The following is a 57,440-nucleotide window of genomic DNA, read 5'->3' on the forward strand; positions in this document are numbered from 1 at the left end:
GCGTCCGGCAACGGCAAGGGCCAGATCTTCGTGAAGGGCGAGGTCATCAAGACGGTGCCCGAGTCGAAGATCGTCGAGACCCTCATCGAAGAGGCGATGAAGATCGCCGAGCAGATGGAGAAGGACGGCGTGGCGTCCGGCGAGCCCACGATCGCCGTCGCCGGCTGACACCCCCGTAGAGCCCCGGCGCCCCGCGCGCCCCACGAGCCCCGCCTCCGGACCACACCGGTGGCGGGGCTCGTGCGTAAACCGCGCCAGGAGCGGTACCCGCAGCGGATCCGCTGCCCGGCCGCCGGGGAGGTAAAGTGCCAGGAACTGCTGTTGCCTGGCCTCCCAGGCTCGTAAAGGTGAGGCTTTCCGACACGTGCTGACGACCACGACCACCAAGGTTCTGGAGCCCGGGGAGCTCGACGACGCACTGGCCGTACTGGACCGCGACCCCGTCGCCAACGCCTTCGTCGCCGCCCGCGTCCAGGTCGCCGGGCTGGATCCCTGGCGGCTCGGCGGCGAGATGTGGGGCTGGTACGCGGGCGGCCGCCTGGAGTCGCTCTGCTACGCGGGCGCCAACCTCGTCCCCGTCTGCGCCACCCCCGAAGCGGTACGCGGCTTCGCCGAGCGGGCCCGCCGCCAGGGGCGCCGCTGCTCCTCCATCGTCGGCCCGGCCGGGCCCACCGCCGAGCTGTGGTCCCTGCTGGAGCCGGCCTGGGGCCCGGCCCGCGAGGTCCGCGCCAACCAGCCGCTGATGGTCACGTCCTCGTACGCCACCGAGGTCGAGCCCGACCCGTACGTACGGCGCATCGGCAAGCACGAGATGGACCTGATCATGCCCGCGTGCGTGGCGATGTTCACCGAGGAGGTCGGCATCTCACCGCTGGCCGGCGACGGCGGGCTGCTCTACCAGGCGCGCGTCGCCGAGCTGGTCGGCGCCGGGCGGTCCTTCGCCCGCGTCGACGACGGCAAGGTGGTCTTCAAGGCCGAGATCGGCGCCGCCACCCAGCGGGCCTGCCAGATCCAGGGCGTCTGGGTCGCCCCCGAATTCCGCGGCAAGGGCCTCTCCGAGACCGGCATGGCCGCCGTGCTGCGGTACGCCCTCACCGAGGTCGCGCCGGTCGCCTCGCTGTATGTGAACGACTTCAACACGGCGGCGCGGGCCGCGTACCGCAGGGTGGGGTTCCAGGAGACCGGCGCCTTCATGAGCGTGCTGTTCTGAGCCACCGGCGGCCCGCCGCCCGTACACAGGCCGCAGGCCGATCGTCTTACGGCCCGGTGCCTTGTACGCTCCCGACCATGGATGACGTCGCGGTCGGCCCCCTGGATCTCGCTGTCCGCGTGGACGACGCGCTGGCCGTGCAGGCACTGGCGTTCGGACTGACCGACGATGAGATCGGCGTCCGCCGCCACATCGTCCTGCGGCACCTGTCCAGCCCCGGGGCCCGCGCCCTCGGCGCCACCACGCCCACCGGGCGGCTGGTCGGGTTCGTCTACGGGATGCCCAACAGCCGTACGCACTGGTGGTCCACGGTCGTCGAGCCGTACCTGCGTTCCCAGGACCGGGACCACTGGCTCGACGACTCCTTCGTGATCACCGAGCTGCATGTGCTGCCCGCCTTCCAGAACCGGCGCATCGGCCGCGAACTGATCACCCGCATCACGGACGAAGCGGCCGAACCCCGCAGCATCCTGTCCGCCATCGACACCGACAGCCCGGCCCGCGGCCTGTACCGCTCCCTGGGCTACGCGGACCTGGCCCGCCGCGTTCTGTTCCCGAGCGCCCCGCTGCCGTACGCCGTGATGGGCGCCCCCTTGCCCCTCAAACGCTGACCGGACGCGACCGGGCGAGGGGCACATCCCATTTCCATGGGGCGTGCCCCTCCGGATAACCTCGCGGAAGTCACCTTTCTTACGCAGGAGAATCACCATGGCCCAGGTCCAGCGCATGTCCCGGTTGATGATCAAGACGCTGCGCGACGACCCGGCCGACGCCGAGACCGCCAGCCACAAGCTGCTCGTGCGCGCCGGCTACGTCCGCCGCACCTCCGCCGGCATCTGGACCTGGCTGCCGCTGGGCAAGAAGGTGCTGGAGAACGTGTCGCGCATCATCCGCGAGGAGATGGACGCGATCGGCGCGCAGGAGGTGCTGCTGCCGGCCCTGCTGCCCAAGGAGCCGTACGAGGCCACCGGCCGCTGGGAGGAGTACGGGGACCAGCTGTTCCGGCTCAAGGACCGCAAGGGCGCGGACTACCTCCTCGGCCCGACCCATGAGGAGATCTTCACCCTCATGGTCAAGGACCAGTGCACGTCCTACAAGGACCTGCCGGTGATGCTGTACCAGATCCAGACCAAGTACCGCGACGAGGCCCGCCCGCGCTCCGGCGTGCTGCGCGGCCGCGAGTTCCAGATGAAGGACTCGTACAGCTTCGACACCACCGACGAGGGCCTGGCCGAGTCGTACCGCCTGCACCGCGAGGCGTACCAGAAGATCTTCCAGCGCCTGGGCCTGGACTACCGCATCGTCTCCGCCGTCTCCGGCGCCATGGGCGGCTCCGCCTCCGAGGAGTTCCTGGCCCCCGCGGCGGCCGGCGAGGACACCTTCGTGGACTGCCCGGCCTGCGACTACGCGGCCAACACCGAGGCCGTCACGGTCACCGTCCCGGCGGTGGACGGCACCGGGCACGGCCCCGTCGAGGAGCTGGACACCCCCGACACCCCGACCATCGAGACGCTGGCCGAGCACCTCGGCGTGCCGGCCTCCGCCACGCTGAAGAACCTGCTGGTCAAGGTCGACGGCGAGATCGTCGCGGTGGGCGTGCCCGGCGACCGCGAGGTGGACCTCGGCAAGCTGGGCGAGCACCTGGCCCCGGCCGCGGTCGAGCTGGTCACCGCCGAGGACTTCACCGGCCGCGAGGACCTGGTACGCGGCTACGTCGGTCCCCAGGGCCTGGCCGGGAAGTCCTTCAAGTACCTCGCCGACCCGCGGGTCGCCCCCGGCACCGCCTGGATCACCGGCGCCAACAAGGACGGCAAGCACGCGCGCAACGTCGTCGCGGGCCGCGACTTCGAGGTCGACGAGTACCTGGACGTCGTCGTGGTCGAGCCGGGCGACCCCTGCCCCAAGTGCGGCGCGGGCCTGCGCATCGACCGGGCGATCGAAATCGGCCACATCTTCCAGCTGGGCCGCAAGTACGCGGACGCCTTCGAGCTGGACGTGCTCGGCCAGCAGGGCAAGCCCGTCCGCGTCACGATGGGCTCGTACGGCGTCGGCGTCTCCCGCGCGGTGGCGGCCCTCGCCGAGCAGACCTTCGACGAGTCCGGCCTGTGCTGGCCGGCCGAGGTCGCCCCGGCCGACGTGCACGTGGTCGCCGCGGGCAAGGCCAAGCAGACCGAGCTGGCGCTGGAGGTCGGCGACAAGCTGGGCGCCGCGGGCCTGCGCGTCCTGGTGGACGACCGGGCGGGCGTCTCGCCGGGCGTGAAGTTCACCGACGCGGAGCTGCTGGGCATCCCGAAGATCCTGGTCGCGGGCCGCCGCGCGGGCGAGGGCGTCGTCGAGCTGAAGGACCGCCGTACGGGCGAGCGCGAGGAGCTGACGGTCGAGGAGGCCGTGGCCCGGCTGAGCGCCTGACGCAGAGCGGCTCAGGGGCCGTGCGGGACCGGGAAGCCGGTTCCGCACGGCCCCTGGCCCGTCTTTACGGCAGTGCCGCCCCTACAGCCACGTGGCGAACTCCAGCAGCAGTTCGCCGCGCTGCGCGTCGCCGCCCGTCGTCGTCATCTCACGGATCCCCGAGTCCACCGCCCGGTACAGCGTCCAGCTGCGCAGCCGGTCGCGGTCCACCTCCAGGGAGTCCGCCAGCTTGGCCACCCGGCGCCGGGCCGCCGACGCGGCCCCCGAGCCGGCCGCCAGATCCTCGAAGCGGTCCAGCACCAGCCAGGCCAGGTCGTACGCCCGCTCGCCGACCACCGGCGACGGGCCGACCGCCAGCCACGGCGCCCGCTCCCCGGCCAGCACCTTGCCCTGCCGGAACGCGCCGTGCAGCAGGACGTCCTCGGGGGCGTCGGCGGGCAGCGCCCGGCGCAGCTCCAGGCACTCGTCCAGCAGCGGCCCCCCGGCCGGGGTCGCCGCCCCGAGGGCGCGCAGCTCCGCCACGGCCTCTTCCGTACGGCCCGCCAGCGACGCGAAGGGATGCCCGTCGGCCGGTGGCACCCACAGCCGCCGTACCGTGCCGGCCGCCTCCAGCAGCGCCTTCGCCTCCGGCAGTGAGCGCAGGGACACCGCGCCCTGCAAACGCTCCAGGAGCAGCGCACCGCTGTCCGCGTCGGCGCGCAGCAGCCGTGCCGCGCCCCAGCCGTCCCACTGCGCCAGCGCCGCGCTCTCGTGCGCCGGCGCGCGGCCGGGTGCCGGGAACTTCAGCGCCGCCGACGTGCCGTCGGCCTGCCGCACGTAGACGAGCAGACTGCTGCGGCCGCCCGGCTCGTGCACCCGTTCCGGGGTCAACTCCCAGGCGTCCAGGCGCTGTTGGACCAGCCCTGGTAGTGCTTCCAGCCAGCCACCGGCCGGGCCGTCCGGATCGCCGCCGAGCGCGCTCACCAGCCGTCGCGGCGGTTCGATGGGTGCCGTAGCCATGCCTGTGCTGTCCCTTTCGGTGGACGTTCGTGAGCCCCGGTGCGGCCGGCCTTCAGTGCCGGTCCGCGGCGGCGCCGGGTGCCGCGCCGGACGGGGTACCGGACGGAGTGCCGGCACCGCCGGCCCGTTCCGCGAGCCCAGGGAAGGCTACGCCGCTGCCGCGCCAGCGCACCGCACGCACCGCGGCCTCGCGCAGCGCCCCGGCCGCGTCCCGGCGCCGGGCGGCGGCGCCGTCCCGTACGAGATCGGCGTACACGGCCGCCACCCGGTCCTCCAGCTCCGCGGCCAGCCGGACCGCGGCGGCCGCGTCCGGCACCGGGAACGGCAGTTCGTACGCGGCGCCAGCGGCCTGCGGGGTGCCGCCCAGGTCCCGTACGCCGCGCCGCAGCTCGTCCCGGCGCGCGCGGTGCGCGTCGTAGCCCTCCCGTGCTTCCTTGCGCCGGTCGTCGCCGATCCGGCCGCCGACCACGCCGTACCCGTAGACGGCCGCGTGCTCGGCCGCCAGCGCTGCCTGGAGCGCCCGCAGCTCGGCGCCGTGCGCGCCGTCCTCCGCCGCGTCCGTACGCGCCGTCCTGGATGTCAGCATCCCCGTGCCCCTTCCGTAACCAGGCCCTGGACCGGCCGCCGTCCCGTGACGCGGGCGGCCGTCGCTCCGGTGTGCCTCACGCGCCGTCCTCCGTGAGCAGGTACGCGTGCGCCGCGCCCGCCGCCGCGACCGAGGCCAGCAGCCTGGCCAGCTCCGGCGGCGCGCCCACCAGGGCCGCGGCGCGGGCGTCCGCGATGCGGCGCTCCGCCGCCGCGAGGTCTGTACGCGCCTGCTTCTCGTCGGGCGGGACGGCGGGGGCGGAGGGTGCGGAGGACGCGGGGCTGGCGGACGCGGCGGCCGACGCGCCCGTACGGGGCCCGGCGGCCGGGCCCGCGGACGTGGACGCCGCGGGGGAGGCCCCGAACGCCGCCGCGTGCCGGGCCACTTCGGCGCGCAGCGGCCGCAGCCGGTCGCCGAGCCCGGGGTGCGCGGCGAGCGTCGCGTCGTACCGGGCGAGCAGCGCGGAGCTGTCCCGCGCGGCCTGCCCGCGCAGCCGGGCGTCCGCCGCCGCGGCCGCGTCCTTCCTGCCCCCGCCGGGCCCGGAATCCTCCGAGCAGCCGGTGAGCAGCAGCGCCGTCCCGCCGAGCACGGAGCCGGCCAGCAAGGTCCTCCTGCGCGTGAGCGCGACGTTGTGCACGTGTGACTTCCCGGGGTCTTCGGTGGGGGCGTCCGTAGTGATCACCGCAGGCGAGCGTATCCGTGACCGGCCACCGAATCGTCAGTACCCCGCCGGAACAGCTAGGCTTTGACCCGACACGCGACCTTCCCACAACAGCACACGCGGCCGAGGAGTCACCCGGATGAGCACCACCCAGAGCGAGAGGCTGCGCGGACTGCTTGAACCGCTCGTCGCCGCGCGAGACCTGGATCTGGAAGAGATCGAGGTGACACCGGCCGGAAAGCGGCGTGTGCTGAGGATCGTGGTCGACTCCGACGACGGCGTGCAGCTGGACGACTGTGCCGAGCTGAGCCGCGAGGCGTCGCAGACGCTCGACGACTCCGACGTGATGGGCGGCGCCCCGTACACGCTGGAGGTCACCTCTCCCGGAGCCGACCGTCCGCTGACCGAGCCGCGGCACTACCGCCGCGCCGTCGGCCGCCTCATCAGGGCCCAACTCCATGAGGGCGGCGAACTGGTGGCGCGTATCACCGCGATGGACGACGAAGGTCTGGATCTTGAGGTGCCGGGTGTGAAGGGGCGCAAGCCCACCGCCCGCCGGGCCGCCTTCGCCGAGATCGCCAAGGCGCGCGTGGAGATCGAGTTCAACCGTAAGCAGGACAAGGGGCGCGACGACCGCGCCGAGCAGGACGACGAGAGCCAGGAGGAGGCGTAGCCGTGGACATCGACATGAGTGCCCTGCGGGGTTTGGTGCGGGAGAAGGAGATCTCGTTCGACCTGCTGGTCGCGGCCATCGAGTCGGCCCTCCTCATCGCGTACCACCGCACCGAGGGAAGCCGCCGCCACGCGCGGGTGGAGCTGGACCGCAACACCGGGCATGTGACGGTGTGGGCCAAGGAGGACCCGGCCGACCTCGAAGAGGGCGCCGAGCCCCGTGAGTTCGACGACACTCCGTCCGGCTTCGGCCGGATCGCGGCGACCACCGCCAAGCAGGTCATCCTGCAGCGGCTGCGGGACGCCGAGGAGGAGATCACCTTCGGCGAGTACGCCGGGCGTGAGGGCGATGTCGTCATGGGCGTCGTCCAGCAGGGCCGGGACCCGAAGAACGTGCTGGTCGACATCGGCAAGCTGGAAGCCATCCTGCCGGCGCAGGAGCAGGTCCCCGGCGAGGAGTACGCGCACGGCACCCGGCTGCGCTCGTACGTCGTCCGGGTGGTCAAGGGTGTGCGCGGCCCGTCGGTGACGCTCTCGCGCACCCACCCCAATCTGGTGAAGAAGCTGTTCGCCATGGAGGTGCCGGAGATCGCCGACGGTTCGGTGGAGATTTCCGCCATCGCCCGTGAGGCCGGTCACCGTACCAAGATCGCCGTACGGTCCACCCGCTCCGGCCTGAACGCCAAGGGCGCCTGCATCGGTCCGATGGGCGGCCGGGTGCGCGCGGTCATGGCCGAGCTGCACGGCGAGAAGATCGACATCGTCGACTGGTCGGACGACCCGGCCGAGCTGGTGGCGCACGCGCTGTCGCCCGCCCGGGTGAGCAAGGTCGAGATCGTGGACCTCGCCGCGCGCTCCGCCCGGGTGACCGTGCCCGATTACCAGCTCTCGCTGGCCATCGGCAAGGAAGGGCAGAACGCCCGGCTCGCCGCCCGGCTCACCGGCTGGCGGATCGACATCCGCCCGGACACCGAGCAGGGCGCGGACCAGGAGTGAGCCCGTACCGCCGCGGGACACGGGCCCCAGGGCCCGGGCCGGGTGGCGGTCGGGGAACGTAGGGGTGCGGCCGCAGCCGAAAAATCGGTGGCGGCCCACCGGAATTTTGAGCGACCGTTCGGGCATTACCCCGTAGGGGTGAGGTCGGCGCGGGGAGGTAGACTTAAGCAGTGTCTGGCCGGACGCATACCCGCGTATGCCCTGAGCGCACCTGTGTGGGGTGCCGGGAGCGAGCGGCCAAGGACGATCTGCTGCGGATCGTGGCGATCGAGGGTGAGTGTGCCCCCGATCCTCGCGGTACGCTGCCCGGCCGGGGTGCTTATGTGCACCCGACACCGGTCTGTCTCGACCTGGCGGTCCGCCGCCGGGTCTTCCCCCGGGCCTTCCGGGGCCGGGGACCGTTCGATGTGACGGCCTTGCGCCGGTTCGTCGAACGGGCGCATGTTGATCAAGCTACACCGGTTGATCAGGCAACACCGTAAGACAGCACAGCGCACGGAAAACCGTGCGGTCAGGTACCTCGCGAGTCGGAAGTAGGTCGAGATTGCGATGAGCACTCGATGAGTACGCGATGAGTACGCCCATGAAGTAGCGACGGTCCGGTGGACACCCGGACCTAGAAGGAGCGAAGTGGCTAAGGTCCGGGTATACGAACTCGCCAAGGAGTTCGGCGTTGAGAGCAAGGCCGTCATGGCCAAGCTCCAAGAACTTGGTGAATTCGTCCGTTCGGCGTCCTCGACGATCGAGGCGCCGGTTGTTCGAAAGCTGACCGACGCTTTCCAGGCAGGCAACGGCAACGGCCGTTCCGCCGGCAAGCCCGCGGCGCCGCGCAAGAGCGCGCCCGCGAAGCCCGCGCCGTCCCCGGCGCAGGGTGGGGGCCCCTCCCGCGCCGTTCAGGCAGCGGGGGAGCGTCCCGCCGCCCCCAAGCCGGGCGCCCCCAAGCCGGGCCCCGCGGCTCCGGCCCCGGCGCCCGCCGCCCCCGAGGCGCCCCAGTCCCAGGCCCCGGCGGCTCCCGCCGAGGCCCCGAAGTCGGCCCCGGCCCCGGGTCCGCGTCCCACGCCGGGCCCCAAGGCCCCGGCGCCCAAGCCCGCTCCGGCCGCGCCCGCGCAGCCCGAGTTCCAGGCTCCGCCGTCGGCCCCGGCTCCCAAGCCGGCCGCCACCCCCGGCCCGCGTCCGGCCCGCCCGCAGCAGGGCGGCCAGGGTGGTGGCCAGGGTGGTCAGGGCCGCGGCAACGCACCCCGTCCCGGCGGTGACCGCCAGGGCGGCGCCCCGCGTCCCGGCGGCAACCGTCCGTCCGGCCCGCGTCCGGGCAACAACCCCTTCACGTCCGGTGGCTCCACCGGCATGGCCCGTCCGCAGGCCCCCCGTCCCGGTGGCGCGCCGCGTCCCGGCGGTCAGGGTGCCCCCGGCGGCCCGCGCCCGCAGGGCGGCGGCCAGGGTGGCCAGGGCGGTCCCCGTCCGCAGGCTCCCGGCGGCAACCGTCCGTCCCCGGGCGGCATGCCCCGCCCGCAGGGTGCCGGCCAGGGTGGCCCGCGTCCCGGCGGCGGTAACCGTCCCAACCCCGGCATGATGCCGAAGAGCCCGGCCGCCGGCCCGCGTCCGGGTCCCGGTGGCGGCGGCGGCGGTCGCGGTCCCGGTGGTGCCGGTCGCCCCGGTGGCGGCGGTCGTCCCGGTGGCGGCGGCTTCGCCGGCCGTCCCGGTGGCGGCGGTGGCGGTCGTCCGGGTGGCGGCGGCGGTTTCGCCGGTCGTCCCGGTGGCGGCGGTCCCGGTGGTGGCGGCGGCTTCGGCGGTCGTCCCGGCTTCGGCGGCCGTCCGGGTGGTCCCGGTGGCCGTGGCGGCACGCAGGGCGCCTTCGGCCGTCCCGGCGGTCCCGCGCGTCGCGGTCGCAAGTCCAAGCGTCAGAGGCGCCAGGAGTACGAGGCCATGCAGGCCCCGTCGGCCGGCGGCGTGATGCTGCCGCGCGGTAACGGTGCGACGGTCCGCCTGTCGCGCGGTACCTCGCTCACCGACTTCGCGGAGAAGATCGGCGCCAACCCGGCGTCGCTGGTCCAGGTCATGCTGAACCTGGGCGAGATGGTCACCGCGACCCAGTCGGTCTCCGACGAGACGCTGCAGCTCCTGGGCAGCGAGATGAACTACGTCGTCGAGATCGTCAGCCCGGAGGAGGAGGACCGCGAGCTTCTCGGTTCCTTCGACATCGAGTTCGGCGAGGACGAGGGCGGCGAGGAGATGCTCGTCGCGCGTCCGCCGGTGGTGACCGTCATGGGTCACGTCGACCACGGCAAGACGCGCCTGCTGGACGCGATCCGCAAGACGAACGTCATCGCGGGCGAGGCCGGCGGCATCACCCAGCACATCGGTGCCTACCAGGTCGCAACCGAGGTCAACGACGAAGAGCGTCGGATCACCTTCATCGACACCCCGGGTCACGAGGCGTTCACCGCCATGCGTGCCCGTGGTGCCAAGTCGACCGACATCGCGATCCTCGTGGTGGCGGCCAACGACGGTGTGATGCCGCAGACGATCGAGGCGCTGAACCACGCCAAGGCGGCCGACGTGCCGATCGTGGTCGCGGTCAACAAGATCGACGTCGAGGGCGCGGACCCGACCAAGGTGCGCGGTCAGCTCACCGAATACGGTCTGGTGGCCGAGGAGTACGGCGGCGACACGATGTTCGTCGACATCTCCGCCCGTCAGGGCCAGAACATCGAGGCCCTCCTGGAGGCCGTGGTCCTCACCGCGGACGCCTCGCTCGACCTGCGCGCCAACGCGGAGCAGGATGCGCAGGGCATCGCGATCGAGGCCCACCTCGACCGCGGCCGCGGCGCCGTGGCCACCGTGCTGGTCCAGCGCGGCACCCTGCGGGTCGGCGAGACGATCGTCGCCGGCGACGCGTACGGCCGTGTCCGGGCGATGCTGGACGACAAGGGCAACAACGTCCAGGAAGCGGGTCCCTCGACCCCCGTCCTGGTCCTGGGTCTGACGAACGTCCCGGGTGCGGGCGACAACTTCCTGGTGGTCGACGAGGACCGTACGGCCCGGCAGATCGCCGAGAAGCGTGCGGCCCGCGAGCGCAACGCGGCCTTCGCCAAGCGCACCCGCCGGGTGTCCCTGGAGGACCTCGACCAGGTGCTCAAGGCCGGCCTGGTGCAGGACCTCAACATCATCATCAAGGGCGACGCGTCCGGTTCGGTGGAGGCTCTCGAGTCCTCGCTGCTCCAGCTCGACGTCGGTGAAGAGGTCGAGATCCGCATCCTGCACCGCGGTGTGGGTGCGGTCACCGAGTCCGACATCAACCTGGCGACCGGCTCCGACGCGATCGTGATCGGCTTCAACGTCCGCGCCGAAGGCCGCGCGACGCAGATGGCCGAGCGCGAGGGCGTCGACGTCCGGTACTACTCGGTCATCTACCAGGCGATCGAGGAGATCGAGGCGGCCCTCAAGGGCATGCTCAAGCCGGAGTACGAGGAGGTCGAGCTCGGTACCGCGGAGATCCGCGAGATCTTCCGCTCGTCCAAGCTCGGCAACATCGCCGGTGTGCTCATCCGCTCCGGCGAGGTCAAGCGCAACACCAAGGCGCGCCTGCTGCGCGATGGCAAGGTCATCGCGGAGAACCTCAACATCGTGGGGCTGCGCCGCTTCAAGGACGACGTCACCGAGATCCGGGAAGGCTTCGAGGGCGGTATCAACCTCGGAAACTTCAACGACATCAAGGTCGACGACGTCATCGCGACGTACGAGATGCGGGAGAAGCCGCGCGGCTGATCACGCTCTCACCCCCGGGGCCGGTCGGCGGAAGGAAATTCCGTCGATCGGCCCCGGCCGTTGCCTGTACGGTTCGAATGGCTCGTACATCTGGCATCTAGTGCCCCACGGGTGGCCTTACCCGCATCGCATGTACGTAGGGACGCTGTCCTTCGACCTCCTCCTCGGCGACGTACGGTCGCTGAAGGAGAAGCGCTCCGTCATCCGCCCGATCGTCGCCGAACTGCACCGCACGTACGCGGTCAGCGTGGCGGAGGTCGGCGAGCAGGATCTCCACCGCAGAGCCACCATCGGACTCGCGGTGGTGTCCGGGGACACGGGGCATCTCACAGACGTACTGGACCGCTGCGAGCGCATGGTCGCCGCACGGCCCGAAGTGGAGCTGCTGTCGGTACGGCGGCGGGTCCACGGCGACCATGACGACTGAGCGGGTCGTCGGCGCCACACGCACCATGGTGAAAGACACAGAAGGAGACGGACCAGTGGCCGACAATGCGCGGGCGAAGAAGCTGGCGGACCTCATCCGGGAGGTGGTCGCCCAGAAGCTGCAGCGCGGCATCAAGGACCCGCGGCTCGGCAGCCACGTGACCATCACGGACACCCGGGTCACCGGCGACCTGCGGGAGGCGACGGTCTTCTACACGGTCTACGGCGACGACGAGGAGCGGGCCGGCGCGGCGGCCGGACTGGAGAGCGCCAAGGGCATCCTGCGCTCCGAGGTCGGCAAGGCGGCGGGCGTGAAGTTCACGCCGACCCTGGCCTTCGTCGCGGACGCGCTGCCGGAGAACGCCAAGACCATCGAGGACCTGCTCGACAAGGCGCGGGCCTCGGACGCCAAGGTGCGCGAGGCGTCCTCGGGCGCGGCGTACGCGGGCGAGGCCGACCCGTACCGCAAGCCGGGCGACGAGGACGAGGACACCCCGCAGTAATGAAGCGCGAGAACACCGGCGCGAAGCGTGTCGAGCGCACCCGCGCCAAGCAGGGGGCGCCGGACGGCCTGGTCATCGTCGACAAGCCGGCCGGCTTCACCTCGCACGACGTGGTGGCCAAGATGCGGGGCATGGCCCGCACCCGCCGCGTCGGGCACGCCGGCACGCTCGACCCGATGGCGACGGGCGTGCTCGTCCTGGGCATCGAACGCGCCACGAAGCTGCTCGGCCACCTCGCGCTGACCGAGAAGGAGTACGTCGGCACGATCCGGCTGGGCCAGACGTCCGTCACCGACGACGCCGAGGGCGAGATCACCGCGTCCAAGGCCGCGCACGGCCTGGACCGGGCGGCCGTCGACGCGGGCGTGGCGGAGCTGACCGGCGCCATCATGCAGGTGCCGTCGAAGGTCAGCGCCATCAAGATCGACGGCAAGCGGTCGTACTCCCGGGTGCGCAACGGCGAGGACGTGGAGATACCGGCCCGGCCGGTGACCGTCTCCTCCTTCGTCGTGTACTCGGCCGAGGAGGCCGAGGCGGCGGACGGCACGCCCGTCACCGACCTGCTGGTCTCGGTGGAGTGCTCCTCCGGTACGTACATCCGGGCGCTCGCCCGCGACCTGGGGGAGGCCCTCGGCGTCGGCGGCCACCTGACCGCCCTGCGGCGTACCCGGGTGGGCCCGTACAAGCTGGACCGGGCCCGCACGCTGGAGCAGCTGCAGACGGCCGTGGACGACGAGGCGGGCGGGGGCCTGCCGGTCATGCCGATCGGCGAGGCGGCGGCCGCGGCCTTCCCGCGCTGGGACGTCACGCTCGACCAGGCCCGGCTGCTCACCAACGGTGTGCGCATCCCGATGCCGCGGTTCGACGCGGAGGGCGACGGCCCGGCGCGGCCCGCCGCGGCGTTCGCGCCGGACGGGACGTTCCTGGCGCTGCTGGAGAACCAGGGCGGCCGGGCGAAGAGCCTGGCGGTCTTCGCGGCGTAGCCGGAACCGCAGCTCAGGACCCCGCAGCAGGACGACGGGCGGTGCCATGCCCTTGGCGCCGCCCGTCGCCGTATCCGCGGGCGGCGGCGGTGCGGACCGGCTCGGTGACCTCCTCCGCGCCCTCCTCGGTGACCTCCTTCGCGATCTTCTCGGCGGACGCCGGGGCGCGGCGGTCGTGGCGTGCTCCGGCGCGCGGGTGACATGCGCGGGCCGGGACGGCGCGGCGCGCGCCCGAGGGTGCCGCGTTCCACAGAAGCGAGGTGACCCTTCCCGCGAAGCGATGCGCGAGGCATGGCAGTCTTAGACCTGCGTAAGGCCGAGGGAGCCCGGATCCGACCGGGTTCTTCCCGGCGCAGTGACGGACGAGAGTTCTGGCGAGGAGCGGGCACAGTGCAGCGCTGGCGTGGCTTGGAGGACATCCCCGAGGGCTGGGGACGCAGCGTCGTCACCATCGGCTCCTACGACGGCGTGCACCGCGGGCACCAGCTGATCATCGGGAAGACGGTGGCACGCGCCCGGGAGCTGGGCGTACCGGCCGTGGTGGTCACCTTCGACCCGCACCCCAGCGAGGTCGTACGGCCCGGCACCCACCCGCCGCTGCTGGCGCCGCACGAGCGGCGCGCGGAACTGATGGCGGGCCTCGGTGTGGACGCCGTGCTGATCCTGCCGTTCACCACGGACTTCTCGAAGCTGGCCCCGGCCGACTTCGTGGTCAAGGTACTGGTCGACAAGCTGCACGCGCAGCTGGTCGTCGAAGGGCCGAACTTCCGCTTCGGGCACAAGGCGGCGGGCACCGTCGAGACGCTCGCCGAACTGGGCGGCACGTACGACTACGCGGTCGAGGTCGTAGACCTGTTCGAGCGCGGCACGGCGGGCGGCGGCGAGCCGTTCTCCTCGACCCTGACCCGGAGGCTGGTCGCCGAGGGCGACGTCGCGGGCGCGCGGGAGGTCCTGGGGCGGCCGCACCGGGTCGAGGGCGTCGTGGTGCGCGGCGCCCAGCGCGGCCGGGAGCTGGGCTTCCCGACGGCCAACGTGGAGACGCTGCCGCACACCGCCATCCCGGCGGACGGGGTGTACGCGGGCTGGCTGCACGCGGACGGCGAGAAGATGCCGGCGGCGATCTCGGTCGGCACCAACCCGCAGTTCGACGGCACGGCGCGGACCGTCGAGGCGCACGCCATCGACCGCGTCGGCCTGGAACTGTACGGCCTGCACGTCGCGGTGGACTTCTACGCGTATCTGCGCGGCATGGAGAAGTTCGAGACGCTCGACGGGCTGCTGGAGCGGATGGCGGTCGACGTGAAGGAGACGCGCGAGCTGATCGGGTCGGCCGAGGGCTGACGGCGGCTCATCGCAGGCCCGCGCGGGCTCCACGACAACCCGCGCGGGTCGCGCGACAACGGGACAGGGCCCGGCACTTCTTCGAGTGCCGGGCCCTGTCGTGTGCCGTGGTGTTACTGCGGCGGGGGCTGCTGCGTCCATCCCGGCTGGAGGCCGGGCTGGCCGGGCGCCTGCGGCGCGTCCGGGGGCGGCTGCTGCCACCCGGCGGGCGGCTGCTGGCCCTGGGGCTGCTGAGGCTGCTGGGTCCAGCCGCCCTGCTGCGGCGGGTACCCGGCGGGCTGCTGGCCGGGCGCCTCCTGGCCCGGCTGCTGCGGGTACGCCTGCTGGCCGTACTGCTGCTGCCCGTACTGCTGCTGGGCGTTCGGATCGCCCGGCTGCATCTGCTGCTGGGCGGCCGGGTCGTTCCAGGCCCCCTGCGCCTGCTGGGTACGGGAGAAGTCCTCGGCCACCAGCGCGGACAGGTGGAAGTACGCCTCGCGGGTCTTCGGACGCATCATGTCCAGATCGACCTCGGCACCGGCGGCCAGATGCTCGTCGAACGGGACGACGACCACACCGCGGCACCGGGTCTCGAAGTGCGACACGATGTCGTCGATCTTGATCATCTTACCGGTCTCGCGGACCCCGGAGATCACCGTGATACCGCGCTGTACGAGGTCGGCGTAGCCGTGCGCGGACAGCCAGTCCAGCGTGGTGCTGGCGCTGGACGCACCGTCCACCGACGGCGTGGAGATGATGATCAGCTGGTCGGCGAGGTCCAGCACCCCGCGCATCGCGCTGTAGAGCAGGCCCGTGCCCGAGTCGGTGAGGATGATCGGGTACTGCTTGCCGAGGACGTCGATCGCGCGCCGGTAGTCATCGTCGTTGAAGGTCGTCGAGACGGCCGGGTCCACGTCGTTGGCGAGGATCTCCAGACCGGACGGCGCCTGCGAGGTGAACCGGCGGATGTCCATGTAGCTGTGCAGCTGCGGGATCGCCTGCACCAGGTCACGGATGGTCGCGCCGGTCTCGCGGCGCACCCGGCGGCCGAGCGTGCCGGCGTCCGGGTTCGCGTCGATCGCCAGGATCTTGTCCTGCCGTTCGGAGGCGAGGGTGGCGCCCAGCGAGGTCGTCGTCGTGGTCTTGCCGACGCCGCCCTTGAGGCTGATGACCGCGATCCGGTAGCAGGACATCACCGGCGTACGGATCAGCTCCAGCTTGCGCTGGCGCTCCTGCTCCTCCTTCTTCGCACCGAGCTTGAAGCGCGAGGGCTGCGCGTTGGCGCCCGGCTTCTTCTTCTTGGGCTGGTTGCGGAGCAGACGGTCAGAGGTCAGCTCGACGGCGGCGCTGTAGCCCAGGGGCGCGCCGGGGGCGGCCCGCTGCTGTTGCTGCTGCTGGCCCGGCTGGGAGTACTGCGCGTAGTTCGCGGCGGCGTTCGGGTCGGCACCCTGGACAGGGGTGGGGGCCTGCGGCTGCTGCGGGGGCTGCGGCTGTGCTTGCTGGGGTTGTTGAGCCTGCGGCTGTTGGGGCTGCTGCGGCTGCTGTGCTTGCGGCTGCTGTGCCTGGGGCTGTGCTTGCTGCTGACCGTACGCGGGGTACTGCTGTTGCTGCTGTGCGGGCGCGGCCTGCTGCGGGTAGCCCTGGGCGGCCTGCGGGTAGCCGTAAGCGCCCTGCTGCTGGGGATAGCCGTACGCGGCCTGCGGGTGGGCCTGCTGGGGCGCCTGCTGCTGAGGCTGGGCCTGCTGCGGGTAGCCGTAACCGCCTTGCGCAGCCGCCGCGTTGGGGTCGGCCGGTGCCTGCTGCGGCATCGGGGCGCCCTGCTGAGGCTGCTGCTGGGGGTATCCGTAGGCGGGCTGGGGGTAGCCGTAAGCGGCCTGCTGCTGGGGCTGTTGAGGCGCCTGCTGAGGCTGCGGCTGTGCCTGCTGCTGCGGGTATGTGGCCTGCTGCTCGTAAGGCTGCTGCGGCTGCTGTGCGTACGCCTGCTGCTGAGGCTGCTGGGCCTGCTGCTGGTACGGCTGCTGCGCCTGGTTCGTCCGCGGGTCGGCAGGCTGGTACTCCGGAGGCAGCGGCGGCAGATTCGCAGGCGCACCTGCCTGCTGCCCGGCGGCGGCGCCCCAGGGCGCGCCCTGCTGAGGAACGCCCTGCTGCGGTACCTGCTGCTGCGGCGCCGCTTGCTGAGGCACCTGCTGCTGAGGCATCTGCTCAGGCGGCAACTGCTGCTGGGGCACGCCCTGCTGGGGAGCCGGCTGAGCGACTTCCTGCTGCACGGGCTCCGGCTGCTGCTGCGCTTCCGGTGCGGCCTGCTGCTCCACAGGCTGCTGCTGTACGGGCGGCTGCGGCGCGGAGACCGGCGCCTCGGACTCCGGCGCGGGCTGCGCCAGAGGAACGGGAGCGGGCGCCGGAGGAGGAGCCGGAGCCTCGGCTTCGGCGGGACCGCTGGTCCGGTCCGCTTCGTCGGCCCGCTGCTCGTCGGCGGCCGGTGCGGCCTCCACCGGGGCGAGCGCGGGGGCCGGTTCGGGCTCGGGGTCGTCGGCCCACAGCGACGCCACCGGGTCGACGCCGGTGCCGGCCCGTACGTTCCCGGAGGCGGAATCCGCTGCAGGGGCGCCGGACTCCGGGGGCTCGGCGGGCGTTTCCGGCGCGGCCTCGGCGACGGGCGCGGGAGGCGCTACGGGAGCCACCGGTTCGGGCGCGGGCGGCGGCGCGGGCGCGACGGGAGCCGGGGCGACCGGCGGTGCGGTCGGCGCGGGCGTCGGAGCGGCGTCGGCGGCACCGTCGTCGGGCCGCAGCGTCGGAAACCCGGGAGGGGCGGCGGGCGGCGCCGAAGCGCCCTGCGGCGCGCCCTGCGGCGCGCCCTGCGGCGCGCCCTGCGGCGCGCCCTGCGGGGCACCTTGGGCCGGGCCGCTCTGCGGAGCGACCGGGCCGGGACCTGCCTGTGCGGGCCCGGTCAGCGGCGCGCCGGCGGGCGGCGTGGAGGGCGTGGCGGCAGGAGGTGTGGCCGGGGCGGCCGCGGCCGAACCGCCGCCGCTGGTGTCGTTGCTGGCGTACCAGGCCGGAGCCGCAAAATCGATCTTGAATTCACCCGTCAGATCGAACTCGGACTGGTCGTCGTCAGGATCGTTCCCGTCCGGACGGAAAGCCTCCTGCTCCCTCACTGTGCCTCCTGGTGTACTGAAACGCACCTGAACGGCAGGACCGGATACAGGCGGATCAATCGGATGTAGCGGACGTCGGACCACACCACCCCGGGTAGCGCCAACACTAACTGTCTCCATCCCCGTATCGGCAGCCGTCGGTGTGCTCCTGCGGCTCTCCAATACAGCCTAATCAACAGTCGACCCCGAACGGCAGTCGATGTCATCTCGTCTTGGCAACCCCACGATGCACCGGCAGCACACCGGTGCACACGCCCGCCGCCGTGCCCGTACACGGCCGGCTGCTCCGGAAACCCCGGCGGCCCGGCCCCGTGTACGACGCGTCCGCGCGGGCCCGCGGGCACTCCCAAGAGGTACCCGCGAAGCCCGCGCCGTACGTGTCGCGCCCCGTGCGGCGTTCCGTCAGTCCATCCGCCGCGCGCCGCCGAGCAGGTTCGTCTCCGCGTCGGTGGGCTGCGTCATCACGAACTGGTGGCTGTCGCGCGTGCACCAGAGCATCGCGTTGTCGCTGAGCGTCGGCAGCACCCCGCCGATCTGCGCCGGCAGCCGCATGATGCGCGTCACGACCTCGGCCTCCTCCGGCGACAGCCGCTGCAGGCAGACCAGGTCGGCGCGGGCCAGCAGCTGCGGCGACCGCGGGCCCAGGAAGGGCAGCACGGTCAGCACGGACTGCCATGGCCCGGGCGCCAGCTGATTGCGCGGCGGCCGCGCGCCCATGTCCCGTACGACCAGGACCGGGCTGGAGACCGACGGGCCCTGCGGGGCGATCTGCCGTACGTCGTGCACCGATACGCACTGCTGGCCGCCGCCCGCCGCCTGCGCCATCTGCGCCCAGGCCGGCGGCCGCGCGGTCTCGACCGCGACCCGCGCGCCGGTGGCGACCGTACGCAGCGACAGCACCTGCGCCAGCCACATGCTGCCCACCAGTACCACTTCGAGCGGGCTGGGCCGCAGCAGGCTCAGTACCGCGGGCTGGTTCTGCGGATCGATGCCGATGATGACACCGTCCTCCGCGACCGGCAGTGTCAGCGAGCCGAGCGACTCCGGCGTCAGGACGTGCGGGCTGCGCCGCGGACCGCGCAGACCGAAACCCGGCTGCGGGCGCGGGCCGCCGGCCGCCGCCTGCCGCTCGTCGGGCCGGGGCTCGTGGGAGAGCCGCCGCCCGCCGCCGGCGGGCGCGCCCCCGATGGGGGGATTGCGCCAGCCGTCGCTGCTCGGGGTGGCGCGGGGCTGGTAGGTGGGCGTCGCCATCAGCGGGTACCTCCGAGGGGGAGCGTGGCCAGGAGACCGGGGAGCTGCTCACGGTCCAGCCGTACGAGCCCGACCTTCGCGGAGCCCGAACGGCGCTCCAACTCGCCCTGTGCGGCGCTCAGTTCGTTCTCGCTGCGGGTCGAGAGGCGGACGTAGCCCGAGATGGCGGGCGCCCGGCCGCTGCCGTGCGAGGCGGTCAGCGAGAAGGTGCTGGCCATCGCCGGGGTGCTGCTCAGCAGCTGGACGACGCCCGCCAGCGGCGTACCGCCCTGGCCCAGCTGGGGCCAGCGGCCGATCCAGTACGTGGTGTGCCAGCGGTCGTCGCAGCGCATCGCGCGGACCGTCTCCTGGATGCGGCGCGCGGCGCGGCCGTCGCGGCCCATCGCGCCGTTCGCGGCCCGCGGGCTGACGCACACCGCGGTGCCCACCGCGGCCACCACCTCGCGCTCGGCGAGCACCTTGGCCCGTACGCCGTGCGCGGACAGCCGGCTGACGAGCTGGTCGGCGGCGCGCAGCAGCGACCGCTTCGCGCCGTCGAGGCCGCCGCCGCGCGCCTCGATGGCCTCCGCGCACAGTTCCGGGTCCAGCTTCAGCGCGATCCAGGTGAGCTGGAGCGCGGGCGTCTTGGTCTGCGCCTGGAGCGGCGCGTAGGAGCGGGCGGCGACGGCCTGCTCGGGCAGGTGCGGGGCCGGGGCCGGCTGGGTGTACTGCACGAACTGCACCGATTCGAGGTGGATGTCCTCCACATCCAGCGCGGTGTGCAGCACGTCCATCGGCAGCGCGCGGCCGCCGCTCGCCGGGCGCAGCGGCTCGTCACGGCCCTCCAACTGGACCAGGGCGGTCAGGAACGTACCGTCCCCGACGAAGCCGATCGCGCGCTGCTCGGCGTCGGTGTACTCGTACGTCCGCAGCGCCGGGTCGCACTCCACCAGCGGCGCGAAGGCCGGGTCGACGCCGCCGCTGCCGACGGCCGAACGCTTGGCTCGGCGCTTCATCGCGCGCACCGTCGTGATCCACTCCGGCAGCGGGATGCGCCGGCGCCGGCCGAGGGCGAAGACGACGAGAACGGCCGCCAGTACCCCCGCGACGGTCAGGGCGACGGGGTGGATCGCCCACCCCACCAGCACCAGCGCCGCGGCGATTTCGATGATCGCGAGCTGTTGGACGCGGACGCCGCCGATGCTTCCGGCCTGCGCGCGCAGCCGGGGTGCCACCGGTCCGGCCGGCCGGGCCGCCGCTCCACGACCCTGATTTCCTCCATTGCCCGGAGCTATACCGTTTTGGCCCGCATTTCCCGCGTATTGCGGCGCAACGGAAGGCTGTTGCTGTTGCTGCCGCCCATTGCGGCGTCGAGCCCTGGTGGCGCTGGACATCCCCCGGCCTGCTCCTCTACTGATGATGTGGCTCCGAGCATTGTGCCTCTGAGCGGTATGTCTTCCCGGCCTCAGTACCGTCGTCGAGACTGGTGCACCGGAAGGTGGCACCCGTACCGTACGGGTCGATCGACACACGGCATAGTAGAGGGCGCTGCGGCCCGAGTGCCGGGGGCGGTCCACGGTGGATCCGACAGGCGGGGAGAGAAAGCAACAATGGCATCACGTCGGGACGAGCTGAATGCGTATTCGTTCGCTCGAAAGCGGACGACTGCGGCATTTCTGAAGCCGCTGCCCAACGGCTCGATCGAGAGCGCGCCGCGGCCGCTCAAGGCGGTGCTCCCGAGCATCCTGCTCGGCCTGGTGGTCACCGTGGGCTTCGGCGCCTGCGGCATCCTCAAGCCGGTCGCCCCGAAGGGCTGGGACACGCCGGCGCAAAACGTCATCGTCGGCGACAAGTCCACCACCCGGTATGTCGTTCTGAACAGCAAGGGTGAAAACGGCAGCAATCAGAAACTTCTGCACCCGATCCTCAACCTGGCCTCCGCCAAACTCCTTCTCGACCCGAAGAAGTTTCAGGTCGTAAAGGTCAAGGAAGAGGAACTCGACGGAAAGATCCCGCACGGCCCGGCCATCGGAATCCCGTACGCCCCCGACCGGCTGCCCACCACGAAGGAGGCCGGCACCCCCAAGGTCTGGGCGGTGTGCGACCGCCCGGGCAGCGGTGAGAACAGCAAGTCCCAGCAGGCCGTCTTCGTCCTCGGCGGCAAGGACAAGGCCAAGGTGCTCGACCACGGCAAGCTGGACCTGCACCAGGCGCTGTACGTCCAGGACCCGGAGGGCGAGAAGTACCTGGTCGACGAGAACGGCGTGGCCTTCAAGTTCGACGCCCTGGCCGGCAAGGCCCCCTCGCCGGCCGTGAAGGAGCAGCAGGACGACAAGCTGCGCCAGGTCATCTTCGGCGACGCGCAGCCGCAGCAGGTGACCTCCGAATGGATGAACACCCTCATCAAGAGCCAGATGCCGCTCATCATGCCCCGCGTGGACAAGGCGGGCACCCGGGCGGCCGTCGAAGGGGTGCCGAGCAAGTACAGCGTCATCGGCAACGTCCTGGAGGCCGGCGACAGCCAGAAGTACGTGGTGACCGCCGACGGCCTGGAGAAGGTCTCGAACTTCCAGGCCAAGCTGCTGCTGGAGGGGCCGAACGCGACCGCCGTGAACAAGGGCGGCGACAAGATGGACGCCATCAAGGTCTCCACCGACAGCATCACCCCCAAGCGTGACGACAAGGACCAGGTCGTCCAGTTCGGGTCGGAGTACCCGGGCACGGCCCTGTGGCCCTCCGAGGCCGTCACCATGGCCAACGCCGCCGCGACGCGGCGCAGCTCCGGCATCGGCGACGCGGGCAAGGGCGCGGACGTGGCCTGCAGCGTCTACCACGGCACCGGCACGGAGTACGCGAACGGCGCGGGCAAGGCGCTCGGGTTCAGCGGCGCCGTTCCCAAGATGTCCACCTGGGTCGGCAAGGACTACCCGGCCACCATCGCCTCCGGCTCCGCCTCGTACGTGACGCCCGGCAGCGGCCTGCTGTACCAGCAGGTGACGGGCACCGCCAAGGAAGGGTCGCTGTTCCTGGTGACCGACACCGGACTGCGCTATGCGGTGCCGCGCAGCAACGACAGCGCCCACAAGGCGGGTAACGCGGAGAAGGAACGCGACCAGTCGCAGATCCACCTCGGATACGAAGGCGTGCACCCGCCGACGGTCGACAAGGCGTGGTCGCAGCTGCTGTCGGAAGGGCCGCAGCTGGACGTCGACAGCGCCAAGAAGCCGCAGAGCTCCTGACGTCGCAACCCTCACCACTCCTTCACATCCGAGTAGGTAGCTGTACCTACTCGCTTGACCGAAAGAAAGGCATCTGTCCGGTTCCATCAAAATGCCATTCGGGACCACCCAGTTGCCTTTGTTGTGATCCCGTCACAACTGCCCACCCGCTGTTGGGAACAGGCGTATGGAGTGGTTAAAGTGGCGGAAGGCGTCAACAGAAGATGCCGACCGGGGGAGCTCTTCACGCGGATCCCCCGGCCCGACGTACGAGTCTCATGGGGGACGTTGACTTATGGCTGGTCAGCAGTTCACAACCACTGAGGAGGAGATGGTCGCATTCAGCGGCCGTATCTCCTCCGTCAACCAGTCGATCCAGGGTGAGATCACGCGCCTCAACGGGGTCGTCGAGGGCATCACGTCCGGGTGGAAGGGCAACGCCGCCACCTCGTACCACCAGCTGCAGACCCAGGTGAATGACGACGCCAAGCGCCTGAACCAGCTGCTGAACGAGATCAAGGAAGCGATCGACTCGACCACGAAGAACTACGTGGCCTCGGAAGAGGAGCAGGCCCAGTCGATGTCCCACGTCTCCGCGCAGGCTTCGCCCTTCGGATGACGGGACCGCGCCGCACGCCGCGGCGCGCCCACCTTGCCGCAGCACGCACCGGCCCACCGCCCCGGCGGACCGTGGGCCGGCCCGTCCGCAGCGGCATGTGAATCGATCAGAGCTCAACTCCCCGAGGAGACCACATGTCCGGCCAGATCCTCGTCAATTTCGCGACGATCTCCCAGGCCAGCTCCGACGTGCGCGGAACGGCCAACAACATCCGTACCCAGCTCGACGACCTCGAGTCGGGTGTCAAGAAGATCGCCGCCAGCTGGGAAGGCGCTGCGCAGGAGGGCTACCAGGCCCGCCAGCGTGAGTGGGACCAGCGCGCCGCTTCCCTGCACTCGACGCTGGAAGCCATCGCCAAGGCCCTGGACCAGGCCGCTCAGAACTACCAGAGCACCGAGTCCAAGAACGCCAGCATCTGGGGCGGCTGACCCGTCACCGTCCACCGACGGAAACGGACACAGCACAACGGCTGAGCAGCCACGAAGGCTCGCACAGTGGTGAATGAGGGCGGGCGCGCTGCACCAGTGCGCTCGCCCTCACGCAGTCCACCCACTTCCTCCACCGCCTCCCCGGTTCCTCCCCCTCACCTTCCCGAATCCGCCACACACGGAGAGCAGACACCTCGTGGGATCTCGCGCCAATGGACACCGAGCCGGCCACCGCGGACGCGCGGCGGTGGCACTGGCCGGTGCGGCCTCGGCCGTCGCCCTGTCCTGCGCGACCGCAGCGCCGGCGATCGCGGACCCGAACGTGCCCCTGAACAGTGGCCAGTGCACGTTCGGCACCGACGACATCAAAGAGACCCCGTGGTCGCTGCAGCGCCTGCTCACCCGGCAGATGTGGGCCTACAAACGAGGTGCGGGCGTCAAGGTCGCCGTCATCGACACCGGCGTCGACTCCGGCAACGAACAGCTGCGCAGCGCCATCAGCGGCGGCAAGAGCTACGTCGACAAGGGCAAGCCCACCGAGGACCAGGTCGGTCACGGCACGAAGGTCGCCGGCATCATCGCCGCCCGGGAGAAGGCCGGCTCCGGCTTCTACGGCCTCGCCCCCGAGGCCGAGATCATCCCCTTCCAGCAGACGGACAAGGAAAAGGGCGGCACGGCCGACACCCTGGCCAAGGCGATCACCGACGCGGTCGCCGCGGGCGCCGACATCATCAACATCTCCCAGGGCACCAACGCGGACCCCGCCCGCCTGGGCAGCCTGCGCGCCGCGGTCACCGCCGCCGAGGCCAAGGACGTACTGATCGTCGCCTCCGCGGGCAACGGCGGCGCGAGCGGCGCCGAGCAGAGCATGTACCCCGCCGCCTTCGAGAACTCCAACGTGCTGGCCGTCGGCGCCTCCGACCGCAACAACGAACGCGCCCCCTTCTCCCAGGCCGGCGCCTTCGTCGACATCGCCGCCCCCGGCGTGGACATGGTCTCCACCGTCCCCAACGGCGGCAACTGCGTCGACCAGGGCACCAGCTTCGCCGCCCCCTACGCCGCCGGCGCCGCGGCCCTGCTGATCGGCCGCAACAAGGCCGAGCACCAGAAGTGGAAGCCGAGCGAGATCATCTGGCACCTGGAGAAGACCGCCGAACGCGTCCGCAAGAACCGCGACCACAACATCGGCTGGGGCGTCGTCGACCCCGTAGCGGCCCTCAACGACAAAACCAAGCCGACCGGCGAACCCAAACCGGACACTGACTCCGGCGCGGCCAACACCGGCGCCAACATCCAGCCGGCCGTCCTGACCATCGGCGAATCCACCGAGGAACGACAGGCCCGCATCGCCATCTACATCATCGGCGGCGGCGCACTGGCCGTCGCCACGGTCGTCGGCTCCTCGATCGCCCTGCGCGACTGGCGCCGCAAGACCGGCTACAAATCGAACGGGGAGGCCAATCATGGCTAACGATTCCTACCGCGTTGATCTTGACCGGTTGGACGAAGTGGTGAAAAAGCTCAACGCCGTACTGAAGGACATGCAGGGGGCTTCGGGTAAGGCGAAGAGTGGGACGCATCTGCCGCCGGGGGCGTTGGGCAAGGGGTTTTCCGAAGAGGGGGAACTTCGTGATGCCCACACCAGGATGAAGACGCACATCGAGAACGAGGTCCTCAAGAAGCTCGAAAAGCTGATCGAGGATCTGACGAAGAAGACGTCCAAAACCCATGGCGCCTACCAGGACCGTGAGCAGGAGACGAGCAACGCAATGAAGCGGGGCCAGTCCTCGCCGAACGGCCAGTTCCAGTAAGCCGTGATCGTGGACACTGGGAAGACTGAGCAGAAGAGGGGGCAGGCCCATGGGTAGCTATGCGGATCCGAAGTACGCGCCACAGGACAAGTGCTACGCGATCGAGAACACGACGAAGTTCCACAAGCTTGACTTCGAGCGGCTGAAGTCCATGGTGGCCGACGCGAAGCCCGAGGACGTCGCGGGTGTCGGACACGCCTGGGAGCAGGTGCACAACCAGCTGGTCAGCGACAATGGCGGTGGCATCAAGGCCTTCTTCGACAAGGCCATCAACGAGGTGCTGGAACACTGGGAAGGCGACGCGGCGAAGGCTTTCCGGGAGCGGGCTGACAAGATCAGCCAGAACATCGCCAACGGAGCTTCCTACGCCAAGCTCGCCAGCGACGGTATGAAGCACTCGAGCGAAGCCCTCAAGACGTACAAGGCACAGCTCGACGACATGGAATGGCCGAGCTGGGGTGGCCGGGCCTGGGACTGGGCCACCGACAGCAGCCGCGACGACTCGAAGGCGGACGCAGCCCTCTCCGGAGGCAAGAGCGCATCCCAGGTCGTTGAGGACCAGGAGGACGCTCTCTCCGCCGGCAAGGAGACACAGCTGAAGGCCGCGGCGGTCATGGAGTATCTGGGCGCCGCCTACCGGACGAATGCCGCGGCGATCGGCAACCCGGCGCGCAGGGTTGACGACCCGACGACCGTGCCGCCGCCGGACGGTGGACCTGCGGTTCCTCCCGTGCTCCCGCTGCCTGCAGCCGTGGCACGGAAGCCCAAGCCGATGGTCGGTGGGCCGGGCAAGGGGTTGGGCAAGGGGCCCGGCTTCTCCTCCGACGGCCTCCAGGCCCCCAAGACGGACGGCATCCACGGCGGCGTGGGCTCCGTCCAGCCCGGCAAGGGCGGCATGCCTTCCAATATCGGCACCGGCCTCGACAGCTTCAACCCGCCCAGCACGTCGGGCCCCGGCGGCGGCCTGAACAGCACCGGTCCCGGAGGTGGTTCCGGCCTGGGGACTGCTGGAGGCGGCGGGCAGCTCAACGGTGGAGCCGGAGGCGGCGGTCACCTGGGCGGCGGACCGGGTATGCCCGGTATCGCCAGCGGCGGTAAAACAGGTGGCACCAGCGGCGGGAAGTCCGCCAGCCGCATCGGGGGCACTGGCCCGGCCGGCGGCTCCGGTGCCGCAGGTGCGCGCAGCGGGCGCCCGGGAATGCCCGGCATGGGTGGTGCGGCAGGTGGCGGCGCCGGAGCGCGCGGCGGAGGTGCCGCCGCAGGCCGTGGTGGCGCCCTGGCCCGCCAGAAGGGCGGCGTGGTCGGCGGCACCAGCGGCAGCAAGACCGGCGGCGGCGCACAGGGCGGCTCGGGACTGCACCGCAGCCGCGGTGGTGCGCAGGCAGGTACCGGGGCGAGCGGTCGGCGTCCGATGGGCATGGCCGGTGCCCCGGGTGCGCACGGCGCCAAGGGCAAGGACGACAAGGGCCAGAACGGCCAGCGTCCTGACTACCTCGTCGAGGACGAGGAGACCTGGACGCCGGAGCGTAATGTGGCGCCCAAGGTCATTGAGTAGGGACCAGTCGGTCTGACAGCCGGCGAAGACGAGACGGGGCCCGCAGTCCTAGGGCTGTGGGCCCCGTCCTGTTTCAGGAGAGGTGTACGGCATGAGCTTCACGCGGACGCTGCGTGCGGTGAGCGGCGCGGTCTTGGCGGGAGCGCTGGTCATCGGCACCGCACCGGCTGCTTCGGCGGACTACATCAGAGACGGGCAATGGTCGCTGGGGGCCTTCGGCGCCGACAAGATCCGGCAGTATTCCACGGGCAAGAACGTCACCGTGGCAATCATCGACAGCGGAATCAATGCGGACCACCCCGACCTCAAGGGGAGCGTCCTTCCCGGAAAGAGTTTCGCTCCTGAGGGCGGGACCGCTGATCACGAGGATTCCGACGATCACGGAACGGCGATGGCAGCACTGATCGCCGGCCACGGGCACGGGGCCAACCGGGCCGATGGAATCATGGGGCTGGCGCCGGATGCCAAGATCCTGCCAGTCAAGATGCAGTCCTCCGCGGACACGCTGTCCGGGCAAGGCTTCGCGGCACCGCTCCGCTACGCAGTTGACCAAGGAGCCAAGGTCGTCAACATGTCCTTCGTACAGGGACGGGTTGGCGATGACGAAAAGGACGCGATCGCTTACGCCTTGCAAAAGGACGTACTGCTCGTCGCGGGCATGGGAAATGACGGGGAGTCGACTCCCCAGTATCCCGCCGCCGCCCCTGGAGTTCTTGCAGTCGGTGCGGTGACGAAGAACAACCAGGTGTGGGCAGATTCGAACTACGGCCCGCACATCCGCCTCCTCGCCCCCGGCGAAGGCATCTACTCGGCCGGCCTCGGCTCCAAGTACCGTCAAGCGGACGGAACGTCCGACGCCACGGCTTACGTTTCCGCCGCCGCCGCCCTCGTCCGCTCCAAGTTCCCGAACCTCACCGCTGGACAGGTCGCCAATCGTCTGACGAAGACGGCGATCACTCCCGACGGCAAGTCGGACATCAGCACGCCGAGCCCCAAGTACGGCTACGGCACCATTCGTCCGTACCGCGCGCTCACCCAGGACATTCCCGCCGGGTCCAAGTACGGGCCGCTCAAGGCTCCGGAAGTCACGGATTCGACTTCGGCGGGGAATGACGGCGCCACTCCCGGCAAGGCCGGTGAGGAAAAGGCGAGTGGCGGCAGCGGTATCGGGATTCCGCCGATCGTCATCATCGGTCTGGTGCTGGTTCTGCTCGTGGCGGCGCTTGTGGTCGTCATCGTCATGGTGCGGCGTAAGAAGAACAACGGTGGTCCGCCGCCCGGTGGCCCTGGTGGCTTCGGTGGCCCTGGCGGCCCCGGTGGCAACGTCGGCTTCCCGCCGCATCAGTCCGGCCCGTACCAGCAGCAGCCGAACCCTTATGGGCAGCAGCAGCCCAACCCCTACGGTTCGTACCCGTCGGCTCCGCCTGCCCAGCCTCCGGGGCAGTAGCCGCAGCTTCGCATAACTCCAGAAGGGCCCGCAGCCAAGGCTGCGGGCCCTTCTTTTGTGTTCGGGGGGAGCGGGGCATGGCAAGCCGTCAGCGGCGCGCAAGCTGTTCGCCCGGATGAGTGGTGATTGATATTGGCGGGCGAGTGCCAATTTGGCTTCATTTGATTGTCTGATAGTGACCTGCCTGACGGCCTTGGGTTTCGAGGATGCGCCCGATCGGTGGGGCTTGGCGGCGGCACGTTAAAGGTTTCTTCGGATTGTCCGAGCGGTGTGGGGCGGGGGAGCCGGCCCGGGTGTGCGAGAGCGCGAGGCGGCGGCGCTGGCTGTTGGGGCGTTTGATGGCTGACCAGTGGCATGGAAGGCTCGCGGCACTCAATTGGGCGGGCCAAGGGCTCGCTATTTCTTTCGCTGAGTGCTTGTTCGGGATTTTCCAGTGGGGGTTGTGTGTGATGAGCGAAGCATTCGCTGTCGACTCGGACGGGATCAGGCGTCAAGGGCGGGAGTTCGATGACATCGGGGCGGAGTTCGGGTCCGCCGCCAAGCGACTGCAGGACACGTTGAAGGGGTTGGGGGAGCCGTGGCGGGGCGCTGAATTCGCTGAGATGTTCGCCATGATGTACGAGCCGGTCCGGGACGGCATGTTCACATCCATGGACTCGTTGGGGAAGCGCCTGGCGGGGATGGGCGAGAACCTGCAGGAAATGGCCAGGAGGTACGAGGCGGCGGAGGGGGAGAGTCTGCAACTCGTCGGTCGGGTGTCGCGCACGCATTCGTCCCCTTGGGGGCCGTGATGGCGGCGAGCGGCCGGGGGAGGAGTCGACCGTGGCGCTGACGCTGCCGGGTGAGGTCGTGTGGGTGCTTGATCTGCTCGGGTACAACTGGCCCGACGCGGACGAGGACAAGCTCATGGAGTGCGGGCGAGCCTGGCTGGAGTTCGCGGCCCAGGTCGGACGGACCGACGGGCGGGGCGGGTCGGCGGTGCGGGAGGTCGTCTCCGGTAACTCGGGCGAGGCGGTGAGCCGCTTCACGGATGAGTGGGAGGACTTCTCGGGTGGGCCGGGGGCCTACCTCGCCGATGCGCAGATCGCGGCCAATGTGATCGGCATCGCTTTCGAAGTGGCGGCGGCCGCGGTGTTCGCGGCCAAGGCCGAAGTGATCGTGCAGCTCGTCATCCTGGCCGTCGAACTCATCGCGGCGCAGGCCGCCGCGCCCTTCACCTTCGGGCTTTCGGAGGTGGGCGCGCTGGGAGTGACGCAAGCCACCCGCCTCCTGGTGCGACGGCTCCTGGACACGCTGAAGCAGGAGGTCGTCGAAGCGGTCACCAAGGCGATGGCAGACGCCGCCGAGAAGGGCGTCAGGAAGATCGCCTCGGACTTCGTGAAGAACCAGGTCAAGGACTTCGCGACGGAGTACGCGAAGAAGGCGGCCCGGGACCTCGTCATCGATCCCGCCAAGGAGAAGGCGACGGACATCGTGACCGGGGCGGGGCAGGACGTCGTCCGGCAAGGCATCGAGAGCCATTTCGGGGCCCGTGACGGCGTCGACCTGGGTGACACGGTGAGCGGCGCCAAGGAGGAATTCGCGAAACAGTTCGGCGCGGTCGAAGGCGGGGTGTTCAAGCCCGGCGAGTACGTTGCCGGCGCGCCGAGTGGTCCGGGGCAGCGGGAGGGCGGTCTGGCCGGTCTCCTCGACCCCGCGACTCACCGCGAGCGTCTGGTGGACGGCGCGACGGAGGCCGGCACCAACGCCGCAGCGGCGAGAGTGAGGGATGCGGTTCAGCGCGGGAGGGGAGGGGCGGGAGAACCCGGAGAGCGTACTGGTAGTACCGGTGCTGGTGCCGGTTCTGATACCGGTACGGGGACTGGAACAGGGAGCGGGGGCGTAGCCGACGACGTTCGTAGCGTTTTCGGCTGAGCGCCCCCGTTGCTCCCGCTCCCGTCACCTCACCCGAACACCGCCTGCACCGAATCCCGTGCGCCGGCGGTGACGCCCTGGTGGCGGGTGGCGGCGCCGCCGGTGCGGTTGTCCACGTGTTTCTGGGCCGCGTCCAGGCCGCGGTTGGTGAGGTCTTCCCTGGCGTGGTCGGCGTACGTCTGCGGGTCGGCCAGGCTCTGGGCGCCTTCCTTGAGACCGTCGACGTATTCGCCGGCCTTTTCCTTGCCGATGTCGGCGGTTTCGCCCCAGTCCATGCCGTCGCGGGCGCCGAAATGGTTCTCGATGCCCTGCTGGGCGATGTTCTGTCCCATTTCCGTGGCGGCTTCGGTGGCCTTCGCCTTGCCCTCTTCGACGACCTTGTCCTTGACGGTCTCCTTGACCGTGTCCTTGACCGTCTTCTTGGCGTAGTCCATCGCCAACTGCCGGGCTTCCTTGGACACCGCCTTCTTCGCCAGCTTCTTGATGGCGTCCATCGTCGCGTGTTCCATGGCTTTGGTGACGGCCTGGACGACCTCTTGCTTGATCTTGTTCAGGATCTCGCGGACGGCGATCCGGGTGATTTGGGTCGCGCCTGCCGCGCCCGCTTCGGAAAGGCCGAACGTGAAGGGGGCGGCCGCCTGGGCGGCGATGAGTTCCACTGCGAGGACGACCAGCTGGGCGATGATCGCGATCTTGCCGGTGAGTACGGCGATGGCCGCCGCGTCGAACGCCAATGCGATGGTTTCGGCGGCGATTTGGGCGTCGCGCAGGTAATGGTCGGAGCCGGAGCTGCCGGCGAAGGAGCCCCATTCCTTATTGAACCCGTCGACCGCTTCACCCGTGTTCGCCGCGACCACCTCGTTCGCTGCCGACGAGCCCTGTGAAGCCGCCTGTTCGACCTGGGCGGCGAAGTTCCGCCAGGTCTCGGCGCACTTGAAGAGCGCGTCTTCGTCGGCCTGCGGCCAGTCGTAGCCGAGGAGTCCGAGGACCCAGGAGACCTCGCTCGGCAGTGTCAGTGACACAGTGATCGTCCCCCGTGCGGTTGTAGCCGTGTGCGGCTGGAGTGATCGTGATCGTGGTGTGGTGCTGATCGGCGGCGTTGATGCTGATCAGGGGTACGGGCGGTGTGGGTGGTGGGAGAGTGGCGGAGTGGAGGGGGCGGGGACGGGCGGGGGCCGAAGGCGGTGGGTGTGCGGACCGGACCGTGGGTGTACGGACCGGGTCGCGGACCGGTGGGCCGTACGGCGTAGGGCACGATCGGGTCGTACGGCGAGATGCGCGATCGGTCGTGTGGCCGGACGCGCGCGGCAGTACGGGCGGGCCGGCGCCTCAGACGGCGGGGCGGGGGACCGAGCTGACGACGTGGACGCCCTGTTCGTCGGACGCCGTGTACGTACGGGCCATTCCCTGGAGTTTGTCGCCGATGTCCTCCAGGCGTTCACCCAGCGAATCCATCGAGGTGAACATGCCGTCACGGATCGGGGTGTAGATGACGTCGAAGGCCGCGCCGAAGTCGGCGTCCTCCCAGGGCTTTCCGATGCCCTGCAGGTCGTCCTTGAGTTTCTTGGCCGCCTTGCCGAACTCCGTGCCGATGTTCACGAACGCGTGTCCCTGCGTGCGCAGCACGTCAGGATCTACGTCAAATGCCTTGTCCGCCATCACGACCCCCGTCATTGCCTGTCATTCGCGCTTGGCGCGTTTGTCTCTCGACACGTCCAGCGTGACCACTTTATGTGCTCTTAACGCAGGCATGTCAAGGCGGCCCCTCGGTGGCGGAAGCCGGGGTGGCGGTGTGGCCTTCGCGGGGACAGCGGCGGCGAAATGGGTGACAACAGGGCGCTGCTGGATGCTCGTTGGAGTGTTAGGTAGTGCGGCCTCTGCTCGAATGCGGCTCGAATTCGGGGGGATTGACCGTGCCGGGGTGTCGGTGACGACCACAATTCGGGCCGGCGGGGAGTGGTGCGGACGGGGAAAGAGGTGGTTAAGTTTCGGTACCTGCCCGGTCAAGAGGCCGCGCGCCCCGGGTGGCGTGCGGGTCCGTGCCGTACGGCTGCCGAGCAGGCCCGGCACTGTCCTCCACAGCATCGCGGTCCCTCCATGCCAACGCAGCCCTTCATACGAGCCCGTTCCCCGGCCCGGTCGCCGTCCTCGGCGGGCAGGGTCGTCGGCGCCGGACTCGTCCTCGCCGGGCTGTTCGTCGGCGGACTGACCGCCAAGGACATGGGGTACGCGAACGGCCACCAGGGCGACGCGGGCACGCTCACCGTCCAGGAGTGCCGTACGCGGTTCGACCGTGTCGGCTCGTCCCACCACCGGCACGCACGGCCCGTCGTCACCTGCACCGGCACCTTCCGTGCCGACCGGGGCGGTGCGGAGGTCGAGGACGCGACGGCCGAGACCGGGGCCAAGTTCGAACCGGGCAAGCAACTGGCGGTCCAGAAGACGGCCCGTACGTTCGTCATGCTCGACGAGCAGTGGGTCTGGCGGAGCCTGGCGATCGTCTGCGTCTCGGTGTGCGCGATCGTGGCAGGGCTGTTCTGCCTGCTCACCGGATTCGGTACGCGTCGGGGGCCGGGATTCGGGGATGCCTGGCGCCGGGTGCCCGGTGGCGTCGTGGTCCGTGCCGTACTGGCCGGTATCGGCGGCCTGGCCGCCCTCGGCGCCGGTGCGGCGCTGCTCGTCGACGGGATCGTCTGATGCCGCCGCCGACGGCACGCCGTACGACGCACGCGTCACTCCGCCCCCTCGGCCGTGCCCTGGCGGCGGTGCCCAGCCGCCGCAACGCCGCCCGGCATGTGGTGGGGCGGGCCACCGGCCTCGTCCTGGTGGTGCTGGGGGTGATGGTCTGCGGGATCTCCGTCAAGGAGACGGCGCTGGCCGCCGGATATACGGGTACCCACGGGACGTACACCGTCGAGGAGTGCCACGAGCGCTACGCGACCGCCGGCAGCGGCCGCCACGGCAGCCGCACGGTCAGCTGTACGGGCACCTTCCGGGCGGAGCGGGACGGCGTGGACCGGGACGGTGCCGACCGGGAAGGCGGCGATGCCGGCCGGGAGGGCGCTGCTGCCGACCGGAACGGCGCCGGCGGAGTCAATCCGTTCGGGACGTTCCACCCCGACACGGTGTATCCGCCGGGCACCCGGGTCCCCGTACAGAGCGGTGACGGCGGAATGTATGTGACAGCCGGTTGGGAGCAGGCGTGGGGCGATGTCGCCGGGGTGTTCGTGTCGCTGCCGATGCTCTCGGCAGGCGCTTTCTGCCTGCTGACCGGCTTCGGCGCCCGCTGGGGCCGGCCGTTCGGCGACAGCTGGGACGGCCTGCCCGGCGGTACGGTGCTGCGCCCGCTGCTGCTGTCCGTCACCGGGATGGGCATCCTTGGTGCAGCCGTCTTTCTCTTTTTGCAGCATTACGGGTGACCCTCCGGACCGCCTGGCCGGCCGGGCGGGTACGTCCGGGCCGTAGGCTCGGCTCAACGCGCAAGCCCGTACACCCCGTGCGCGCGGCATGTCCGCCATGCCGATGCGCGCATCGCTCGTCCCGCACCTACGCACGCCCTTGGAAAGGATCGCTGACCATGGCAGCACAGTCGGAACACACCAGGTCAGGCGCGTCCCGTGAAGCCGGCGTGGGCGACGTGGCGGGTGCGGACGGGGTGAAGCGCGGCCTGGGACGGCTGATCGGGGTGGGCGTACTGCTGGCCGCGCTGCTGCTGATCGCGATCGGTGTCTACGTGGGCCCGTACTCGGTATGGGTGGACGGCAGCCCCGGCAAGATCACCGTGGAGGCCTGCGCCACGGATTACCACTACGCGAACAAGCAGCACTCGGGGAACCGTACGCGCGACATCCAGTGCTACGGCACGTTCCGGTCGGACGACGGCCGGACGAAGGACCTGAACGCCAGTGTCGACTCCTGGCACCGGTTCAAGGAGGGTGACCTGATCGAGGTCCGTCAGGTCGGCCGTTCCAGCTACGTCCAGCACAGCTGGAACCGGCTGGCCAACGGCGTGCTGTGCCTCTGTGGCGGACTGGTCGTCTTCGTCCTGGGCGTGCTCTGCACGGTGACCGGGTACCGCTTCCGGGGCGCCCCCACCTTCGACGACGCCTGGCGTTCGGTCGGCCCCGGCGTGCTGCGGACACTGATGGTGGGGCTGATGGCCGCCGGGCTGATCGGCGCGGTGCTGTCCGGGGCGGTGCTCTTCTTCACGTAGCGGGGGCGGGTGCGGGGGACGGGTGGGAGCCCGGAGGTCTCGCTCGCTACGGCCGCGCCGCCTCCCGCACCAGGAATGCGAACGCAGCCGTACGGCGCCGAACAGCCGTCCCGTACCATTCCCGCTCATGGACGCACCCGCCGATGAACAGCCCCTGCCCACACGCCGCGTGAACCTGACGCCTCGTCAGGCCCGGCGGGTTCGGATCGTTCTGGCCTCCGTGCTGATGGCCGCGATGGCGGCCGTGCTCGTGGTCCGCCTCGCGAGCCGAACATCCGTCCTGGTGGTGGGGGTGTACGGCGCCGCGCTGATCCTGTGCGGGGTCGTGATCGAGCTGAGCCGGAACGGGCGTACGCGACTGGGCACCTGGCTGCTGGGCGTCGGGCTGGCGGCTGCCCTCGCCGCGGACTGGCTGCTGCTGCCCTGAGCCGTGCACTGGACGGTGATGGGTGCCGATCGCGCCACATGTGTCGCGGCGTCCGTCAACAGGCGGGTCGACGACGCCGTAGGCGTTGCCCACCTCCGCCGGCGGCCGCCGCTGACCGGTCACCGGATCGGCCTTGGGCGGCGGCGGAACGGCCCATACCGCTCAGCCGAGGTCGAACTCCTCCACGCTGGCCTGGCGCGGTGGGCCCTGGTGCCCCTCCGGGGTGAGCCAGCGGTCGGCGGGGGCCCGGGCCTGCGCCTGGGTGGTCACGTGCGGTCTCCTACATGGCCGTACGGGGCGGCGGGGGCGTCGACTGGTGGGGCGGGGATGGGGACGGAGGGCGCGGCGGGGGCCGGTGCCGTGTCCGTACCGATCGGATCCGGTACGGGGGCGGTCACGGGCGTCGGCAGCGGAATCCGCAGCGCCTTGACGCCGCGCGCCGTGGCGACGACGAGGACACCCTCGGGGGAGAGGCCGGCGCCGGTGAAGGGGAGGTCGCTGATGAGGTCGGCAACCACCTCCGCACGCTGCCGGTCCCACACCTGGAGGTGGTCCGCTCCGCGGCTCAGCGTGAGCGGTGCCGCTGCCCGTATGCCGTCCGAGGGGTACAGAATCTGCGCCGGATCGGCGTCCACGAGCCCCGGGCCCGGCAGCTGATGGACGAGCACGGCGGAACCACCCGCGAGGCCCGTGCGGGAGTCGGGTGTGCCCTCAGGGACGGTGAAGACTGCGACCGGCAGCGCGGCGGGGGCCGGATTCCCGGCTGCGGGGGCCTGCGGCAGGCTGCCGGCCGTCACGTCGGTGACTCCGGACAGCGGCATGCTCCACAGTGTGCGCCACGGCAGGCCGAGGCCGAGCGCGTGCACCGCTTCCGCGTACGGACCGAGGCCGTCCTCGACGAAGGCCGTCTCCAGGAGCGCCGCCCGCGTCACGACGGACGTGCCGGGCCGGGTGAGCAGCGGGGCCGTCCGCAGGTACGTACGGGCGGGAGCGCCGAGCGTTTCGTACGGCACGGCCTCGACCGCTGTGCGCAGCGGCACCGGGTCGGCGTGCGCGAACAGGCCGGGGTCGGTGAGCAGTTGCGGGAGCAGGCCGGCGTCCAGAGTGTGCGCGGCGAGGTGGTCGCGGACGTACGGGTCGGCGCGGGACCAGTCCTGCTCGGGCACGGCCTCCAAGAGAGCCATGGAGATACGTGTCTGCGCGTCGCGCGGGTCGGCCAGGCCCGCACGCACCTCCTCCGCGACAGCGGGGTGCACGAGGCGCAGCAGCCGACGGCCACCGACACCCCCGGTATCCCGGGAGGCTGGTGCGGGAGCCTCGCCGTCCTGCTCGGACGGTTCGACGAACGGTTCCGCCAGCGGCATTCCCTCCGCGACCTCCCGGCTCATGTCCCGCCCGGCGACGGCGGAGGCCAGCGGCTCCCACAGCCCGACAGGCAGCCCGCGCCCTTCGGCGAGCGCCAGTGGAGCCAGCAACAGCCGCAGCGTCTGCGGATCGGCGCCCAGCCGCCGCGCGTGCAGGTCCAGCGCCTCGCCCACACTGCCCGGCAGCTGCGACACGTCGGCCGGGCCGAAGTCTTCCGGCCGCATCAGGACACACCGCACGGCGAGTTGCGCGGTCAGCCGGCTGCCGTCGGCGCGCTCCGCGACGGCCTCGGCGAGCGCCCGGCGCACCCCGGGATCTTCGGTGTACGGCAGTGCCGGAGCCCCGGCCCTCGGAGTGAGCGCCTTCTCCACCTGGCGGACCAGCCCCTCGGGGTCGGCCCAGCGCGGCTCGTCGAGATCGATGACCTGCCCCTGGCCGGACGGCAGCGACGCGATCACCTCGGCGGCCAGCGCACGCGGCACGTCGGCGAGCAGTTGCACCGTTCCGGTCTCGGCCAGCGGCTTCAGCACGTCCCGTACGAGACGGGCGGGCTCGTCGGCGGCCCGCACCGGGCCGGCCCGGTCGACGTCCGGGACGACGACCGTCACCGGGTCGGCAGAAGCGGCCAGTTCGGGGACGATGTCCGCGCCGCGGACGGCGTCCAGGCCGTAATGCCCGGCGATGGTCCACAGCACCTCGTCCGCGGTCCGGCCCTCGGGCTCCGGCACGGCGGGCGCGGGCAGGTCGGGCGGCACGGTCGTCGGGTCCAGGTCGTCCAGCGGCAGGCGCTTGCGGCCCTCCGGATCGCACAGCATGAGGAATCCGGCGACCAGGTGTGAACACCCGCTGCCGGGGCTCCCGGTGAGCACGACGACCCGGGGCGCGCCGGGCCACTGCATACGCCAGGCGGCGAGCGCACGCAGGACGGCGGTACGGCCGCCGATGTGCGGATGCGGCGCGTAACCCCCCGTACTGCTGTGCTCCTCGCCCGAGGCGTACATGACTTCCTCGTCCCCCATGAATTCTTCGCCCTCCACCGTCGCGGATCGCCGCGTGCGCCGGCCGGCCGATCTGCCGTGCTGACCGTGCTGTTTGCGATCTCCGCGCGGCGAACGCCGCTTGCTCGCGCTCCCCGCGCCGTCCGTACTCCGTTCCTCGACTCCCGGCTGATCCTACGATCCGGCACTGACACCGGCACCGCTCTTCGCCGAGGCCCAGGTCAGCCCGTGGGCGGTGGCCCGAAGCCGCCCTGTGGCGGGGGATACCCGCCGGGAGCCGGATATCCGCCGGGGGCCTGGAACCCGCCTGGCGCCGGATACCCCGGAGGCGCCTGCTGCCCCTGGTATCCGGGATGTCCCTGGTGTCCCGGAGGTCCCTGAGGCCCCTGATATCCGCCGGGCCCCGGAGCACCAGGCACAGGCCCGCCGACAGCCCCGTACGCGGGCCCACCCATGGGCCCACCCACGGGTCCTGGCATCCCGGGAACCGCGTACCCAGGCCCCGGCATCCCCGATATCCCCGGCACCCCCGGCTGGACCGGCACCCCGGGCCGCCCCATCAGCACCAGCACCAGCACCGAACCGACCAGCTCCATCAGCATCAGTGCCCGGCTCAGCAGCGCGCCGCCCGGCGCCGCGTCACCCAGTTCGAAGAGCGTGCCGGTGCGGAGGTAGCCGCACATCCCCAGGAGGGCGACCGGCAGCAGGGCCAGCGCCAGCCCGAGGGCGAAGCCGCGGGCGGAGACCCGGCGGGTGGCGGCCAGCAGGGCGCCGGCCGCGCACAGCGGGAGGAAGGTCAGCCAGGCCCAGCCGGGCGCCGGCCCCAGCAGACCCACGAGCAGGCCGCGGCCGGTGAACAGGACGTCCAGCGGCACCCCGTACCCGCTGCCGAGGGTCTGCACCAGCATGTAGCAGATCCAGCCCACCCAGAAGAGCGTGAGCGTGCCCAGCGCGATCGCGGACACGGGGCCTGCGGGGCCGCCGGGGCGTACCGGAGGCAGGCCGGGCGCCGAGCCGGGGCGCGGCCAGGCCCGGATGCCGGCCGGCAGGACGATGGCCGCGACGAGGGCCAGCGGCACCAGGGCGCCCGCGGAGAGGAAGACCGCCGTGAGGGTGGAGTCGTCGACGTCGCCCGCGCCGAGGAACCAGCGGTTGGTCGAGGTGTGGTTGCCGGTGCTGACGGTGGCCTGTGCCCGCAGGGAGAACGTCATCGCCGTCGCCACCGCGAGCAGGCCGCCGGCCGGCCGCCGCCCGGCGAACGCGGCCCCTACGGCGGCGCCTTGCAGCAGGGCCAGGCCCACCTCGTACGGAGTCGTGACCGGATAGGCGGCCGCCGTGGCGCCACCCGGACCGGAAGAGCCGGCGGAACCGCCGGAAGCGGGTGACGCGCCCCCGGTCCACACATCCCACAGCACGCCGGGGCCGAGCGTCACAAGATCGTGGCCGAGCCAGTACAGAGTGTGCAGGAGGAAAAGCAGGCACAAGGTGCCCGCCGTGATCCGCGCGCCCTTACCGAGCACCCGAATATGTGGCATTTTGCTCCGCTCTCTCCCGCGTGCGCTTCTCCGGCACGCGAACGCGCACGATAGCAATGCCGGTCAAGATCCCATCAGGAACCGACAAGTGTCATCAAGGCGTGATCACATACCGGTGAATGCGGTCAACGCAGACCGGGAGAACGGACCGGACAAGCGGGAAAATAGGATGCCGAGTCAGGGCCCGTGATGACCATGGCATCGATGGCATCGAAGGCATCGAACGCGCCGAAAGGGCCGAGCCGGACCGAATCCCGTTCCCGTATGCCGTACGAACGGCCAAGAGGCCCGGCCGCCGACAGCCGGGCCCATGGGGTCAGTCCCGGTGGCTCGTGCCGCCCCGGCCGCCCCGGCGCGGCCCCGTCACGATGGCGCCCGAGGGCCCGTCGCGCTCGGCGCGCTCCTGGTCCTCCTTCGCCTCCTGCTCCTGCTGCCACTTCGCGAACTGCTCGCGGGAAGCCTCCCGCTCGGCCTGCGTCTGGTTCTCCGCCGCCCGCCGCATTTCGTGCATACGGTCGCCGATGGCACCCATGTACTCCTCGGACTGGATGGCGTCCTTCATGCCGATACGCCCGGAGAGCACCTCCTTGGCCATCTCCTGGAGCTTTCCGCCGACATTGGGGTTGGTGGCCAGTGTCTGCAGGGCCTTGCGCAGCCGGTGCGCCTGCTCGGGGTCCTGGGCGACGTCCATCAGATCCTCGTCCTGGATCTGCCGCTCATTGCCCATGCCGCTGATACCGCTCATGTCTTCTGCCCCCTGTGAACTCGGTGGCACAGCAACCGCGTGTGCTGCACCGGCGTCCTGAGTCTAATGACGGATCCGAACGATGCGTCAAGGAGGGTTGTTGGCATTGCGGGATATTGGTCCCTTTTCCCGCCCCGTGATGCCGTCCCGCCGCTTCGGACGCGGCGGTCGGCCGCTATCCGGGTGTGCTAGACCTGGGGCCTTGTCCGGCAGGCCGCCGCGCTTTCGAGCCGCGTCATTCGAGCTGCGCCAATCAATTCGGGGAGAAAAGATGTCAGACGAGGTCCGGATCAGTACCGAGGAGCTGCACAAGCTCGGTACCAAGTTCGAGATATCCGCGGACGACCTGGGCCGTCAGCTGACCGCTTTCAGACGGCGCAGTGACGCCGAGGCGCTGTGCGACGGGTTCGGCTCACGTGAGGCGGCCGGGCCGTACCTGGAGCTGTACGAGCAGGCCGAACGCGCCCTGGACCAGCTGCGGGAGCGGCTGGCGGAGGTCGCCGGCGGCATCAGGGAGACCGCCGTGTCGACGGACGCGGCCGAGGAAGAGCTCGTCAAGACGATCCGGGGTGTCCAGTGACCGAGCAGCGCAACCCCCACGCCCTGCACGAGGCGGCGGCCGGCTGGCGGGACATGGGCAAGCACCTGGACGGCCTGGTACGGGACCTGGACCGGCACGTGGGCCAGGCCGCGGCCGCCAACTGGCACGGACCCGCGGGCGAGGCGTTCGCGGCGGAGTGGCACCGGCTCAAGCGGTCCGTCGACGAGACGCTGCCGGCCTTCGAACTGGCCGCGGCCGACCTGGAGAACGCCGCCTCCCAGGACGCCTCCCACAACAAGGGGGCGCACGCGGGCGCGGGCTCCGGCGCGCACGACTCCACACCGGCCGCCTCCCAGGACGACGGCTCGCAGTCGTCCGGTACGCAGACCGCATACGGCTTCATGGCCCTGGGCCAGCTCGCCACATCGCTGGGCGGCGCCTTCCGCGGCAAGGGCGGCAAGGGCGGCAAGGGGCAGCGGCCCCCGCTGACCGAGCACTGGGAGACCTCCGACGCACCCAAGGGGCCCGACCCCTTCGGTGCGCCGCAGGCCGGTGGCCCGAAGAGCGCGCGGGGCGGCGCGGGAGTGGCCAAGGGCGTACGTACGGGGGAGCCCCAGGCCGAGAAGGCCGACTCCGCAACCCCCTCCGATCCGGCCGCCCAGGCGTCCGGCACCTCCGGCACCTCCGGCACCTCCGGCACATCGGACAAGCAACAGGGCAAGGACGGGACCGGGGCCGAGGCCACGGCATCGGCCTCAAGCCAGGAGCAGGCGGCCGGAAAGCCGTCCGGAAGGTCGTCCGGGAAGCCATTCGACGCCCTGGAACAGTCCGCCATCGAGGACAAGGACGCCAAGAACCCGTCCCCCAACGTCCGCCGCCACGGCGCCTTCGGCTGAACCCGCACGGCCTCCCCCCACCCCCAGAAACGCACCAGGGCGCCCCTCCCAAAGGAGAGGCGCCCTGACGCTTTCCATGTGCGTACGGCACGGGGCTGTGCGCACAGCACGAAGAGCTGTTGCGTACGGCGCCGAAGAGACGTCGTACGCCCCCGCCCCTCAGCCGCTGTTCGCCGGCAGCCACCCGGTCTGCACCAGCTGCGCACCGCGCTTGCGCGTGATGAAGTGCGCACGTCCCGGCGTCAGGCTGGTCGCCTTGATGTTGCCCATCAGCGGACCCTCGCCCGGGTCGCCCGACAGGATCAGACCCTGGGCACCCAGCTCCTTCGTCCGCTGCATCACGGGCTCGAAGGAGGACCGTCCCGCACCCGAGGAGCTGCGCGCCAGGATCAGGCGCAGGCCCAGGTCACGGGCGAACGGCAGGTACTCAAGCAGCGGCTGCAGCGGGTTGCCGCTGCTGGTCGCCACCAGGTCGTAGTCATCCACGATCACGAACGCGTCCGGCAGGTCGTACCAGCTGCGGTTGCGCAGCTGTTCCGGTGTGACGTCCGGTCCCGGCATCCGGCGGCCCAGTGAACCGGCCAGTCCGGAGATGACTTCCTGGAGCTGCGGCCCCGCGGCGCAGTACTTGTACAGGTGGCTCTCGGGGACCTCGCCGAGCAGCGCGCGCCGGTAGTCGGAGACCACCATGAGCGCCTTGTCGGACGGGTAGCGCTCCGCGATCTGCTTGGTGATCAGACGCAGCAGCGAGGACTTGCCGGACTCGCTCTCGCCGTAGATGACCAGCAGCGGGTCGGTCTCGAAGTCGATGAACGCCGGGGACAGCGTCGTCTCGTCGACACCGATCGCGATGCCGTGCTCCGGGTAGTCGCTGCCCTTGGGCAGGTCGCTCGCGGGCAGCAGCGTCGGCAGCATCCGCACCTTCGGGGCGGGCGCGCCCTGCCAGTGCTCCTTGACGGTGGCCACCAGGTGCGCCATGCCGTCGCTGAGGCTCTCCGCCTCCTGGACGCCGTCGATACGGGGCAGCGCCGCCAGGTAGTCCAGCTTCTCGGGGGACAGACCGCGGCCGGGGCGGCCCATCGGCACGTTCTCCGCGCGCTTGCGGTCGAACTCCGACTCCATCGGGTCGCCGAGCCGCAGCTCGACGCGGTTCAGGAGCTGGTCGCGCAGGGCGGGGCGTACCTCGGTGTAGCGGGAGGCGCCGAGGATCAGGTGGATGCCGAAGCCCAGACCGCGGCTGGCGATGTCCAGTATGACCGGGTCGAGCTGTTCGTAGTCGGTCTTGAAGGTGCCCCAGCCGTCGATGACGAGGAAGACATCGCCCCACTTCTGGTCCGGGAACGTGCCGGCGGCGCGCCGCTGGCGGTAGGTGCCCATGGAGTCGATGGAGTTGGCGCGGAAGAACTCCTCCCGCTCGTTGAGGATGCCGACGACCTCGGCGACCGTACGGCGGACCTTCTCCGCGTCCAGCCGGGAGGCGACGCCGCCGACGTGCGGCAGCCCCTCCATGGCCAGCATGCCGCCGCCACCGAAGTCGAGGCAGTAGAACTGCACCTCGGCCGGGGTGTGGGTGAGCGCGAAGCCCGCCATGGCGGAGCGGATCAGCGTCGACTTGCCGGACTGCGGACCACCGACGACCAGGCCGTGACCGGCGCCCGCGGAGAAGTCCAGGTACATCACGTCGCGCCGCTGCTCGAACGGCTTGTCCACGAGTGCGACCGGCACGACCAGCTTGCCGAGCGCCGTGTACTCCGGGGCGTGCACGCCCCGCTCGGGCGTGACGGCGAGCGCCGGGAGCAGCTGGTTGACGGTGGGCGACTCGTCCAGCGGCGGCAGCCACACCTGGTGCGCCGGCGGGCCCTGGCCCTGCATCCGCTGGACGATCACGTCCAGGACGGTGTCGGCCAGCGCGTCGTCCTGCTGCTGGGTGAGCGACGGCTCCTCGGCGATGATCTCCTCGACGATCGGCGCCAGCACCGGCGACGCCGTGAACGGCACCGGCATCCGGTTCGTACGGCCGCCACCGCCGCCACCGCCGGCACCCGGGCCGCGGTACGGGCCGGACACGTACGCGGCCTTGAACTGCACCATCGTCTCGGTGTCGTACTTCAGGATGCCGGAGCCCGGCACGTTGGGCAGGTGGTACGCGTCCGGCACGCCGATCGCCGTACGGGACTCGGCGGCGGAGAAGGTCCGCAGACCCAGCCGGTAGGACAGGAAGGTGTCCAGGCCGCGCAGCTTGCCCTCTTCGAGGCGCTGCGAGGCGAGCAGCATGTGCACACCCATCGAACGGCCGATCCGGCCGATCTGGATGAACATGTCGATGAAGTCCGGCTTGGCGGTCAGCAGCTCGGAGAACTCGTCGAGCACCATCACCAGCGAGGGCAGCGGGTCCAGCGGGGCGCCGGCGGCACGTGCCTTCTCGTAGTCGGTGATGTTGGCGTAGTTGCCCGCCGAACGCAGCAGCTCCTGACGGCGCTGCAGCTCACCGGTGATCGAGTCGCGCATGCGGTCGATCAGGCTGACGTCGTCGGCCAGGTTGGTGATGACCGCGGCGACGTGCGGCATCTCGGACATACCGGTGAAGGTGGCGCCACCCTTGAAGTCCGCGAGGATGAAGTTCAGCGTCTCCGAGGAGTGGGTGACCGCGAGGGCGAGCACCAGGGTGCGCAGCACCTCGGACTTGCCGGAACCGGTCGCGCCGACGCACAGGCCGTGCGGGCCCATGCCCTCCTGGGAGGCCTCCTTGATGTCGAGCATGACGGGCTGGCCGTCCTTGTCGACACCGATCGGGACCCGCAGCCGCTCGTGCAGCGTGCGCGGGCGCCAGGTGCGCGAGACGTCCACCGAACCGGCGTCGCCGATGTTCATCAGGTCCGTGAAGTCCAGGTTGGACAGCAGCGGCTCCTCGCCGTCGGCGCCCGAACCGGCCCGCAGTGGCGCGAGCTGGCGGGCCAGCGACTCCGCCTCGGAGACCGACAGGGTGTCCACGGTGCCGTTGTAGACCGCGCCGCCCGCCGACTCCAGCACCAGCTTGCCCGGCCACACCTGGATGGCCAGGCCGCCCCGGATCTCGTCCAGGTCGCCCGGTACGACCTCCAGGATCGTTACGCCCTGGAGGCCCTCGGCCCCGGCGATCACCGAGTCCATCGGCACCTCGCCGGCGTCCAGCACCACCACGACGTGCGGGGCGTCGGTGACCGGGGTGCCCTGCGGGTTGAAGCGGCCGCGGCCCTCCAGGTCGTCGGCGAGCAGTTCCTCGATCTCGCCCAGGTCACCCACGACCAGCCGGCGGGTGCCGGCGCCGTCGGTGGTCTTGTCCTGTACGTGGGGCAGCCACTTGGTCCACTCCCACTCGGCCTGCGCGCCCGGCGCGGCCACCACGGCGATGACCAGGTCCTCCGGCGAGTGCAGGGTGCACAGCTGCGCGAGGATGGCGCGCGCCGACCCGTACACGGTGTCCGGGTCGCCCGAGACCGTCAGGTGGTAGAAGGCGCGCAGCGAGACCGCGAGCGGCAGCGAGTCCAGGTGCCCGTGCTTGTCGAGGAACTCTTTCATCGCGTGCGCGGTGAGCGGTTCCAGTTCGTCGACCGGCGCGGTTTCCGGGGCCTTCAGGGGAGTGGCCAGCTGCTGCGGGCCCAGTCCCATGCGTACCTGTGCGAAGTCCGGGTCGGACGCGCGGCGTTCCCAGACCCGTTTGCCTTCGGCGACGATCGACCACAATTGACCCGGATCCGGGTGGAGGAAAAGCTGCGCGTCACGCTGTTTGCGCGCGGTGCGCCGCACTTCCTTTCGCTTCTGTGCCAGGTATTTGAGGTAATCCTGGCGCTCCTGGAGCATTTGCCCGGAAGGCCCTTGCCGGGCCTTGACGATCTGGACAATAGCCATCGCGAGGGTGGAAACCACCATCACGCCGCCCATGATCTTCATGAACGGCTGGGTGCCCATGAACAGGAAACCTGCCGAACCCGCCATGCCCATCATCGGCATGAGGTTCATCAGCATGTTGTCCTCGCCCTCGCGAGGCAGCTCCGGCGGAGCTTCGAGCGTCAACTCCTCACCGGGGATATCAGGTGGAAGCGCGCGGGGCGGGCGCTTGACGATGACAACGCTCACCGAGGCATCAGTCCTTCATGCATCTCGCAGTCTCGGACCGCCCCCGTTGGTTCGACGGTCCCCCGGACCAAGTCCATGGCCCGACGCAGGCGTTGATCCTACTGTTAACAGTCAAGTGCCGGGGCGGGTGGGGCGGCGGCCTAATTGGGGGGTACGCTGACGCCTCGCGAGCGCGCCCAAGGCCCCGTAACGACGTCCCTTATATAAGGCACGGTGGCGGCGCCCCTATATATAAGGCACGCACGCGACAAACTGCCCAACGGATAGGGGGAACCGCCAGGTGAGCACGACTACAGGCACCGGCTTCTGCCGGGTCACAGTCGCCGCGCCGGACGCACGGATCGACGTGGCACTGCCGGAGGATGTCGCACTCGTCGATATTTATCCGGAGATCCTGCGACTCTCCGGCCAGTCCCAGGCGGAGGGCGCCCCCACCGGATACCACCTGGTACGCCGGGACGGCACCGTCCTGGACGCCGGGCAGTCCCTCGCCCAGCAGCGCATCCTCGACGGCGACCTGCTCCTGCTGCGGCCGTTCGCCGAGTCGCTCCCGCTGCCGGTCTTCGACGACGTCTCGGACGCCGTCGCCTCCGCGGTCAAGCGCAACCGCAACCGGTGGAGCGACGACCTCATGAACATCGTCGGCCTCACCGCCGGCGTGCTGCTGCTCGTCATGATGGCGTTCGCCCTGTGGTTCTCGAACCCGGTCGACCGCGACATGCACCGGCTGCCCGGCATCATCGCGGGCGTCACCGGCATCGTCCTGGTCGCCCTGTCCGGCGTACGGGCCCGGGTCTACGACGACCATGCCTCGTCCATCGCGCTGGGCCTGGCCGCACTGCCGCACCTGCTGCTCGCCGGCTCCGGGATCATGCCGACCGCCGCCGGCGAGGGTCCGGGGCGTCTCCAGTTCCTGGTCGGCTGCGTGACCGTACTGATCGCGTCGGTGCTCCTGGTGGTGCTGCTGCCGCGCGGCGACGCGCCCTTCGTGGCCGCGGCCTTCCTGGCCAGCATCGGCACCCTCGCGGTGTTCGCCTCCATCCTCACCGAGGCCGAGCCGCGCGAGGTCGCCGCGGTCACCGCCATCGTCGCCATTGCCGTCGTCGCCTGGCTGCCCGGCCTGTCCTCGCGCTTCGCCAGGCTGCCCATCGGCTACAAGTCGCCCGATCAGATCGCCGCCGGACCGCACAACGACGGCGAGCAGGCCGCGACGACCGAGTCGGTCGACTTCGTCAAGATCGGCAACCAGGCCAAGCGCGGCCACGAGCTGCTGCTCGGCCTGGTCGCGGGCTGCTCCGCGCTGGTCGTCGGCGCCGCCGGCGTCGTCCTCGGCTTCTCCGACAACAGCTGGGCGCAGCTGCTGGCGCTGGCCGCGGGCATCACCGTCATGCTGCGGGCCCGGCTCTTCGACTACACCGCGCAGGTCGCCTGCCTGACGATCGCCGGCATCCTGACGATCGTGCTGCTCATCCTGGGCGTCGCGCTGCACCCGCCGATCGACATCCTCACCGACCTCGCGCGCTTCGGTGACTCCGGCCCGCTCAACATCCGTACGGTCTGGTTCTCCAGCAGCATCGCGGCCGGCGCCGCGCTCCTGGTCGGAGTGGGTCTGATCGTCCCGCGCAAGGGCGTCACCCCCTTCTGGGGCCGCGTCTTCGACATCTTCGACGGCGTCGTCCTGCTGTCGCTGGTGCCGCTGTGCCTGGCGGTACTGGACGTGTACGGCACCGTACGCGGCCTGACCGGCTCCTCGTAGGGGCCGCGAAAAGCTCCTCGTACGGGTGACCCGCCCACAACAGGGGGTCACCCGTCCGCACGGCCCTCCGACCACCCGGTCGGGGGGCTGTTTTCAGCTGGTACTCTGGGTGACGGCCTTCGCTGAGTCATCCAAGATCCCCTGTGAAGCAAATCCAGGGGCGCTCGCGGGCCCGATGGATCCCTAGAGGAGTACGCGTGTCGCTCGACGCCGCCACGAAGAAGCAGATCATGGCCGAGTTCGCCACCAAGGAGGGCGACACCGGCTCCCCCGAGGTCCAGGTCGCGATGCTGTCCCGCCGCATCTCGGACCTGACCGAGCACCTCAAGGTCCACAAGCACGACCACCACTCGCGCCGTGGTCTGCTGCTCCTGGTCGGCCAGCGTCGCCGCCTGCTGCAGTACCTGGCGAAGAAGGACATCACGCGCTTCCGCGCGCTGGTCGAGCGCCTGGGCATCCGCCGCGGTGCGGCGGGCGCCAAGTAGGACGACGTGAAGGGAGCGGTTCCCACACCCGGGGGCCGCTCCCTTTGCCGTACGCACCGGACGTTCGGTCCACTGCCTGGTGGACCGGAGCTTTGTAGTCTGGTCCCATAACGCCATAGCGAAGAGGTGGAGCGCCTTTCAGCCGCCGGTCCTCGGTAGTGGCCCCCGGAAGGCGCGCGGACGAACCGCGCGACCCCGTATCCGGGTGCTTCGATCGAAGACCGGCCCGCAACCCCGGCGCTCCACCGACGAAGGTCCACCGCCACACGGGCGGTGGACGCAGACGAGGAGATATCCCTGGTGGAGAACGAGACCCACTACGCCGAAGCCGTCATCGACAACGGCTCCTTCGGCACCCGCACCATCCGCTTCGAGACGGGCCGCCTGGCCAAGCAGGCCGCCGGCTCCGCCGTCGCGTACCTGGACGACGACACCATGGTGCTGTCGGCCACCAGCGCGTCCAAGACGCCCAAGGACCAGCTCGACTTCTTCCCCCTGACGGTGGACGTCGAAGAGCGCATGTACGCGGCCGGCAAGATCCCCGGCTCCTTCTTCCGCCGTGAGGGCCGGCCCTCCGAGGACGCGGTCCTCACCTGCCGCCTGATCGACCGGCCGCTGCGCCCCTCCTTCAAGAAGGGCCTGCGCAACGAGATCCAGATCGTCGAGACGATCATGGCCCTCAACCCCGACCACCTCTACGACGTGGTCGCCATCAACGCCGCCTCCTGCTCCACGCAGCTGGCCGGCCTGCCCTTCTCCGGCCCGATCGGCGGCACCCGTGTCGCGCTGATCAACGGCCAGTGGGTCGCCTTCCCGACCCACACCGAGCTGGAGAACGCGGTCTTCGACATGGTCGTGGCCGGCCGGGTCCTCCCGGACGGCGACGTCGCGATCATGATGGTCGAGGCCGAGGCCACCGAGAAGACCATCCAGCTGGTCAAGGACGGCGCCGAGGCCCCCACCGAGGAGGTCGTCGCCGCCGGTCTGGAGGCCGCCAAGCCCTTCATCAAGGCGCTGTGCAAGGCCCAGTCGGACCTGGCCGCCAAGGCCGCGAAGCCGGTCGGCGAGTTCCCGGTCTTCCTCGACTTCCAGGACGACGTCCTGGAGGCGCTGACCGCCGCCGTCAAGGGCGAGCTGTCCCAGGCGCTGACCATCGCGGGCAAGCAGGACCGCGAGGCCGAGCTGGACCGCGTCAAGGCCGTGGCCGCCGAAAAGCTGCTGCCGCAGTTCGAGGGCCGCGAGAAGGAGATCTCCGCCGCCTACCGCGCGCTGACCAAGTCCCTCGTGCGTGAGCGCGTCATCAAGGACAAGGTCCGCATCGACGGCCGTGGCGTGACGGACATCCGTACGCTCGCCGCCGAGGTCGAGGCGATCCCGCGGGTGCACGGCTCGGCGCTGTTCGAGCGTGGCGAGACCCAGATCCTGGGCGTCACCACCCTGAACATGCTCCGCATGGAGCAGCAGCTGGACACCCTCTCCCCGGTGACCCGCAAGCGCTACATGCACAACTACAACTTCCCGCCGTACTCGGTCGGTGAGACCGGCCGCGTGGGCTCGCCCAAGCGCCGCGAGATCGGCCACGGCGCGCTCGCCGAGCGCGCCATCGTGCCGGTGCTGCCGACACGCGAGGAGTTCCCGTACGCCATCCGCCAGGTCTCCGAGGCGCTGGGCTCCAACGGCTCCACCTCGATGGGCTCGGTCTGCGCCTCGACGATGTCGCTGCTGAACGCCGGTGTGCCGCTCAAGGCCCCGGTCGCCGGTATCGCCATGGGCCTGATCTCCCAGGAGATCGACGGCAAGACGCACTACGTCGCCCTCACCGACATCCTCGGTGCGGAGGACGCGTTCGGCGACATGGACTTCAAGGTCGCCGGTACGAAGCAGTTCGTCACCGCCCTGCAGCTGGACACCAAGCTGGACGGCATCCCGGCGTCCGTGCTGGCCGCGGCCCTCAAGCAGGCCCGCGACGCCCGTCTGCACATCCTCGACGTGATGAACGAGGCGATCGACGTTCCGGACGAGATGTCCCCGAACGCGCCGCGCATCATCACCGTCAAGATCCCGGTGGACAAGATCGGTGAGGTTATCGGCCCCAAGGGCAAGATGATCAACCAGATCCAGGAGGACACCGGCGCCGACATCACGATCGAGGACGACGGCACCATCTACATCGGTGCCGCCGACGGCCCGGCCGCCGAGGCCGCCCGCGCCACGATCAACGGCATCGCCAACCCGACCATGCCGGAGGTCGGCGAGCGCTACCTGGGTACGGTCGTCAAGACCACCACCTTCGGTGCGTTCGTCTCCCTGCTCCCGGGCAAGGACGGTCTGCTGCACATCTCGCAGATCCGCAAGCTGGCCGGCGGCAAGCGCGTCGAGAACGTCGAGGACGTGCTCGCCGTGGGCTCCAAGGTCCAGGTGGAGATCGCCGAGATCGACCAGCGCGGCAAGCTGTCGCTGGCCCCGGTCATCGAGGGCGAAGACGACGAGGCGAAGGACGACGCCGCCAAGTGACGTCCCGTAGCTCACGGACGACGGCCCGCACCTCTTCGGAGGGGCGGGCCGTCGCCCGTACCCAAACGCTTCTCAAGGGGACGGGCGGCGCCGGCACGGTCCGCAAGACGGTCCTGCCCGGCGGCCTGCGCGTCGTCACCGAGACCCTGCCCTCCGTCCGCTCCGTCACCTTCGGCATCTGGGCCAACGTCGGCTCCCGCGACGAGACCCCCTCGCTGAACGGCGCCACCCACTACCTGGAACACCTGCTCTTCAAGGGCACCAGGAAGCGCAGCGCGCTCGACATCTCCGCCGCCATCGACGAGGTCGGCGGCGAGATGAACGCGTTCACGGCGAAGGAGTACACCTGCTATTACGCGCGGGTGCTGGACACCGACCTGCCGCTCGCCATCGACGTGGTCTGCGACATGCTGACCGGCTCGCTCATCGAGTCCGCCGACGTCGACGCCGAGCGCGGCGTGATCCTCGAAGAGATCGCGATGACCGAGGACGACCCGGGCGACTGCGTGCACGATCTGTTCGCGCACACCATGCTCGGTGACACGCCCCTCGGCCGCCCGGTCCTGGGCTCCGTCGACACGGTCAACGACCTCACCCCCGAGCGCATCCGCCGCTTCTACAAGAAGCACTACGACCCGACCCGCCTGGTCGTCGCCGCCGCCGGCAACGTCGACCACGCCAAGGTCGTCCGCATGGTCCGCGCCGCCTTCGAGAAGGCCGGTGCCCTCGGCCGTACGGACGCCACCCCGGTGGCCCCGCGCGACGGCTCCCGCACCCTCCGCACGGCGGGCCGCGTGGAGGTGCTCAACCGCAGGTCCGAGCAGGCCCACGTGATCCTCGGCGTCCCGGGCCTGGCCCGGACCGACGACCGCCGCTGGGCCATGGGCGTCCTGAACACCGCCCTCGGCGGCGGCATGAGCTCCCGTCTCTTCCAGGAGGTACGGGAGAAGCGCGGCCTGGCCTACAGCGTGTACTCGTACACCTCCGGATACGCCGACTGCGGCCTGTTCGGCGTGTACGCGGGCTGCCGCCCGAACCAGGTCGACGACGTCCTGAAGATCTGCCGCGACCAGCTCGACCAGGTCGCGGCCGAAGGCCTCACCGACGACGAGATCCGCCGCGCGATCGGGCAGCTGCGCGGTTCGACGGTGCTCGGCCTGGAGGACACCGGCGCGCTGATGAACCGCATCGGCAAGAGCGAGCTGTGCTGGGGCGCCCAGATGTCGGTCGACGACATGCTGGCCCGGATAGCGGCGGTCACCCCGGACGAGGTACGGGAACTCGCCCGCGATGTACTGGGACAGCGTCCGTCGCTGTCCGTCATCGGCCCGCTGAAGGACCGGCAGGCGGCCCGGCTGCACGACGCGGTCGCCTGACCGTCCGTACCGGCGTACCCACGGGTACAGGAAAAGAGAGAGCGGGAAACGATGAGCAAGCTGCGCGTGGCCGTACTGGGCGCCAAGGGCCGCATCGGCTCCGAGGCCGTACGGGCCGTCGAGGCCGCCGAGGACATGGAACTGGTCGCGGCCCTCGGCCGGGGCGACAAGCTGGCGGCGCTGACCGAGGCCGGTGCCCAGGTCGCGGTCGAGCTGACCCACCCCGACGCGGTCATGGAGAACCTGGAGTTCTGCGTCGGCAACGGCATCCACGGCGTCGTCGGCACCACCGGCTGGACCGAGGAGCGCCTCGGGCAGCTGCGCACCTGGCTGGACGCGTCGCCCCGCACGGGCGTGCTCATCGCCCCGAACTTCTCCATCGGCGCGGTACTGACCATGCGGTTCGCGCAGCAGGCGGCCCGGTTCTTCGAATCGGCCGAGGTCATCGAGCTGCACCACCCGAACAAGGCGGACGCCCCCTCGGGCACCGCGGCCCGCACGGCCAAGCTGATCGCCGAGGCCCGCGCCGCGGCGGACTGCCCGCCGCAGCCGGACGCCACGAGCAGCGCGCTGGACGGCGCCCGCGGCGCGGACGTGGACGGCATCCCCGTCCACTCCGTACGGCTGCGGGGCCTCCTGGCCCACCAGGAGGTGCTGCTCGGCGGAGTGGGGGAGACCCTCACCATCCGCCACGACTCGCTCCACCACAGCAGCTTCATGCCGGGCATCCTGCTCGGCGCGCGCCGCGTGGTGACCACTCCCGGCCTGACCATGGGCCTGGAGAACTTCCTCGACCTGGACTGACGGGCAGAACCGACCGTGCGAGCAAAGATCACCTACTGCGTCCTCGCGGCGATCCTGGTCGTCTACTTCGTCCTCGTCGGCAGCCGCGGCGTCCTGCTCATCGAGCAGGGCACCGTGCTGACCGTCGCGTTCGGCGTCGCCGTCCTGATCCTGCCGTTCATCGGACTGTGGTTCCTCTGGCACACCACCCAGTTCGCCCGCAAGGCCGGCCGCCTCGCGCGCGAGCTGGAGGCCGAGGGCGGGCTGCCGGTCGACGAGCTGAAGCGCACCCCGGGCGGCCGCATCGACCGGGACTCCGCCGACGAGGTCTTCGACCGGCGGCGCGCCGAGACCGAGCGGGCGCCGGAGGACTGGCGCACCTGGTTCCGGCTGGCGGTCGCCTACCACGACGCGCGGGACACCCCGCGGGCCCGTAAGGCGATGCAGCGGGCCATCGCCCTGCATGAGGGCAAGCCCGTACGGGCCTGAAACGAGAAAGCCCGTACGGGTTCGAACCGTACGGGCACGAGCGTCCACCGGGGCCGGTTCCGATCCAGGAGCCGGCCCCGTTCGGCGTCCGCTACCGGTGGTACTCCGCCGCCCACGCCTCCAGCACGTCAGCGGCCAGCTCGAACGCCTCGGGGCGGGCCAGGAAGTCCCCGTTGTGGTCCGTGACGAGTGTCCGCAGCGAGGCGCCGCCCCGGCGGTCGACGACCAGCGCCTGGCCCTGCACCGTGCGCGGCAGGCCCAGCCAGCGCACCGGCCGCTGGACGGTACGGACGGCGGCGACCTCGCTCCAGCGCAGCGTCGTCGTGCGCAGCAGCTCCACCTGTCGCAGACCGTGGGCGCTCACCCACACCCCCACCCGCAGGAAGCGCAGCGCGAGCGCGATGATCAGGACGGCCATGCCGGTGCAGATGGCGGCGGCGGGCAGCGCGCCCGCGGCGACGATGATCACCGTGGACAGCAGCACGAACGAGGCCAGCAGCAGAAGGACGGCCGCCGCCCCCACCCGTCCGGGACCCGGACGGTAGGGACGGCGCCAGTGGTCGCGCCCCGCGTGGGGCAGCGGGCCGGCTTCGGCGGCCTGGTCGTCGAGGTCGCGGTCGGCCGTCAGGATGGTCAAGGGCACGGCGGGTCCTCACTCCAGGCACGCAGACGAAGGCTGTGACCGGTGAGGTTATCGAGACTTACGTGCCGGAACCACTCCGTGCCGGGCGGCACGCGCGGCGAACGCACGTGGGCCGCCCGGCCGGATCAGCGGCCGTGCGACGCCTCGGACTGGTGCGTGCCGACGCCACCGGTCTCCTGCTGGAGCGCCGGGACGCCGAGCGCCAGGGCCCCGGCGAGACCGCCGACGACCATCAGGCCGATCAGCGACCGGCCCGCGAGCTGGGCACGACTGACGCGTTCTCGGGGCGGGGGCGCGACATTGCTGCGGAACCGGTCTGCCTCGGCGACAAAGGCGAACGGCACTGGCTCTCGCCGGCGGAACATGAGCGGGCTCTCCTTGGAACCTCGAAGTGGGCACTGTCACAGGGTTAGACGACTGTCGCGTCCGTTTGGTGCCCGTTTTCTGCAAGTTCTGTGAAAAAAATCAACCACAGGACGAGCCGGGCGCAACAGAGTCCGTTTTTGTACGGTACGCGGTATCCCGTCGCATTCCCCGGACTGTCGGTGGCGGGCCGTAGGCTGGGGCGCGCCACGAGGAATGAACGGAAGGAACCGTCGGTGTCCCCTACCCCCGCCGAGAGCATCGAAAGCTCCGAAGGCACAGCCCCCAGCTTCCGGAGCGAGGTGACGGTCGAGCTGGTCAAGCACAGCGCCGCGGACAGTGACGTGCTGTGGGCGGCCCGTGTCTCCACCGCGGGCGAGCAGTCGCTGGAGGAGCTGCAGAAGGACCCGGAGCGCTCCAAGGGCCTGATCAACTACCTGATGCGGGACCGGCACGGCAGCCCCTTCGAGCACAACTCGATGACCTTCTTCATCAGCGCGCCGATCTTCGTCTTCCGTGAGTTCATGCGGCACCGCGTCGGCTGGTCGTACAACGAGGAGTCCGGCCGCTACCGCCAGCTGGAGCCGACCTTCTACGTCCCCTCCGAGTCCCGCAAGCTGGTCCAGCAGGGCCGCCCCGGCAAGTACGAGTTCGTCGAGGGCACCCCCGAGCAGCACGCGCTCACCGGCAAGGTCATGGAGGACTCCTACCGCCGGGCGTACGAGGCGTACCAGGAGATGCTGGCCGCCGGCGTCGCCCGCGAGGTCGCCCGCGCGGTCCTGCCGGTCGGTCTGTTCTCGTCCATGTACGCGACCTGCAACGCCCGTTCGCTGATGCACTTCCTCGGCCTGCGTACGCAGCACGAGCTGGCGGCGGTGCCGTCCTTCCCGCAGCGCGAGATCGAGATGGTCGGCGAGCAGATGGAGGCCCACTGGGCCCGGCTGATGCCGCTGACCTACGCCGCGTTCAACGCCAACGGCCGTATCGCCCCGTAAGGCCCCGCGCCCGGCGGCGGCGCGCCGGACCGGTGTGCGGACCGGCCGCCGCCCGCCGGAGCCGTAGCGGACCGCACAGACGTGCCCAGTGTCCGTATTGCGGCATTTTGGGAAGTTCATCTACGCTGAAGAAACGGACCCGGCACTGCTTGAACCCCCGAGCAAGCAGTGCCGGAGTCCACATCCCGGCTCCCCAGGGGCGCGACCCGAGGTGAGCTACGAGTAGCGTGGTGCCCATGGCTCCGACTTCCACACCGCAGACCCCCTTCGGGCGGGTGCTGACCGCCATGGTCACGCCGTTCACGGCGGATGGCGCTCTCGATCTCGACGGCGCGCAGCAGCTCGCCGCGCACCTCGTGGACTCCGGCAACGACGGTCTCATCGTCAACGGCACCACCGGTGAGTCCCCGACCACCAGCGATGCGGAGAAAGCCCAGCTGGTACGGGCCGTGGTGGATGCGGTCGGAGACCGGGCCTTCGTCGTCGCCGGAGCCGGCACCAACGACACCGATCACAGTCTGCAGCTGGCCCGCGCCGCGCGCGACGCCGGCGCGCACGGCCTGCTCGCCGTCACGCCGTACTACAGCAAGCCCCCGCAGGAAGGTCTCTTCCGGCACTTCACCGCCATCGCGGACGCCACCGACCTGCCGGTCATGCTCTACGACATCCCCGGCCGCAGCGGTGTCCCGATCAACACCGAGACCATGGTGCGCCTTGTCGAGCACCCGCGCATCGTCGCCAACAAGGACGCCAAGGGCGACCTCGGCCGCGCCAGCTGGGCCATCGCCCGCTCCAACCTCGCGTGGTACAGCGGCGACGACATGCTCAACCTCCCGCTGCTGTCCGTCGGCGCCGTCGGCTTCGTCTCGGTCGTCGGCCACGTCGTGACGCCGGAGCTGCGCGCCCTGCTCGACGCCCACCTGCACGGCGACGTCACCAAGGCCACCGAGATCCACCAGAAGCTGCTGCCCGTCTTCACCGGCATGTTCCGCACCCAGGGTGTCATCACGACCAAGGCCGCGCTCGGCCTCCAGGGCCTGCCCGCCGGGCCGCTGCGCCTGCCGCTGGTGGAACTGTCCGCCGAGGAGACCGAACAGCTCAAGCGCGATCTCGCCGCCGGCGGGGTACAGCTGTAACCACAGACTTCACAACTGAACACGGAAAACAACCGCCAAACCGCAAGTGCACGAATGTCATGCGCGCCACGTGTGCCCCAGGGCGACGTGGCGCGTGTGGTGAGGAGAGTCTTTTGAGTCATCCGCATCCTGAGCTCGGCGCGCCGCCGAAGCTCCCCAAGGGCGGCCTGCGCGTCACCCCCCTCGGCGGCCTGGGTGAGATCGGCCGCAACATGACGGTCTTCGAATACGGCGGCCGGTTGCTGATCGTCGACTGCGGAGTGCTTTTCCCGGAGGAGGAGCAGCCCGGAATCGACCTGATCCTCCCGGACTTCTCGTCCATCAGGGACCGCCTCGACGACATCGACGGCATCGTGCTCACGCACGGCCACGAGGACCACATCGGCGGTGTCCCCTACCTCCTGCGCGAGAAGCCGGACATTCCGCTGATCGGCTCCAAGCTGACCCTCGCCCTCATCGAGGCGAAGCTCCAGGAGCACCGCATCCGGCCGTACACGCTGGAGGTCAAGGAAGGTGACACGGAGGGCATCGGCCCCTTCGACTGCGAGTTCGTCGCCGTCAACCACTCCATCCCGGACGCCCTCGCGGTCGCCATCCGCACCCCCGCAGGCATGGTCGTGCACACCGGCGACTTCAAGATGGACCAGCTCCCGCTGGACCGCCGCCTGACCGACCTCCCGAAGTTCGCGAGGCTGGGCGAGGAGGGCATCGACCTCCTGCTGTCCGACTCCACGAACGCCGAGGTCCCGGGCTTCGTCCCGCCCGAGCGCGACATCTCCAACGTGCTGCGCACGGTCTTCGCGAGCGCCCAGAAGCGCATCATCGTGGCCAGCTTCGCCAGCCACGTGCACCGCATCCAGCAGATCCTGGACGCGGCGCACGAGTACGGCCGGCGGGTCGCCTTCGTCGGCCGCTCGATGGTCCGCAACATGGGCATCGCCCGCGAGCTGGGCTACCTGAAGGTCCCGGCCGGGCTGGTCGTCGACGTCAAGACCCTCGACGACCTGCCGGACGACGAGGTCGTGCTGGTCTGCACGGGGTCCCAGGGCGAGCCGATGGCGGCCCTGTCCCGGATGGCCAACCGGGACCACCAGATCCGCATCGTCCCGGGCGACACGGTGATCCTCGCGTCGTCGCTGATCCCCGGCAACGAGAACGCGGTCTACCGCGTCATCAACGGCCTGACCCGCTGGGGCGCCAACGTCGTCCACAAGGGCAACGCCAAGGTGCACGTCTCGGGCCACGCGTCGGCCGGCGAGCTGCTGTACTTCTACAACATCTGCAAGCCGAAGAACCTGATGCCGGTGCACGGCGAATGGCGCCACCTGCGCGCCAACGCCGAACTGGGCGCGCTGACCGGCGTCCCCAAGGACCGGATCGTCATCGCCGAGGACGGCGTGGTCGTCGACCTGGTCAAGGGCGTCGCCAAGATCGTCGGCAAGGTCCAGGCTGGGTATGTGTACGTCGACGGCCTCTCGGTCGGCGATGTCACCGAGTCGTCCCTCAAGGACCGCCGCATCCTCGGTGACGAGGGCATCATCTCGGTGTTCCTGGTCGTGGACTCCAGCACGGGCAAGATCGTCGGCGGCCCGCACATCCAGGCCCGTGGCTCGGGCATCGACGACGCGGACTTCGCCGCCGTGATGCCGAAGGTCGACGAGATCCTCGCCAAGGCCGCCCAGGACGGCGTCGCGGAGCCGCACCAGCTCCAGCAGCTGGTCCGCCGGGCCATCGGCAAGTGGGTCTCCGACAACTTCCGCCGGCGCCCGATGATCCTCCCGGTCGTCGTCGAGGTCTGATCCCTCGGGGCACGCCTGCACAGGTACGGGGAGCGGGGCAACCGGATTTGCATCCGGGCGCCCCGCTCCAGTACGTTTACGTCTCCGCCTGAACGGGAACCCGGTACGCCTGAGCGTTCCGAGGCTGACCGCGAAGCGGCGGAATTCCGGCCCAGAGCAATCTGATAAAGTCGGATCAGCCGAAAGGCAAACCCCTCCGACAAACATCGGAAACGAATTCAGCCCGGAAACGGACTGCGGATCGGATCTGATAGAGTCGGAAAGGCCGGAAAGCGAAAGCCGGACGGCCGCCCCGCTCCAGCAGGGAGCCGGAAACGGAAAGCGGAAACGCCGAACGGATCTGGTAAGGTTGGAACCG

Annotated in this window: 50 protein-coding genes and 1 pseudogene; 36 read left to right on the forward strand and 15 right to left on the reverse strand. The window is 70.8% G+C overall.

What is annotated here, in order from left to right:
- The 4 genes and pseudogenes from ACZ53K_RS37370 to ACZ53K_RS37385 form a co-directional block, all read left to right on the forward strand.
- A pseudogene (locus tag ACZ53K_RS37370) lies at positions 1 to 168 on the forward strand (flavodoxin-dependent (E)-4-hydroxy-3-methylbut-2-enyl-diphosphate synthase); the annotation flags it as partial.
- A gap of 196 nt (positions 169 to 364) precedes the next feature.
- Positions 365 to 1,210 carry a GNAT family N-acetyltransferase gene (locus ACZ53K_RS37375; RefSeq protein WP_468845996.1) on the forward strand — a complete coding sequence of 282 codons (846 nt, stop codon included), beginning with the start codon at positions 365 to 367 and terminating at the stop codon, positions 1,208 to 1,210.
- A 77-nt stretch (positions 1,211 to 1,287) separates the two neighbouring features.
- Positions 1,288 to 1,821, forward strand: coding sequence for a GNAT family N-acetyltransferase (locus ACZ53K_RS37380; protein ID WP_468845999.1), 534 nt, complete (start codon positions 1,288 to 1,290; stop codon positions 1,819 to 1,821).
- 97 nt (positions 1,822 to 1,918) lie between these two features.
- Positions 1,919 to 3,619, forward strand: coding sequence for a proline--tRNA ligase (locus ACZ53K_RS37385; RefSeq protein ID WP_468846001.1), 1,701 nt, complete (start codon positions 1,919 to 1,921; stop codon positions 3,617 to 3,619).
- A gap of 81 nt (positions 3,620 to 3,700) precedes the next feature.
- Here ACZ53K_RS37385 and ACZ53K_RS37390 read toward each other — a convergent pair whose 3' ends face one another.
- The 3 genes from ACZ53K_RS37390 to ACZ53K_RS37400 form a co-directional block, all read right to left on the reverse strand.
- Positions 3,701 to 4,618: an aminoglycoside phosphotransferase family protein gene (locus ACZ53K_RS37390; RefSeq protein ID WP_468846003.1), complete on the reverse strand. Its 918-nt coding sequence runs from the start codon at positions 4,616 to 4,618 to the stop codon at positions 3,701 to 3,703.
- A 52-nt stretch (positions 4,619 to 4,670) separates the two neighbouring features.
- Positions 4,671 to 5,204: a ferritin-like domain-containing protein gene (locus ACZ53K_RS37395; protein ID WP_468846005.1), complete on the reverse strand. Its 534-nt coding sequence runs from the start codon at positions 5,202 to 5,204 to the stop codon at positions 4,671 to 4,673.
- Between the two features lie 76 nt (positions 5,205 to 5,280).
- Complete coding sequence (locus ACZ53K_RS37400) at positions 5,281 to 5,841, reverse strand: hypothetical protein (protein WP_468846113.1); 561 nt, start codon at positions 5,839 to 5,841, stop codon at positions 5,281 to 5,283.
- 163 nt (positions 5,842 to 6,004) lie between these two features.
- On the opposite strand from ACZ53K_RS37400, the gene rimP reads away from it, so the two are divergent.
- From rimP to ACZ53K_RS37440, 8 genes are all read left to right on the forward strand, one after another.
- Positions 6,005 to 6,538: a ribosome maturation factor RimP gene (gene rimP, locus ACZ53K_RS37405; protein WP_468846008.1), complete on the forward strand. Its 534-nt coding sequence runs from the start codon at positions 6,005 to 6,007 to the stop codon at positions 6,536 to 6,538.
- 2 nt (positions 6,539 to 6,540) lie between these two features.
- Positions 6,541 to 7,533: a transcription termination factor NusA gene (gene nusA, locus ACZ53K_RS37410; RefSeq protein WP_468846010.1), complete on the forward strand. Its 993-nt coding sequence runs from the start codon at positions 6,541 to 6,543 to the stop codon at positions 7,531 to 7,533.
- Positions 7,534 to 7,703: 170 nt separating this feature from the next.
- Complete coding sequence (locus tag ACZ53K_RS37415; RefSeq protein WP_468846012.1) at positions 7,704 to 8,015, forward strand: YlxR family protein; 312 nt, start codon at positions 7,704 to 7,706, stop codon at positions 8,013 to 8,015.
- A gap of 148 nt (positions 8,016 to 8,163) precedes the next feature.
- Positions 8,164 to 11,298, forward strand: a complete 3,135-nt coding sequence (gene infB / locus ACZ53K_RS37420; protein WP_468846015.1) for a translation initiation factor IF-2 — start codon at positions 8,164 to 8,166, stop codon at positions 11,296 to 11,298.
- 130 nt (positions 11,299 to 11,428) lie between these two features.
- On the forward strand, positions 11,429 to 11,725 hold the full coding sequence (locus ACZ53K_RS37425) for a DUF503 domain-containing protein (protein WP_468846018.1): 297 nt from the start codon (positions 11,429 to 11,431) through the stop codon (positions 11,723 to 11,725).
- A 55-nt stretch (positions 11,726 to 11,780) separates the two neighbouring features.
- Positions 11,781 to 12,227, forward strand: coding sequence for a 30S ribosome-binding factor RbfA (gene rbfA / locus ACZ53K_RS37430; RefSeq protein WP_468846021.1), 447 nt, complete (start codon positions 11,781 to 11,783; stop codon positions 12,225 to 12,227).
- Positions 12,227 to 13,210: a tRNA pseudouridine(55) synthase TruB gene (truB, locus tag ACZ53K_RS37435; RefSeq protein ID WP_468846023.1), complete on the forward strand. Its 984-nt coding sequence runs from the start codon at positions 12,227 to 12,229 to the stop codon at positions 13,208 to 13,210. The genes rbfA and truB overlap by 1 nt, the downstream gene beginning before the upstream one ends.
- Before the next feature lie 390 nt (positions 13,211 to 13,600).
- The gene (locus tag ACZ53K_RS37440; protein WP_468846025.1) at positions 13,601 to 14,551 is read left to right on the forward strand and encodes a bifunctional riboflavin kinase/FAD synthetase; all 951 of its coding nucleotides are present in this window, start codon (positions 13,601 to 13,603) and stop codon (positions 14,549 to 14,551) included.
- A 113-nt stretch (positions 14,552 to 14,664) separates the two neighbouring features.
- On the opposite strand, the gene ACZ53K_RS37445 is transcribed toward ACZ53K_RS37440, so the two are convergent.
- From ACZ53K_RS37445 to eccE, 3 genes are all read right to left on the reverse strand, one after another.
- Positions 14,665 to 17,685, reverse strand: a complete 3,021-nt coding sequence (locus tag ACZ53K_RS37445; protein ID WP_468846027.1) for an SCO5717 family growth-regulating ATPase — start codon at positions 17,683 to 17,685, stop codon at positions 14,665 to 14,667.
- A 402-nt stretch (positions 17,686 to 18,087) separates the two neighbouring features.
- A complete protein-coding gene (locus ACZ53K_RS37450; RefSeq protein ID WP_468846029.1) occupies positions 18,088 to 18,936 on the reverse strand; it encodes a hypothetical protein in 849 nt (282 codons plus the stop codon).
- Positions 18,936 to 20,150 (reverse strand): type VII secretion protein EccE, encoded by a 1,215-nt coding sequence (gene eccE / locus ACZ53K_RS37455; protein ID WP_468846031.1) that lies wholly within the window; start codon positions 20,148 to 20,150, stop codon positions 18,936 to 18,938. The genes ACZ53K_RS37450 and eccE overlap by 1 nt, the downstream gene beginning before the upstream one ends.
- Before the next feature lie 375 nt (positions 20,151 to 20,525).
- Between eccE and ACZ53K_RS37460 the strand changes: the two genes are divergently transcribed.
- The 9 genes from ACZ53K_RS37460 to ACZ53K_RS37500 all read left to right on the forward strand — a co-directional run bounded on the left by ACZ53K_RS37460 (position 20,526) and on the right by ACZ53K_RS37500 (position 29,907).
- Positions 20,526 to 22,154 carry a type VII secretion protein EccB gene (locus ACZ53K_RS37460; protein WP_468846034.1) on the forward strand — a complete coding sequence of 543 codons (1,629 nt, stop codon included), beginning with the start codon at positions 20,526 to 20,528 and terminating at the stop codon, positions 22,152 to 22,154.
- Positions 22,155 to 22,428: 274 nt separating this feature from the next.
- Positions 22,429 to 22,752, forward strand: a complete 324-nt coding sequence (locus ACZ53K_RS37465) for a WXG100 family type VII secretion target (RefSeq protein ID WP_468846037.1) — start codon at positions 22,429 to 22,431, stop codon at positions 22,750 to 22,752.
- Between the two features lie 134 nt (positions 22,753 to 22,886).
- Complete coding sequence (locus ACZ53K_RS37470; RefSeq protein WP_073760719.1) at positions 22,887 to 23,180, forward strand: WXG100 family type VII secretion target; 294 nt, start codon at positions 22,887 to 22,889, stop codon at positions 23,178 to 23,180.
- Between the two features lie 247 nt (positions 23,181 to 23,427).
- Positions 23,428 to 24,651: a type VII secretion-associated serine protease mycosin gene (gene mycP / locus ACZ53K_RS37475; RefSeq protein WP_468846040.1), complete on the forward strand. Its 1,224-nt coding sequence runs from the start codon at positions 23,428 to 23,430 to the stop codon at positions 24,649 to 24,651.
- Entirely contained in the window at positions 24,644 to 24,991 is a 348-nt protein-coding gene (locus ACZ53K_RS37480; RefSeq protein WP_468846043.1) for a hypothetical protein, read from the forward strand. Before mycP ends, ACZ53K_RS37480 begins: the two co-directional genes overlap by 8 nt.
- A gap of 49 nt (positions 24,992 to 25,040) precedes the next feature.
- Positions 25,041 to 26,546: a hypothetical protein gene (locus ACZ53K_RS37485; RefSeq protein WP_468846046.1), complete on the forward strand. Its 1,506-nt coding sequence runs from the start codon at positions 25,041 to 25,043 to the stop codon at positions 26,544 to 26,546.
- 91 nt (positions 26,547 to 26,637) lie between these two features.
- The gene (locus ACZ53K_RS37490) at positions 26,638 to 27,993 is read left to right on the forward strand and encodes a S8 family serine peptidase (RefSeq protein ID WP_468846049.1); all 1,356 of its coding nucleotides are present in this window, start codon (positions 26,638 to 26,640) and stop codon (positions 27,991 to 27,993) included.
- A 449-nt stretch (positions 27,994 to 28,442) separates the two neighbouring features.
- Positions 28,443 to 28,784 (forward strand): WXG100 family type VII secretion target, encoded by a 342-nt coding sequence (locus ACZ53K_RS37495; RefSeq protein ID WP_468846051.1) that lies wholly within the window; start codon positions 28,443 to 28,445, stop codon positions 28,782 to 28,784.
- 31 nt (positions 28,785 to 28,815) lie between these two features.
- Complete coding sequence (locus tag ACZ53K_RS37500; protein ID WP_468846054.1) at positions 28,816 to 29,907, forward strand: WXG100-like domain-containing protein; 1,092 nt, start codon at positions 28,816 to 28,818, stop codon at positions 29,905 to 29,907.
- Between the two features lie 29 nt (positions 29,908 to 29,936).
- Here the strand turns inward: ACZ53K_RS37500 and ACZ53K_RS37505 are convergent, their stop codons facing one another.
- The gene (locus tag ACZ53K_RS37505; RefSeq protein WP_468846057.1) at positions 29,937 to 30,929 is read right to left on the reverse strand and encodes a WXG100-like domain-containing protein; all 993 of its coding nucleotides are present in this window, start codon (positions 30,927 to 30,929) and stop codon (positions 29,937 to 29,939) included.
- A gap of 307 nt (positions 30,930 to 31,236) precedes the next feature.
- Positions 31,237 to 31,533: a WXG100 family type VII secretion target gene (locus ACZ53K_RS37510; protein ID WP_468846059.1), complete on the reverse strand. Its 297-nt coding sequence runs from the start codon at positions 31,531 to 31,533 to the stop codon at positions 31,237 to 31,239.
- Positions 31,534 to 32,004: 471 nt separating this feature from the next.
- On the opposite strand from ACZ53K_RS37510, the gene ACZ53K_RS37515 reads away from it, so the two are divergent.
- From ACZ53K_RS37515 to ACZ53K_RS37530, 4 genes are all read left to right on the forward strand, one after another.
- The gene (locus tag ACZ53K_RS37515) at positions 32,005 to 32,604 is read left to right on the forward strand and encodes a hypothetical protein (protein WP_468846061.1); all 600 of its coding nucleotides are present in this window, start codon (positions 32,005 to 32,007) and stop codon (positions 32,602 to 32,604) included.
- Positions 32,604 to 33,326: a hypothetical protein gene (locus tag ACZ53K_RS37520; RefSeq protein ID WP_468846063.1), complete on the forward strand. Its 723-nt coding sequence runs from the start codon at positions 32,604 to 32,606 to the stop codon at positions 33,324 to 33,326. Before ACZ53K_RS37515 ends, ACZ53K_RS37520 begins: the two co-directional genes overlap by 1 nt.
- A gap of 158 nt (positions 33,327 to 33,484) precedes the next feature.
- Positions 33,485 to 34,120 carry a hypothetical protein gene (locus ACZ53K_RS37525; protein ID WP_468846065.1) on the forward strand — a complete coding sequence of 212 codons (636 nt, stop codon included), beginning with the start codon at positions 33,485 to 33,487 and terminating at the stop codon, positions 34,118 to 34,120.
- 127 nt (positions 34,121 to 34,247) lie between these two features.
- Positions 34,248 to 34,547, forward strand: a complete 300-nt coding sequence (locus ACZ53K_RS37530) for a hypothetical protein (RefSeq protein WP_468846067.1) — start codon at positions 34,248 to 34,250, stop codon at positions 34,545 to 34,547.
- A 266-nt stretch (positions 34,548 to 34,813) separates the two neighbouring features.
- Here ACZ53K_RS37530 and ACZ53K_RS37535 read toward each other — a convergent pair whose 3' ends face one another.
- From ACZ53K_RS37535 to ACZ53K_RS37545, 3 genes are all read right to left on the reverse strand, one after another.
- Entirely contained in the window at positions 34,814 to 36,931 is a 2,118-nt protein-coding gene (locus tag ACZ53K_RS37535) for an ATP-binding protein (RefSeq protein ID WP_468846069.1), read from the reverse strand.
- Between the two features lie 200 nt (positions 36,932 to 37,131).
- Complete coding sequence (locus ACZ53K_RS37540) at positions 37,132 to 38,445, reverse strand: hypothetical protein (RefSeq protein ID WP_468846072.1); 1,314 nt, start codon at positions 38,443 to 38,445, stop codon at positions 37,132 to 37,134.
- 316 nt (positions 38,446 to 38,761) lie between these two features.
- A complete protein-coding gene (locus ACZ53K_RS37545; protein ID WP_468846074.1) occupies positions 38,762 to 39,190 on the reverse strand; it encodes a hypothetical protein in 429 nt (142 codons plus the stop codon).
- Positions 39,191 to 39,461: 271 nt separating this feature from the next.
- Here ACZ53K_RS37545 and ACZ53K_RS37550 point away from each other — a divergent pair, with 271 nt between their 5' ends.
- Together ACZ53K_RS37550 and ACZ53K_RS37555 are read left to right on the forward strand one after the other, a co-directional pair.
- On the forward strand, positions 39,462 to 39,770 hold the full coding sequence (locus ACZ53K_RS37550; RefSeq protein ID WP_468846077.1) for a hypothetical protein: 309 nt from the start codon (positions 39,462 to 39,464) through the stop codon (positions 39,768 to 39,770).
- Positions 39,767 to 40,627 carry a WXG100 family type VII secretion target gene (locus tag ACZ53K_RS37555; protein ID WP_468846079.1) on the forward strand — a complete coding sequence of 287 codons (861 nt, stop codon included), beginning with the start codon at positions 39,767 to 39,769 and terminating at the stop codon, positions 40,625 to 40,627. Before ACZ53K_RS37550 ends, ACZ53K_RS37555 begins: the two co-directional genes overlap by 4 nt.
- Before the next feature lie 159 nt (positions 40,628 to 40,786).
- Here the strand turns inward: ACZ53K_RS37555 and eccCa are convergent, their stop codons facing one another.
- Positions 40,787 to 44,743: a type VII secretion protein EccCa gene (eccCa, locus tag ACZ53K_RS37560; protein ID WP_468846082.1), complete on the reverse strand. Its 3,957-nt coding sequence runs from the start codon at positions 44,741 to 44,743 to the stop codon at positions 40,787 to 40,789.
- Positions 44,744 to 45,023: 280 nt separating this feature from the next.
- On the opposite strand from eccCa, the gene eccD reads away from it, so the two are divergent.
- The 6 genes from eccD to ACZ53K_RS37590 all read left to right on the forward strand — a co-directional run bounded on the left by eccD (position 45,024) and on the right by ACZ53K_RS37590 (position 52,146).
- A complete protein-coding gene (gene eccD / locus ACZ53K_RS37565) occupies positions 45,024 to 46,499 on the forward strand; it encodes a type VII secretion integral membrane protein EccD (protein WP_468846085.1) in 1,476 nt (491 codons plus the stop codon).
- A gap of 197 nt (positions 46,500 to 46,696) precedes the next feature.
- The gene (gene rpsO, locus ACZ53K_RS37570; protein ID WP_003982664.1) at positions 46,697 to 46,984 is read left to right on the forward strand and encodes a 30S ribosomal protein S15; all 288 of its coding nucleotides are present in this window, start codon (positions 46,697 to 46,699) and stop codon (positions 46,982 to 46,984) included.
- A 300-nt stretch (positions 46,985 to 47,284) separates the two neighbouring features.
- Entirely contained in the window at positions 47,285 to 49,498 is a 2,214-nt protein-coding gene (locus ACZ53K_RS37575; protein WP_468846116.1) for a polyribonucleotide nucleotidyltransferase, read from the forward strand.
- Positions 49,495 to 50,874 carry a M16 family metallopeptidase gene (locus ACZ53K_RS37580; protein ID WP_468846088.1) on the forward strand — a complete coding sequence of 460 codons (1,380 nt, stop codon included), beginning with the start codon at positions 49,495 to 49,497 and terminating at the stop codon, positions 50,872 to 50,874. Before ACZ53K_RS37575 ends, ACZ53K_RS37580 begins: the two co-directional genes overlap by 4 nt.
- Before the next feature lie 51 nt (positions 50,875 to 50,925).
- On the forward strand, positions 50,926 to 51,678 hold the full coding sequence (gene dapB, locus ACZ53K_RS37585) for a 4-hydroxy-tetrahydrodipicolinate reductase (protein WP_468846090.1): 753 nt from the start codon (positions 50,926 to 50,928) through the stop codon (positions 51,676 to 51,678).
- Between the two features lie 15 nt (positions 51,679 to 51,693).
- Positions 51,694 to 52,146: a hypothetical protein gene (locus ACZ53K_RS37590; RefSeq protein ID WP_468846093.1), complete on the forward strand. Its 453-nt coding sequence runs from the start codon at positions 51,694 to 51,696 to the stop codon at positions 52,144 to 52,146.
- A gap of 91 nt (positions 52,147 to 52,237) precedes the next feature.
- Here the strand turns inward: ACZ53K_RS37590 and ACZ53K_RS37595 are convergent, their stop codons facing one another.
- Together ACZ53K_RS37595 and ACZ53K_RS37600 are read right to left on the reverse strand one after the other, a co-directional pair.
- Complete coding sequence (locus ACZ53K_RS37595; protein WP_468846096.1) at positions 52,238 to 52,789, reverse strand: hypothetical protein; 552 nt, start codon at positions 52,787 to 52,789, stop codon at positions 52,238 to 52,240.
- Between the two features lie 125 nt (positions 52,790 to 52,914).
- Positions 52,915 to 53,154 carry a hypothetical protein gene (locus ACZ53K_RS37600; protein ID WP_468846099.1) on the reverse strand — a complete coding sequence of 80 codons (240 nt, stop codon included), beginning with the start codon at positions 53,152 to 53,154 and terminating at the stop codon, positions 52,915 to 52,917.
- A 234-nt stretch (positions 53,155 to 53,388) separates the two neighbouring features.
- On the opposite strand from ACZ53K_RS37600, the gene thyX reads away from it, so the two are divergent.
- The 3 genes from thyX to ACZ53K_RS37615 all read left to right on the forward strand — a co-directional run bounded on the left by thyX (position 53,389) and on the right by ACZ53K_RS37615 (position 57,082).
- The gene (gene thyX / locus ACZ53K_RS37605) at positions 53,389 to 54,147 is read left to right on the forward strand and encodes an FAD-dependent thymidylate synthase (RefSeq protein ID WP_468846102.1); all 759 of its coding nucleotides are present in this window, start codon (positions 53,389 to 53,391) and stop codon (positions 54,145 to 54,147) included.
- A gap of 236 nt (positions 54,148 to 54,383) precedes the next feature.
- Positions 54,384 to 55,283 (forward strand): 4-hydroxy-tetrahydrodipicolinate synthase, encoded by a 900-nt coding sequence (gene dapA / locus ACZ53K_RS37610; protein WP_468846105.1) that lies wholly within the window; start codon positions 54,384 to 54,386, stop codon positions 55,281 to 55,283.
- Between the two features lie 113 nt (positions 55,284 to 55,396).
- Positions 55,397 to 57,082 carry a ribonuclease J gene (locus ACZ53K_RS37615; RefSeq protein ID WP_468846108.1) on the forward strand — a complete coding sequence of 562 codons (1,686 nt, stop codon included), beginning with the start codon at positions 55,397 to 55,399 and terminating at the stop codon, positions 57,080 to 57,082.
- Positions 57,083 to 57,257: 175 nt separating this feature from the next.
- Here ACZ53K_RS37615 and ACZ53K_RS37620 read toward each other — a convergent pair.
- A partial coding sequence (locus ACZ53K_RS37620; RefSeq protein WP_468846110.1) for a hypothetical protein occupies positions 57,258 to 57,440 on the reverse strand: 183 nt, incomplete at its 5' end.

It is taken from the genome of Streptomyces sp. NPDC033221, assembly GCF_055577005.1.

What these genes read in the sequence shown, in the direction of transcription:
- ACZ53K_RS37380 (WP_468845999.1), top strand. Translation starts at nt 1,288, where the DNA reads ATGGATGACGTCGCGGTCGGCCCCCTGGATCTCGCTGTCCGCGTGGAC.
- ACZ53K_RS37385 (WP_468846001.1), top strand. Translation starts at nt 1,919, where the DNA reads ATGGCCCAGGTCCAGCGCATGTCCCGGTTGATGATCAAGACGCTGCGC.
- ACZ53K_RS37390 (WP_468846003.1), bottom strand. Translation starts at nt 4,618, where the DNA reads ATGGCTACGGCACCCATCGAACCGCCGCGACGGCTGGTGAGCGCGCTC.
- ACZ53K_RS37395 (WP_468846005.1), bottom strand. Translation starts at nt 5,204, where the DNA reads ATGCTGACATCCAGGACGGCGCGTACGGACGCGGCGGAGGACGGCGCG.
- rimP (WP_468846008.1), top strand. Translation starts at nt 6,005, where the DNA reads ATGAGCACCACCCAGAGCGAGAGGCTGCGCGGACTGCTTGAACCGCTC.
- ACZ53K_RS37425 (WP_468846018.1), top strand. Translation starts at nt 11,429, where the DNA reads ATGTACGTAGGGACGCTGTCCTTCGACCTCCTCCTCGGCGACGTACGG.
- truB (WP_468846023.1), top strand. Translation starts at nt 12,227, where the DNA reads ATGAAGCGCGAGAACACCGGCGCGAAGCGTGTCGAGCGCACCCGCGCC.
- ACZ53K_RS37450 (WP_468846029.1), bottom strand. Translation starts at nt 18,936, where the DNA reads ATGGCGACGCCCACCTACCAGCCCCGCGCCACCCCGAGCAGCGACGGC.
- ACZ53K_RS37460 (WP_468846034.1), top strand. Translation starts at nt 20,526, where the DNA reads ATGGCATCACGTCGGGACGAGCTGAATGCGTATTCGTTCGCTCGAAAG.
- ACZ53K_RS37465 (WP_468846037.1), top strand. Translation starts at nt 22,429, where the DNA reads ATGGCTGGTCAGCAGTTCACAACCACTGAGGAGGAGATGGTCGCATTC.
- ACZ53K_RS37470 (WP_073760719.1), top strand. Translation starts at nt 22,887, where the DNA reads ATGTCCGGCCAGATCCTCGTCAATTTCGCGACGATCTCCCAGGCCAGC.
- ACZ53K_RS37480 (WP_468846043.1), top strand. Translation starts at nt 24,644, where the DNA reads ATGGCTAACGATTCCTACCGCGTTGATCTTGACCGGTTGGACGAAGTG.
- ACZ53K_RS37485 (WP_468846046.1), top strand. Translation starts at nt 25,041, where the DNA reads ATGGGTAGCTATGCGGATCCGAAGTACGCGCCACAGGACAAGTGCTAC.
- ACZ53K_RS37490 (WP_468846049.1), top strand. Translation starts at nt 26,638, where the DNA reads ATGAGCTTCACGCGGACGCTGCGTGCGGTGAGCGGCGCGGTCTTGGCG.
- ACZ53K_RS37495 (WP_468846051.1), top strand. Translation starts at nt 28,443, where the DNA reads ATGAGCGAAGCATTCGCTGTCGACTCGGACGGGATCAGGCGTCAAGGG.
- ACZ53K_RS37515 (WP_468846061.1), top strand. Translation starts at nt 32,005, where the DNA reads ATGCCAACGCAGCCCTTCATACGAGCCCGTTCCCCGGCCCGGTCGCCG.
- ACZ53K_RS37520 (WP_468846063.1), top strand. Translation starts at nt 32,604, where the DNA reads ATGCCGCCGCCGACGGCACGCCGTACGACGCACGCGTCACTCCGCCCC.
- ACZ53K_RS37525 (WP_468846065.1), top strand. Translation starts at nt 33,485, where the DNA reads ATGGCAGCACAGTCGGAACACACCAGGTCAGGCGCGTCCCGTGAAGCC.
- ACZ53K_RS37530 (WP_468846067.1), top strand. Translation starts at nt 34,248, where the DNA reads ATGGACGCACCCGCCGATGAACAGCCCCTGCCCACACGCCGCGTGAAC.
- ACZ53K_RS37535 (WP_468846069.1), bottom strand. Translation starts at nt 36,931, where the DNA reads ATGGGGGACGAGGAAGTCATGTACGCCTCGGGCGAGGAGCACAGCAGT.
- ACZ53K_RS37540 (WP_468846072.1), bottom strand. Translation starts at nt 38,445, where the DNA reads ATGCCACATATTCGGGTGCTCGGTAAGGGCGCGCGGATCACGGCGGGC.
- ACZ53K_RS37545 (WP_468846074.1), bottom strand. Translation starts at nt 39,190, where the DNA reads ATGAGCGGTATCAGCGGCATGGGCAATGAGCGGCAGATCCAGGACGAG.
- ACZ53K_RS37550 (WP_468846077.1), top strand. Translation starts at nt 39,462, where the DNA reads ATGTCAGACGAGGTCCGGATCAGTACCGAGGAGCTGCACAAGCTCGGT.
- dapB (WP_468846090.1), top strand. Translation starts at nt 50,926, where the DNA reads ATGAGCAAGCTGCGCGTGGCCGTACTGGGCGCCAAGGGCCGCATCGGC.
- ACZ53K_RS37600 (WP_468846099.1), bottom strand. Translation starts at nt 53,154, where the DNA reads ATGTTCCGCCGGCGAGAGCCAGTGCCGTTCGCCTTTGTCGCCGAGGCA.
- dapA (WP_468846105.1), top strand. Translation starts at nt 54,384, where the DNA reads ATGGCTCCGACTTCCACACCGCAGACCCCCTTCGGGCGGGTGCTGACC.